Below are 55,452 nucleotides of genomic sequence, written 5' to 3'. Positions count from 1 at the left end.
CGGACTGGATGCGGATCAACTGGTCGAGAACATCGGCCGACAGCCCGATGCCGCCGGCCTGGGCCATGGTGGCGCCGACCTTTTCGGCCATCATCGACTTCTGGAAGTCTTCGGCCGCCTTGGCGCCGGCGCCCTGGTTCATGCCCGGCATCAATTCCACGCTGTCGAGCATGGTCGCCACCAGACGTGACAGGAAAACGCCTTCCAGTTCCTCGGTCTTCTCGCGTGCGGTGTCGACGTCGAAGCTGCGGGCGGTGGCGAGGCTGTGCAGCCGGCCCTGTTCCGGCTTGCCGGCGGCATCGAGATTGCTGGCGGTCGAGGCCGAGGAGGGCAGGCGCGGCGCGGCGAGGCTGGTGCTGAGGATGGACGACATCGGCTTTATATCCTCACATCACTTCGATTTCGGCCTGAAGGGCGCCGGCGGCCTTGATGGCCTGCAGGATCGAGATCATGTCCCGGGGCGTGATGCCCAGCATGTTCAGGCCATCGACCAGTTCCTGCAGGCTGACGCCTTTGGGCAGCACCGCGAGCTTGCGGTCCTTGTCCTCGTCGATTTCGATGGTCGTGCGGGGCACCACCGCGGTCTGGCCCTGCGAGAACGGTCCCGGCTGCGACACCTGCGGCGTCTCGGTGATCCGGATGGTCAGGTTGCCCTGTGCGATGGCGACGGTATCGATGCGGACATTCTCGCCCATCACGATGATGCCGCTGTTCTCGTCGATCACCACCTTGGCGACCTGATCGGGCTGAACGCGAAGCTGCTCGATCTCGGTCATCAGGCCGGCGACATCGCCGCGCCACTGGGCCGGCACCGCCACCCGCACGCTGGCAGGGTCGGTCGCCTTCGAGATTTCGGCGCCCATGAAGGCATTGATCGCACCCGAGACGCGCTGGGCGGTGGTGAAGTCGGGGTTGCGCAGCGCGATGGTGACGCTGTCCAGATTGTCGAAGGCGAACGGAACCTCGCGCTCGACGATCGCGCCGCTGGCGATCCGGCCGACGGTGGGCACGCCCCGGGTGATCGATGCGCCCTGGCCCTGGGCCGAAAATCCGCCGATCGCCACCTGCCCCTGAGCGACACTGTAGATCTCGCCATCGGCGCCGAGCAGCGGCGTGACCAGCAGGGTGCCGCCCAGCAGCGATTCCGAATCGCCGATCGCCGAGACCCGGACGTCGACCCGGCTGCCCTGACGCGAGAAGGGCGGCAGGTTCGCGGTAACCATCACGGCCGCGACATTGTCTGTGCGCAGACGGCTGCCGCGGCTGTTGACGCCCAGGCGTTCCAGCATCGCAACCAGGCTCTGTTCGGTGAAGGGCGCGTTGTTCAGGCTGTCGCCGGTGCCGTTCAGCCCCACGACCAGGCCGTATCCGACCAGAAGGTTGTCGCGAACGCCTTCGATATCGGCGATATCCTTGATCCGCGACTGGGCGGCGGCCGGACCGTGCGGCAGCAGGCAGGCGGCGACGGCCATCACCGCCGCCGCGAATGCCACGCGGATCGCGCCGGAAGCACGACGCGGGCGGGCGGAGAAGGTGTTGAGGGACGTGACCATCGGCGATACGGCTCCGGTTCGGGGGCAGCGGCTTCGCTCAACCTTTATGCCAGAACCGTGCCACGAACCAACTTGATGGCGGAGCAAGGCCAAGTCGATGGCAGCGCAAGGCTTTTGTCGGCCCGCCTGCCCGGGCCGATCGCTGCCGCGACGCCATCGCGGCAAGCGCTGCCGCGCGGGCGGCAGAAACTGCCGGGTGCGGCCGTCGGATGGCCGGCAATACCGGCACGAACGCGGCCGGCGCCAAGAGGGGCCTTGGAACCTCGCCCGAAGGCGCCGATATACAGATGCAGGTGCGGGTTGTTATAAACGGCACATGCAGCCCGCGGCCGCGATGGGCCGGACCGGTTTCGTCACCGGCACCGCATCCATGCACGCCGCTTCTGCCACTGGAGGCTGACGAGGCAATGAAGGTTACAGGCGTCGGTACGGGCGCGCCCGCATCCAAGAGCCGACGGAGCAGCAGTCGGACGACCAGTTCGGATGATTTCGCGAGCCGGGTCGACGATGGCGGGGACGCACGCGCAGCCGCCGGTCCGGCAAAAGCCGGCCCGCTGACGGCAATGGACGCGCTTCTGGCGCTGCAGGGGGTGCCCGGCGGCGCCGAGCAGGAAGAGCGTGCCGCAACCGAGCGCGGCGGCCGTATGCTTGATATATTGGACGAGATCAAGCTTGGTCTTCTGGATGGCCGGGTGCCGCATGCGGCGCTGGGCCAGCTTCGCGATCTGGTCGCCGCGGAGCGTGGACGGGTCTCCGATCCGCAGCTCGCCGAGGTTTTGGCAGAGATCGACGTTCGTGCTGCCGTGGAGCTTGCGAAACTCGATCGTATCGGGTAACTACAGGCCCGACCGGACGGGCCGCCGTGTTCCCCCGCGGGCCGGCCGCCAACCGGAGCGCGAGCGACCGTCTGCCCGCAGCGCGCCTTGTGGGTGGATGGCCTCTCTGAGGGGAGACCAGGATGGCTGTTACGCTGCCGCCCGACTATTTGCCGTCCGAAGAAGAGCCGTTCATGAATGATCGGCAGGTGGAGTTTTTCCGTCGACGCCTGATGGCGTGGCGGGAAGATATCCTCCGGGAATCTTCGGAAACACTGCGCAACCTGCAGGAAGACAGCCTGCAGGAGCCAGACATCACAGATCGTGCCTCCGCCGAGGCCGACTGGTCGATCCATCTGCGCACACGCGATCGTCAGCGTAAGCTGATATCCAAGATCGACGCGGCGCTGAAGCGGATCGAAGACGGATCCTATGGCTATTGCGAGGAAACGAGCGAGCCGATCAGCCTGAAACGGTTGATCGCACGGCCGATCGCGACCCTCAGCATCGATGCCCAGGAACGTCACGAACGGCGCGAAAGAAGCTATCGCGACGATTGATCACGACATGATCCTGCCGCTTGATGATCGGGTACTGGCCGGTCGCCGGGCGTGATGCCATAGTCATATGACGACAGGAGCGGCTGGGCGTGAGCCCGGCCGTTTTCCTGCCTCATCTGGCGGTCAATGGATGATCACGCATGGCCGAGGGCAAGGAGACCGCGACAACCAGCGGTGTCTCGGACGATCTGTCGAACACCGATCGACGTCAGGAACGGCGTCGGGACGGACAGGTCCGGAAGGGGCGGGTCCGAGACGATGGGCTGGCACCCGATCGCCTTGTCCGACGCTCCCGCGAGGGGGCGTGGATCGGGGTGATCGCGGTTGTCGGGATCGTTCTGTCGATCGGCGCGTGGTCGATCACCCGCCATGACCGGATATTGTCGCAACGCCAGGCTTTCTCGGAAGCGGCATCGGCGACCGCGGCGGCAATGGCGATCGACATCGATCGCCATATCGGTGCCGCACTCGATCTCGCGGCCCTGTTCGCATCGTCCAACCGGGTCGAGGATCGGGAATTCGAGCGCTTCGTGACCTCGTTCCGCCGGCGCGCGCCCGCCCTGTCGATGATGGCATGGTACAGCGACGGCGCCGGGGAGGCGGCGGGCGGGCCCTTACGGCTGCCTGATCAGGTGGCCCTTGGCGCGACGCGGCTGCGTCTTGTCAACGCCTCGGGTGATGCGGATGGCGCGGATGAGATCCTGCCGGCGGACCCTGGATATCTGGCGATGCTGGTCGAGCGGGCGTTGTTTTCAGGCGCGCTGGCCGTGGAGCCGGTGGGGCATGCGGACCCGACTGCGCCGGTGACCGGTCTGGTTTTCGCGCTGCCTTTGCGCGCCGAGAACCGGCCCGACGGCATCGACATCGTGATCGGCGTGATCGATGCCGGCGTGCTGGTGGCGGATGTGCGCCAGCGGATCACGATGGCGTCCTCCGACCGGCTGAGTCTGCGGCCGGTTCCGGAACCGGCCGATCCCCGCCCGATCGGATCTGCGGCGCCGGCGGCAGGGGTCCAGGTTCTTCGGATGATCGACCAGATGCCGACCGGTGCCGATCCCCAAGCCTGGGTGCGGACCCGCAACCTCGCGATCGGCGATCGTCTGTTCAAGATCAAGGTGGCGGCCGGTGCCGATGCGCCCGGACGCTGGATCATCGAGATGCCGGCGCTCGCGGTTCTTCTGGCGGGGCTGGGGTTCACCGCCGTCGTGGCGATCCTGCTGTTCCGTGCCCGGCGCCGGGCACGGCTGCTGGAGAACCTGCGCGCCGATAATCTGGAGAGCCTGGACCAGCTTGAGCGCGAGGTCGGTGCCCGCCGCGACACCGAATATCAGTTGGTCGACATGGTCAATCGGCTGGGCGCCAGCGAGCGGGGCTTCCGATCGACCTTCGATCTGGCGGCGGTGGGTATCGCGCACCTGACCACGGAAGGCGTGATCGAGCGGGCCAACAGCCGCTTCGCGCGCATTCTCGGCACCGACAACAGCGCCATCGTCGACGCGTCGATCATGGATTTCGTTCACCCGGAGGGCAGGGCCACCTGGACCGACGAGTTCCGTGCCCTGGTCGGCGGCGCGGCCGGGGTGATGTCGACCGAACAGCGGTTCATCACCCGCGCCGGGATCAGCATCTGGCTCAGGATCACCGCCAATCTGGCCGATGACGGCACCGGTGGCCGGGTGATCATGGTGATCGACGACGTTACCGAGCATACGGTGATGATGCGGCGGCTCAGCCTCAGCGAACGCAGCCTGGCCTCGGCCCAGCGTGTGGCCGGGCTCGGCATCGTGGAGTGGGATCCGCAGACGAATGCGGTCTGGTGGTCGGCCGAGACCTATCGGTTGTTCGCCCGGCCGCCGACCGCCGGGCCGTTGCCCTTCGAAGCCATGGCCGAATATGTGGTGGCCGAGGATATGGCCCTGCTGGACCGGGCGATCGCCCACACCGTCGAGACCGGCAAGCCGCTGCGGATGGATCTGCGGATCCGCCAACTGGGCGAGGAGCCGCGCTGGCTGCGCGTCGAGGGCGCGATGGAAAGCGACGGCCGCCGGCGTGTGCTGCTGGCGGCTCTGCTGGATGCGACCGCCGATCGGATCGCCGCCAACACCCTGCGCCGGGCGAAGGAGCAGGCCGAGGCTGCGAACGAGGCCAAGTCGATCTTCCTGGCCAATATGAGCCATGAACTCCGCACGCCTTTGAACGCGGTGATCGGCTTTGCCGAAGCCATGCTTGGCGGCCTGGGCGGCCTGCCCAATGACCGGCACCGGCTGTATCTCACCGATATCCAGTCGGCTGGCCGTCATCTTCTGGCCGTGATCGGGAGCATTCTTGACCTGTCGAAGATCGAGGCAGGCAAGGCACGACTCGACGAGGCCCATGCCGATCTGGGGGCGATCGCCCGCGAAGCGGCACGGCTGGTGACGCCGCAGGCCGAACACCGCGATATCGGCATCGTGCTCGACATTCCCGAACCGGCGCCGATGGTGATCGCCGACCGGCTGAAACTGCGGCAACTGGTGCTGAACCTGATCTCCAACGCGGTGAAGTTCAGCGACCCCGGTGGTGTGGTCACTGTCGGCGTGCGCCGGCGGCCGGAAGGCGGGGTGGTGATCGAGGTGGTCGATGACGGCATTGGCATGGAGCCGGACCAGATCGCGACGGCCCTGCTGCCATTCGAACAACTGGCCAGCGCCCATGGCCGCGGGGGGGGCACCGGTCTGGGCCTGCCGCTTGCCCGGGCGATCGCCGATCTGCATGGCGGCCGGCTGGATATCGACAGCCGGCCCGGCATCGGCACGCGGGTGGGCGTGTCACTGCCTTTGGACCGTGTGCTGGCTCTGGACGGCGATGTCGAGCCGCCGGCGCGCACGCCTGGTGTCGTGCCGGCGGATGCAGCCGTCGCGGCGGCCGTGGATGGCACGGGATCGGCGACGGGGCCGGCGCTCGACCGCACGGGCGATCGGCGCCGCACGACACCGACCGTGCCGCCCCGTGCCACACAGCGCCTGTTCGACGACGAGGACGGCCCCGACAGTAGCCCGCCGGGGCCGCCGCGACGTCTGCATTGATCGGTCTGCGGTATCCCGGTGGCCGGCTTCGGTGCCGGCCGCCGGAGAAGGGTGGGGCCAGAACGGGAAGGGTGGGGCCAGAACGGGAAGGGTGGGGCCAGAACGGGAAGGGTGGGGTCAGAACGGCAGGATGATGTCCATCACCTGGCTGCCATAGCGCGGCTGCTGGAAATCGGTGATCTGGCCGCGGCCGCCATAGGCGATCCGGGCTTCGGCGATCTTGTCATGCGGCACGCTGTTGTCGCCGGCGATGTCCTCGGGCCGGATCACGCCCGCGACCAGAATTTCGCGCACCTCGTAATTGACCCGCATCTCCTGGCGGCCATTGATCACCATATTGCCGTTGGGCAGGATCTGGGTCACCACGGCTGCGATCGACACGGTCACCGCCTCGGTCCGCTGCACGCCGCCCTGGCCGACATTGCTGGTGGCCGAGCCCAGATCGACCAGGCTGCCCGGATCGATCGGTTCGGCCAGCACCTTGCCTAGCTGGTTCTCCAGCCCGAAGAAGCCGTCCAGCCCGATCGACTCGCTGTTCTGGCGCGACCGGTTGGTGCGGTTGTTCAACTGGGCGCGATCATTGATGGTGACCTTCACGGTCAGAATATCGCCAACCTGCTTGGCACGCTGATCGTCGAAGAAAGCGCGGGCACCTGCGCGCCACAGCGAGGCCGGGGCGCGGGTTTCCGAGCGCACCGGCGGCATCGGCATCGACACCGGCTTGTAATCGGGCGACTCGACCGGGTTGTTGATCGCCGACAGGTCGGGCGCCTTGCCGATATTGGCCAGCCGGTCGCCGGCGCCGCAGGCGGCCAGGCTGATGGCCATGCCGATCACGGCCGCATGGCCCAGCGCCTTGCGGGCGCGCCGTGCGCCAGCCCGAGCCGGGGGTGCCGAAGGGGAAGAAGCGGGCCGGGTGCTGCTGGATGCGGGGCGAGCCGTCATTGTCGTTGCGTCCTCAAATGCGGCGGATTCCGGGGCTTTGGTCAGTTGCGGGCGATGCTGGGGCCGGCATCGCCGACCTCCACCGTTCCGTCGGGGGCGACCACGCCATAAACCGTGTTGCGGCTGCGGGCATTCAGCACCCGGACCGTCTCGCCGTCACCGGCCGAGTCCAGGGCCTCGCCCTGCGCGGTCAGAACCAGTCCGCCGCGCCGGAAGATCATCGTTACCATAGCACCCTTGCGGATCACCTCGGGCGTGCCGACATCGCGTGCCATCAGCGGCCGGCCGGGATAGCCCGGGCGACGCAGGGCCTGCCCGATCAGCTGGTTGGGGTCCGTGACCTGCTGGTTGTTGAGCCGGCGGCGTTCGACCGAGATCAGGTCGATGTCGTTGGGCCCGATCACGCTGCCGCTGGCCAGCCGCTCGCGCAGCACCGGCACGTCGACCACAGCGGTCGCACGACCGGCACAGACCACCACCAGCGGTGCCAGCCCATCGCCCTGATCGACCTCGATGCGGGCCGAAAAGCGTTCGGTGCGGCTGTCGTGGATGAAGTCCACCACCCGCGGCCGCGGCATCACCGTCTCGGCCACCACGATTTCCGGGGCGCGGCCGGTATAGTCCAGGCGGAAGCTGGTGGAGTTGCCCGTGCCCGGCGCGCGTTCCAGCGCGTCGATGATCAGGGCGTCGATCTGTTCACGCGGCACCCGCACGCCACGGCGCGACACCACGACCTCCTCGACACCGGTCGAGGGCTGCCAGGCAATTTCTGCCCGGCGGGCCATGCCGTCCAGCTGACGGGCATTGATGGTCATGGTCTCGCCCGGTGCCGGGGCCGGGAAGGCGATCAGTGCCGCCGTGTCGGCGGGCAGGCCGTTGAACAGATCGCCGAGCGTGACCTGGGCGGCGCCGACGTCGGACGATGCGCGCAGGACGACACCGGCCATGGCAGGGACCACGGCAACACCGGCGAGCAGCAGGCCCAGCGTGGCCGCGCGAAGATGACGGGTGAGGCGGATCGGACGGCGGGTCATGGGCTTGCGGCTCCGGATGACGAAGGATCTGGCAGGTGGGCTCAGGGATGGCCGGCTCAGGAATGGCCAGGCGCAGGGATGGGTGGCGGCAGGCGATCAGCGAAGCTGGGTGACGGTCGAGTACATCTCGTCCGAGGCGGTGATGACCTTGGAATTCATCTCATAGGCGCGCTGGGCGGTGATCAGGTTGGTGATTTCCTTCACCGGATCGACGTTCGAGCGCTCGACATAACCCTGCAGCAAGGTGCCGTAACCGGCGGTGCCGGGCACCGCGTTTGCCGGTTCGCCCGAAGACGGGGTCTGTGCGAACAGGTTGTTGCCCAGCGCTTCCATGCCGCCTTCGTTCGGAAAGATGGTCAGTTCCAACTGACCCACATTCTGCGGGTCGACCTGGCCGGCCAGCTTCACCTGGACTTCGCCGGTGGGGTTGATGGAAATCTCGGTGGCTTCCGCCGGCACGACGATCTGGGGCTGAACGGTGAAGCCGTCGGCGGTGACGATGGTGCCCTGCGGCGACAGTTGGAACGTGCCGGCACGGGTATAGGCGTCGTCGCCATTGGGCAGTGCCACCCGGAAATAGCCGTCGCCCTGGATCGCCAGATCAAGCGGGTTGTCGGTCACCTCCAGCGGTCCCTGCAGGGTGATGCGATAGACCGAGGCGGTGCGGACGCCCAGCCCGATCTGAACGCCCGAGGGCACGATGGTGCCGACATCCGACGAGGCCGAGCCGATACGACGCTGGTTCTGATAGAGCAGATCCTGGAATTCGGGGCGGCGGACCTTGTAGCCGGCGGTGTTCATGTTCGCGATATTGTTCGCGATGACGTCGACATTGGTCTGCTGGGCAACCATGCCAGTGGCGGCAATGCTAAGCGATCTCATCCGGGTGGCCTCTCTGTCTCTGCTGGTCTAGAGCCGGCTCATGCCTGGCGGAGAATGCGCTCGACGGCGCGACGCTGGTTTTCATGTTCGGTGTCGATGACCTTCTGCGCCGATTCGAACGCGCGCAGCAGAGACATCATCCGGGTCATCTCGACCACCGGCTGGACGTTCGATCCTTCAACCATGCCCTGCACCAGCTTCGGCTCCTCGACCTCCTGGGGCTGGGCATCGGTCGCATACAGTCCGGACTGGGTCTTGCGAAGCTGGAAATCGCTGTCGAAGCGCATCAGCGCGATCTGGGCGAGGGGGCCCGCATCGGTCGCGACCGTGCCATCGGTGCCGACCTGGATCGGTCCCTGATTGAGCGGCACCACGATGGTTCCGCCACCCGCCGCCATCACCGGATCGCCGGTGGTGGTGATCAGCCGGCCGTCCGCGTCGGTGGTGAATTTGCCGTTGCGGGTGTAGCGGGGACCGAACGGGGTCTCGACCTGGAAATAGCCGTCGCCGTCGATCATGACGTCGAGCGGTGCCCCGGTCTCGATCGGCCGGCCCTGCGCCAGATTGCGGACCACGGCGACGTCCCGGGCGAAATGGGTCTGGGGGGCGTTGTCGGGGTCGTGCAGGAAGTCGGTGAACATCATCCGCTCGCCGCGATAGGCGGTGGTTTCGGCATTGGCGATGTTGTTGGCCACCAACTCCAGTTCGCGGGCCATCGTCATCTGACGTGACAGGGCGATATAGCTGGTGTTCTGCATGGGGATGAGGCCTCGAACACGGTGTCATGCCGACTGGCGGCGGGTCGCTTCCCTCTATGCAGACCTCGTGCCAACAGGATATATCATTGAATAATAACGAAATTTTGCTGGGCGCAGGGCCGGTTGCCGTGGCCGCCCGGCAATGCCGGCCGGGCCGGGGCGGTCGGCCGGGCACCGGATCGGAAAAAATTGCCGGTCCTGGGTGCAGTGCAAGAGCTTGTTAACCGTGTTGCGATTAGGGTACGGCTGATCGGGTATGACATCTGCACGCCCGGCAGGTTCCGGTACCGGGCCGATACGGCAGGGGTTGCAGCCCTCATCTGAATGGACGATGTCCTTTAAGGTGAGGAGGCAGGCAGCCCGCGGAACGGGTCCACCGGACGAGCAGGCCTGCAGATCACATGTACTGGCAGACAGCGGGAACGGAAAACCATGGCAGACGAAGCACTCGGCGTGGACGGCGCTGAAAACGGTGGCAAGAAGAAGGGCGGCATGAAGCTGATCCTTCTGATTGTGCTGCCGTTGCTGCTGATCGGCGGCGGCGGGGCTGCGGCTTTCCTGACCGGCATGATCGGTGGCGGCGAGGAGCATGCCGAGGGAGAGGCCGCCGCCGGTGGCGGCCACGGCGCCGGCGGTCATGGCGGCGGGGCCGCACCGGCCGCAGCAAAGGCCCGCGACCCGCTGACGGCGGTCTATTTCGATCTGCCCGAAATGTTGGTAAATCTGAACACCGGTGGCAAGCGGGTCAGCTTTCTGAAGCTGAAGGTATCGCTGGAGCTTCAGAAGCAGGAAGATGTGGCCCTGATCGAGAAGGTGATGCCGCGCATCGTCGACAGCTTCCAGGTCTATCTGCGCGAGATGCGGGTGGAGGATCTGAGCGGATCTGCCGGCATTTATCGCTTGCGGGAGGAATTGCTGGACCGCGTGAATGTCGCGGCACAGCCCGTTGCGGTCAACGACGTGTTGTTCCGCGAAATGCTCGTCCAGTAAATCCGGACGGGGCGCCGGTGACGGCACCTCATCCGGGTTTGACAGGAGTTGCGTCCATGGCCGATCCGAACGACGAAGACGGCAGTCCCGACGACGACGCCATCGCTGCCGAATGGGAAGCGATGATGGCGGCCGATGAGGCTGGTGCCGACGAAGGCGGTGGGCAGGGCGATGTCGATGCGCTCTTCGCCGAAGAGGGCACACGTGCGCTCAGCCAGGACGAGATCGACAGCCTTCTGGGATTCGACCAGGGTGACGAGGGCGACGAGGAACGCTCCGGCATCCGGGCGATCATCAACAGCTCGCTGGTGTCGTATGAACGCCTGCCGATGCTGGAAGTGGTGTTCGACCGCCTGCAGCGGCAGATGACCACCTCGATGCGTAACTTCACCTCGGACAATGTCGAGGTGTCGCTCGACAGCACGACGTCGATCCGTTTCGGCGACTATCTGAATTCGATTCCGCTGCCGGCGATGATCGCGGTGTTCAAGGCGGAGGAATGGGACAATTACGGGCTGGTCACAGTCGACAGCTCGCTGATCTACTCGATCGTCGACGTGCTGCTGGGTGGGCGTCGCGGCACCACCATCATGCGGATCGAAGGCCGGCCCTATACCACGATCGAGCGCAATCTGGTCGAACAGATGATCCGGGTGGTGCTGAACGATCTGTCGGCGGCCTTCGACCCGTTGAGCCCGGTGAACATGAAGTTCGAACGGCTTGAGACCAATCCGCGCTTCGCCACGATCGCGCGTGCGGCCAATGCGGCGATCGTCGCCCGTTTCCGGGTGGATATGGACGACCGTGGCGGCCGTCTGGAAATCCTGATGCCCTATGCGACCCTGGAGCCGGTCCGGGAACTGCTGCTGCAGATGTTCATGGGCGAGAAGTTCGGCCGTGACACGATCTGGGAGACGCATCTGGCTCAGGAGCTGTGGTATACGAACGTGACTGTCGAGGCTCTGCTCGACGAACAGACCCTGACCCTCGGCGAAGTCATGCGGTTCAAGGTGGGCACGACGCTGAAGCTGAATGCACGTCCCCAGTCCGATGTGCTGATGCGCTGTGGCAGCGTGCCGCTGGCGCGTGGCCGGCTGGGGCGGGTGATGGACAATATCGCCGTCCAGCTCAAGGACAGCGTCCGCAAGTCGAAGATGACGCGATGACCTTCAGCCTGGGCCTGATCCTTGATGTGACGCTGGTGGTGCTTCTGGGCGCCACGATCGGCTATTGCGTGGCGCTGCATCGCCGCCTGGGCGACCTGCGCGCGGCACAGAGCGAGCTGCCCCGGCTGATCGACAGCTTCGTCGAGGCGACGCGGCGTGCCGAGGCCGGCATCGCCGACCTGAAGGTGGCCAGCAGCGGTGCCGCCGAAGAGATGGGGCCGCGCCTCAACGAGGCGCAGCTGTTGCGTGAAGACCTGGCGTTCATGATCGATCATGGCACCAAACTGGCCGATCGACTGGAAGCGAGCGTTCGTGTCGCGCGGGCCGAGACCGTGGCGCGCCAGCAGCAGGCCATGCCGGCACAGGCGCCGGTGACGGCCCGGCGGAACGGCGCCGACGGTGCGGCATCCGGCGGTCGCGGCACCCAGCAGCCGGCGCCGGGCGATTATTACGATGAGGATGACGACCAGCCATTGAAGGCCGAACGTCATCCACCGGCCGCCGAGGCGCCGGCTGGACGGGCACCACGCAGCCGCGCCGAAACCACGGCCGCGATCCTGCGTATGCTGAAAGGGGGTGACTGATGGCCTCCGGATTTTCGATCGTCAGGCGTGGCCGCAAGCGGCCGGCTGCCGCACAGCCGGCGCCGCAGGCCGCACAGGGCCAAGCGCGGCAGGCCGCGGCTGCCGTCCGCCCCCTGGTCAGCGTCTCGACGGTCCGCCGCAGGACCGGTCCGCTTGGGCTGCGGCTGCTGCCGGCCACGATCTTCGTGGCGGCACTGATGCTGTCGGTGCGGGTGGTCGACATGTTCGACGCTCAGGATCCGGCGTTGACCATTGACGTCGGTGGCGCGCCGGCCGAGGCACAGGCCGTGGCGCCGACACCGCCCGATGCCAAGCCGGGTACGCCCGAGGCCGATGCGGCGGCGGGAGCCGAGCCGGCTGCGGCCAGTGCCGCCCAGCCACCGGTCGACCGGCCGTTGGAGCGCGGCCAGTTCCGGGCGCCGGACATGCCGCCGCAGGATGAGCGTGACCAGCCGATCGATATCAGCAAACTGACACGTGGCGAGGTGGCGGTGCTGCAGCGCTTGTCCGAGCGTCGCCGGGAGCTTGACACCCGCGAGACCTCGGTTGATGAACGTGAACGTCTGCTGGCGGCGATGGAGACCCGGATCGACGAGAAGATCGCGCAACTGCGCAGCATACAGACCGAGGTCGAAAGTCTGCTGGGCAAAGTGGGCGCGGCCGAGGAAGCTGAGTATCAGCGTCTCGTGAAAATCTATGAAGTGATGGAACCTGAAGATGCCGCCCGGATCTTCCAGGGGCTCGACATGCCGGTGCTGATGCAGGTGGTCGAGCGCATGAAGGAACGGCGGACCGCCCCGATCCTGGCGCAGATGGACCCGGTCAGGGCACGGGCGGTGACGACTCAACTCGCCGAGCGGCGCAAGCTGCCGCCCGGTGCCGAAGGTGCAGCGGAGGACGGGGCACTCGCGAACCCGGCCGATCCCGGAACTGGCAACTGAAGAACCAACGGAGTGGGACCCCTATGAGTGTCGACCTCAACATGCCGATCCTGATCGTCGACGACTACAAGACGATGCTTCGGATCATCCGTAACCTGCTGAAGCAGCTTGAGTTCAACAATGTTGACGAGGCGACGGATGGTGGCATGGCGCTGCGCAAGCTGCGCGAGAAGAAGTATGGTCTGGTGATTTCCGACTGGAATATGGAGCCAATGACCGGGCTTCAGCTTCTGAAGGAAGTGCGCAAGGATGTGAAGTTGAAGGACACCCCCTTCATCATGATCACCGCCGAAAGCAAGACCGAGAACGTCCTGGCGGCGAAGGAGGCGGGTGTGAACAACTATATCGTCAAGCCGTTCAACGCCGAGACTTTGAAGATGAAGCTGACGAGCGTGCTCGGTCCCTTCTGACGTCGCGGTTTTCTGTATCAACCTCTCCGGATCGTGCCGGGTGCGGCTTGAACCGCCCCGCTGGCATCCCGGCGCCGCCGGCCCTTCGCGGGCTCATCGGGAGCATCGTGCGATGAACGTCAAAGGCAATCTGCGTGCCGATCTGCAACAGCGTATCGACCTGTTGCGCGCCGAGCGGGGCGACAACGTCCGCCTGTCCGAGGTGACTGAGGTGGTCGAGGCGCTGCTTGGCACTATGGACGGTGATATCACCGCCCAGGAATTGCAGCTTTATGGCGAGCTCAACGAGCTTGCTACTTATATCCAGCGCGCGAAGGCCGAGATTGCCGAACTCAGCCCGCATGAGATCCGCACCGATCATATTCCGTCGGCGACCGACGAGCTGGACGCGATCATCGGTGCCACCGAGGTCGCGACCAGCAATATCCTCGACGCGGTCGAGACCATTGAAGCGTCGCTCGACGGCCTGCAGGGCGAGGCACCGGACCGCATGCGCGATCAGGTGACCCGGATCTACGAGGCGTGCAACTTTCAGGATGTCACCGGCCAGCGGATCGGTAAGGTGGTCAAGACCTTGAAGTATATCGAGGTCAAGATCGACGCGATGATCTCGATCTTCGGCGATGTCGACCAGGCATCGGGCAAGGCGTCCGACGATCCGACCCACAAGAGCTGGAAGGATGTCGTGGCCCGTGTCGATGACGACCAGACCCTTGAGGGGCCGGCCTCGAACGACGATGCGATCCGCCAGGAGGATATCGACGCCCTGTTCGACTGAGCCCTGTTCGACTGAGACTGCCCGGACATGCCGGCGCGCGGCCACCCGGCCGCCAGCCGGCCCGGATCCGTCCACAGCAGCCTGAGGGAGCCCCGACATGCAGGACGAGGGACGTCATCCGGTGCGCAAGCATGCGGACACGAACGTCGCCCTTTATCTGGGGCTTTACCTCATTCTGTTGTCGTTCTTCATCATGCTGAACGTGATTTCCCATGTCAGCGACAAGCGGGTGAAGGCAACGGTCGACAGCCTTCAATCCACCTTCGCGACGGAAACCCAGTCGGAAGGCCGGATTGAATCGCTGGCCATCCTGTATGGTCCTGGCAGCATTTCCGAAGCGTTCCAGAATGCCCTGTTCGAACTGCTTCAGGCGGCGATCCCCCATGCGCGGGTGCAGTCTTTCGACAACGGCAACGTGCTTCAGGTGCGCGTGCCGATGGCCGACGTGTTCTATGAAGGGGAACCCCGGGTGCTGCCGCAGGTGACCGGCCTGCTCGACCGGGTGTCCGATCTGCTGGTGACACGCGGGACCGAGGTCCGCGAGGTGGTGTTCAGCATAGGCCTTGGTGGCGGGCCCAGCGATGGCGAGGAGCGGATGGGCGTTCTGCGCGCCGGCGTTCTGGCACGGACCGTGGTGTCGCATGGCGTGCCTGAGCGATTGATCGCAACCGGCATCGGCGACCAGTCCGACAACGATCTGGTGATCGAATTCCGCATGGGCAGCCCGCCGCAGATCGGTACGGTCCCGACTGATGCCGGTCGCGGCCGATGAAGCAGCCGCAGCGCACGACGCCCGCCCGCCCGATCGACGCCCACCCGATTGAGGACGATGCCGACGCCCCGGTCCACGGCGCGCCGGCAAAAGCGGACTGGATGTACACCTTCGCCGATCTGGTGTCGCTGCTGCTGACCTTCTTCGTCATGCTGTTCGCCATGTCGTCGCTGCAGGATGACCGGTTCCGCGAGGTGGCCAACTCGCTTGGCGCACGTTTGAACCTGACCCAGTCAGTGCCGGCCCCGCAGCCATCGGCGTCCGTCGACATGCCGAGCGTGCTGATCCCGCGTGCCGTCGACCTGGATTATCTGCGCAGGATCATCGGCGCCAAGCTCGCTCAGTTGCCGGCGCCTGAGAAGATCAACGACCTGGAGCTGGTCCACGCCAATGGGCGGGTGACGCTGTCGCTGCCGGCCGACACCCTGTTCGCGCCTGGCAGTGCTGCGCTGTTGCCGGCCGGGCGCCGCAGCCTGATCCTTCTGGGCGAGAGCCTGTCGGTTTTCGCCAATCGGATCACGGTGGAAGGCCATACCGATCCGGTGCGGATCGAGACCGACCGCTATCCGTCGAACTGGGAGTTGTCGATCGATCGTGCCGCCACTGTCGCACGGGTCTTGCGCCAGAGCGGCTACACGAGGACCATAGCAACCTATGGTCACGGGTCGTCGCGGTTCGACGATGTGGATATCCGGCTGCCGCGCGACCAGCGTTACGCAAGAAGCCGCCGCGTGGACGTGGTGATCGATGAGCCGGAAGCGGAGGGCTTCGGATCGTGAGTGATCTGAAGGGAGGCGGCAGGCAAGAGGTGCGGCGGAGATCCGCGGTCTGGCTGGTGATGGCCTTTTCCGCCACCATCCTGCTGTCGCTCGGCCTGATGTCGCGGGCGGAGGCCCAGCAGACATTGACACCACAGGCCCAGGGCGGACAGCTTCAGGGAGATGAAGCCCCGCCGGTGCAGACAGTGCGGTCCCTGCCGGATATCCGGGTGCGGACCGGGCTGCACCCCACCTTTGGCCGCATCGTCTTCGACTGGACCGGCCGGGTCGGCTATGAGGTGAGTGTCGATGGCAATGCCCTGACCATCCGCTTCGACCAGCCGGTGACCATCGATGTCAGCAACGTGCCGGTGCGGTTGGGCCGTTACGTCGCTGCGGCCGCCGTCGAGACCGGGGATAATCGGACCGCCGCCGGTTTCACTGTAAAGGCGGATGCACGCATCCGGCATTTCTATGTCGGCAACCGGGTGGTGATCGACATCTACGAACCGGCCGATGCGGCCGCACGGGCGGCCGGGCAGGCGCCGATCGCCGATCTGGCGCAGTTGGTGGGCCGGCCGGCGCAGGCGGCGCCTGAGCCCTTGCCTGTCCAGCCGGCGCCATCCGTTCAGATCGCGACCACGCCCGGGGGCCCCGTCCAGCCGCTGGACCTGCCACCGCCGGTGCCGCCGGCGGCACCACCAGCCGCATCCGGTTCCCCTGACTCTGGCCCCTCCGTTCCTGGCCCCTCCGTTCCTGGCCAGATGGCGGGCGATGGCGGCCGCGACGAAAGCACCGGTGTCACCATCTCCACCAGCCCCACCGATCGCGGCGTGCTGATCGACTTCGCCTGGGCCGGCACGGCGCCGGCGGCGGCGGTGTTCCATTGGGGCGATGTCACCTGGATCGCCTTCGACCGGCCGGCCAATGTCGCCACCGCCGATCTGACCGGCGGATCGGCCGGGCAGATCCAGCGGGTGATGGTGGTCGACAATCCCGACCGGTCGCTGCTGCTGCGGCTGGACACCCGACCGGGCCTGCGGCCGCATGTGCGGCGCGATGAGAACACCTGGCGCGTCCGGCTGCTGGAAGATGCGCCATTGCCCGACCAGCCGCTGATCGTGACCGGCGGCGCATCGGGCGGGCTGGTCATCGAGGGTAGTGACGGCGCCGCCGCCATCAATGCCACCGACCCCATATCCGGTATCCGGATGATCGTGGTGCCGATCCGTGGCTCGTCGCGGGGCGTTGTTCCCGGCCGGCAGTTCGTGCCGTTCGACCTGCTGGAAACCGCTCAAGGGGTGGCGATCCGCCCCCGCCCCGATGCCCTGCCAGTGGCCAGTCGTCGCGGCGGCGTGGAAATCGGCGGCGGCGGCGGCCTGCCGATTTCCGCCGATGCGCTGGCGCCCGCGGCTCTGCCGCCATCGCCATTGGCATCGCCGGCACCGGCACCGGCCGAGACCGAGGCGACCCGTCTGCTGACCGAAATGGCCATCGGCGGCCGTGATCCGTTCGATTTCGCCCGCTGGGTCCGCTCGCCCGAACTGATCGCCGAAACCCGGCAGGCTTTGCAGCAGGCGGTGGTGTCGGTGGCGCCGCCCTTGCGCACCGGGCCGCGCCTGACGCTGGCGCGGTTTCTGCTGGCCAATGGCTTCGCGGCCGAGGCGATGGGCGTGGTGGAGACCGCGGTTTCTCGCGAACCGGCGATCGCCGACCGGGTCGACGTCGTGGCGTTGACCGGGGCCGCGGCCTATATGCAGGGCCATTACGATCAGGCTGAGACGGCGTTCAATGACGCGCGCTTCGACCAGGATCCCGCCTATGCGCTGTGGCGGGCCGCGGTGGCCGCGGGCCGCGAACGCCACAACATCGTCGGCGAATTCGCTTCGGGCGGCGTCAATGTGCCGATCGATTTCCCAATACCGCTGCGGGCGCAGATGCTGATCAGCATCGGCCATTCCACCCTGGCGAGTGGCCGCCTGGAAGCCGGGCGCGCGATGATCGACAACCTGACGCAGATGAGCCTCGATCCCAAGCAGGCGGCGATGGTCGAATATCTGTCGGCGCTGGCCGACAAGGTGGAGGGCAATGCGGATATTGCGATCGACCGTTGGCGGGCGATCGCCGATGCCGGTGTCGACCGCAAGGTTTCGGTGCTGGCGAGACTGGCGCAGATCGAGACGGCGGTTGAGACCGGCAGCATGAAGCCGGCCGATGGCGCGGCGGCGATCGACAAGCTGCGTTTCGACTGGCGTGGCGACCAGATCGAGATGAACATGCTCAAGATTCTGGGCGAGATGCGCGAGAAGGCCGGCAACTATCACGGCGCGCTCGGCGCCTGGAAAGAGGCGGTGACCTATTATCCTGACGCGCCGCAATCGGCTGAACTGGCCAGACGCATGAGCGATACCTTCGCGTGGCTGTTCGTCGAGGGCGGATCATCGAAGCTGGCGCCGCTCGATGCCCTGGCGCTGTTCTACGACTATCGCGAACTGACCCCGGTGGGGGAGCGTGGCGACGAAATGATCCGGATCATGGCCGACAAGCTGGCGGCCGTGGATCTGCTGGATGAGGCGTCCGAACTGCTGCGCCATCAGGTCGCCTTCCGTCTGAGCGGTGCCGATCGATCGCGGGTCGGTGCGCGTCTGGCGCTGATCCGGCTGCTCGATGGCGACCCGGCCGGTGCTCGTCAGGCTCTTCAGGACAGTGTCACCGCCGAGATGACCTCGGCGCTTATCAACCAGCGCCAGCGCCTTGAAGCGCGTGCCCTGGCAGATCTGGGTGAATTCGATGGCGCGCGCGCGGCGATAGACGGCGATGATGGCGCCGAAGCACGACGGCTGCGCGCCGAATTCGCCTGGACCCAGGAGAACTGGGCCGCCGCCGCCGAAGCGTATCGCCGGGTCATCGAGCCGCTGATCGCCAATCCGACGGCCCGCATCGACGACGTGGCCGCACGTGAGACCCTGAAGGCCGCGATCGCGGCGGTGCTGGCCGGAAACGACGCGCTGCGCCGTGATCTGCGCCGCCAGATGGGGGAGCGCATGTCCAATACCGCCGTTGCCGGCGCCTTCCGCTTCGTCACCGACCCGATTGCCCGGCCGGAAAGCGCCGATTTCAGGTCGGCGCTGGGCCAGATCGGCAGCTATGAGAGCTTCCTGGCCGCCTATCGCCAGCAGGTCGCGACCCAGCGCCTGAGCACGATCAACTGACCGGTGCGCCCCGGCCCGTGGGTGGCCGGTGCGGCCATGGCCTTGCGGTGGCGGTGCATTCGGCTAGGATGCCGGCCGCTGCATCGATCGCCATCCGGCAGCCACCCCTTTGCCGCCTCCGGAGCCTTGTCGGTACCTTGACCACCAGATCCACCACCCCGCCCAACACGCCCAGCCATCGGACCATCTGGCCCGTTCCCGAGTTGATGATCACCGAGGGCTGGGGCGATTATGCCCTGCTCGACAGCGGCCATGGTCGCAAGCTGGAACGTGCAGGCCGGATGACCGTGATCCGGCCCGAGCCGCAGGCGATGTGGTCGCCGGCACTGACCGCGGCCGAATGGGACCGTGCCGATGCGATGTTCGATGCCGACAAGGCATCCGACGACGATGGCGGCCGCTGGGATTTCGCCCGCCGCGACATGCCCGAGACCTGGCCGATGCGCTTTCAGGGGGTCGGCTTCCTGGGCCGGTTCACGCCGTTCCGGCATCTGGGCTTCTTTCCGGAACAGGCGACGCAATGGGGCTGGATGCTGCCGCGATTGACGGCGCGGGTGGCCGAGGGCGGGCCGCCGCCGCGGCTGCTGAACCTGTTCGGCTATACCGGTGTGGCATCGCTGGTCGCGGCGGCGGCGGGTGCCGAGGTGGTGCATGTCGATGCCTCGAAGAAGGCGGTGATGCAGGCACGCGAAAACCAGTCGGCGGCGGGCCTCGACCACCTGCCGGTGCGCTGGCTGGTGGAAGATGCGCGGAAATTTCTGGCCCGGGAGGTGCGGCGCGGCAACCGCTATGACGCGATCCTGCTGGATCCGCCCAAATTCGGTCGCGGTCCCAAGGGCGAGGTGTGGAAACTGTTCGACGACCTGCCACCGATCCTGGCCGATGTCGCGGCGGTGACGGCGCCCGACGCCCTGTTCGTGATCCTGACCGCCTATGCCACCCGCCTGTCTTCGGCCGCCCTGGCCGGGGTGATGGGCGAGCATATGGCGCCGCTGGGGGGGCGGGTGTGTTGTGGCGAGATCGCCACTGCCGAATTGTCGGCCGGCCGGGTGCTGCCCACCGCCCTGTTCGCCCGCTGGATGTCGGATCGGGCGCTGGCGGCCGAACCGGCCGCGGCGGCGGTATCCGCAGCTCATGCCAAGGACGCCTGACATGCCAAAGACGCCCGACATGCCCCAGACACCTGACATGTGCGATACACCGGACAACGCCGGCAGCTTCGACGCGAAACCGGTGAGCAGCCTGTCGAACCCGGCGGTGAAGCGGCTGGCCGGCCTGCACCTGAAGAAGAACCGCGAGGCGAGCGGCCTGTTCCTGGTGGAAGGGCTGCGGGCGGTGATCGAAGGGGTGGAACTGGGCTTCCACCTGGATGAACTGGTCTTCGTCGAGCGGCTGCGCGACCTGCCGCCGGGGCGCAGGCTGGCCCGGCTGATTGCCGGCACCGGCGCCCGGGCGCTGGAGGTGACGCCCGAGGTGATGATCAAGATCGCCCGGCGCGACAACCCGCAAACTGTGATCGGTGCCTTCCACCGGCGTGATCACGGCCTGGATGCGGTGACACCCGTGCCCGGCGCGCTGTGGGTGGTGCTTGAGGGCATCAAGGATCCCGGCAATCTGGGGACGGTTCTCCGCACGCTCGACGCGGTGGGCGGCGATGGTGTCATTCTGGTGGGTGACACCTGTGACCCCTGGTCGGTGGAGGCGGTGCGTGCCACCATGGGATCGCTGTTCGTGAACCGGATCGTGCGGACGACGAAGGCCGGCTTTCTCGATTGGCGGCCGGGCTGGACCGGCCGGGTGGTCGGCACGGCCCTGACCGCGGCGGTCGATTACCGGACGGTGGATTATCGCCCGCCTATGCTGGTGATGATGGGCAATGAACAATCGGGCCTGCCGCCCGAGATGGTCGCGGCCTGCGACCAGACGGTGAAGATCCCGATGCTGGGCCGGGCCGACAGCCTGAATCTGGCGGTGTCGACCGGCATCATGCTCTATGAGGTGGTTCGCGGCCGTCATCCGCTGCGCGAGGCTTGACCGGAAGGCAGGGCTTGAGAGGGAGGAGAGGATGGCGATGCGTGACGCGTCGGCTGCATTTGCGGCGCTGGGCCTGCCCGGCGCGCTCGATCTTCTGCGCCATGCAGGGGCGGCCGGTGCCGCCGGGGCGGCGCCTCGGGCCGGGATTGATCCCGCGGCCACCATCGCGGCCCTGACCGATGCCGGTGTTCTGCGCGACCAGGGCGGCAGGCTGGTTCTCGACCGGGCATGGGTGCTGGCCCTGGCCGATCTGATCACCGAGCCGCTGACCCTGAGCACCGACCCGCTGTTCACCATTCCCCGGATGGGCTGATCCGCGTCAACGCCGCCCCAGCCTGACGCCGGCCGCAGACAGCGCCATGCCCGCCAGCATCAGCGGCGTGATCGGCTGACCCAGCACGATCCAGGCCATCACGGCGGTGGCGGATGGCACCAGAAAGAACAGGCCGGCGGCGCGCGCGGCGGTGCCTTGGCGCATCAGCAGGCCCAGCAGGGCAATGGCGCCGATCGAGTTCACCACCGCCAGCCACAGCACCGCGGCCGTGACCTCGCCGCTCCACACCACATGGCCGGTTTCCAGCAGCAGCGCCGCCGGCACCAGCACCAGACCGCCGGCTGCGGTCTGCACGGTCCCCGCGAGGCGGAGGTCCAGCCCGGCACAGAACCGCTTCTGCCACACCGTGCCCAGGCTGAGGCCCAGCAGGCCCAGCACCACCAGGCCATAACCGACGGCCGGGCCGCCGACACCGCCCGTCAGCCGTGGCCCCACCACCAGCGCCACGCCGGCGATGCCCAGGCCCAGCCCCGCCAGATGCCGGGGCCTGGGCCATTCGTTCAGCATCGGCCCGGCCAGCACCGTCACCACCACCGGCATCAGACCGACGATCAACGCCGCCGCCCCGGCGGAAACGCCGGCCGCCATGCCGCTGTACAGCCCGCCGAATTGCAGACCGTGCATCAGCATGCCGGTGATTGCCGCATGGACGATCAGCCCGCGCCGTACAGGCCGGATCGCCCCGGTGCCCCAGGCGATTGCCGCCATCAGCGTGGTGGCGATGGTGAAGCGCAGCACGCTCATGGTCAGCGGCTCGATACCGCCAAGGGCGATGGCGCCGCCGATATAGCCGGTGCTCCACAGCAGCACGAATGCCCCCGGCATCAGTTGCCGGCCGGGGGCGAGGGCGGAGGCGGGCGGAGGTGTTGGTGCGGGACGGGAGGAATACATGGACATGGTGCGGGGTCTCCGGGGGCCGCCCGGTCGTGGCGCGGCGGTGGCTGACCCTGGGAGTGTGGTTCCCGACCCAAGTTCTTGCCAAATCGAAAGGTCTGATCCACCCTATCACCAATACTTATAGCTTTCAGGAGCCGCCGATGCCCCGGCCGGATGTCGACATCGTGCTGTTGCGCAGCTTTCTGGCGGTGCTCGACGAAGGCGGTTTCGCACGGGCCGCGGCGGTGATCGGCCGGACCCAACCCGCGGTCAGCCAGCAGATTCGCCGGCTGGAGGATCTGCTTGGCTGCACGTTGATCGAACGCGCGGCCCCGGGCCGGATCCAGGCGCCGCGCCCGACCGAGGCGGGGGAGCGGCTGGCCGGTCAGGCGCGGCGGCTGATCGGCATGCATGATCGTATGGTGGCCGATCTGACCGGCGCGGCGCCCGTGGCTGCCGTGCTCCGGCTTGGCATGCATCAGCATGCGAGCGACGCGGTTCTGGGCCGGTTGGTGGCCGAAGCCGGACGCCTGCGGCCGGGGCTTGCCCTGGACCTGCGCATCGGTGCCACCGCTCAGATCACGGCCGACCTTGCGGCCGGACAGTTGGACCTGGCCTTCGTGCTGATGACCGAGGATGTGGATGACCGGGCGGCCGGTGCCGGTGCAGGTGACGCTGGCCCCCGCGGGCAGGGCACCGGCCCGGCCGGGTCGGTGCCGGTGCTGTGGCGCGGTGATGCGCCAGCGCTGGTCGCCGATCCGGACAGTGCCTTGCCGGTGGTGGCGTTTCGGGCGCCCTGCGTGTTTCGTGCTGCCGCCGTCGCGGCTTTGGGCCGCGCCGGCCGCCGGTGGCGCCTGGCCCATGAGGCGACCGACGCCCGCTCGCTGATGGCGGCGTTGAGCGCCGGGCTTGGCATCGGCGCGGTCCCCGGCATCGGCCGCTATGACGGTCTGCCGACGGCACCGGCGGCACTCGATCTGCCGCCTTTGCCGCGCGCGCGGCTTCAGGCGACGGCGTCCACGGCGATCGGCCATGCCTTGCTGGCGCCGCTGGCGGCGATCGCGGCACTGGATGCCTGAGTTCGGCCTCGCAATCAAGGCCCGGTTGGCGCCCATCAAGGGCGTTGACGCAGACCGCATGCCGCACCGACACTGGCGGGTACTGCATGTTTCAGACAAGGCGGGACTGATGCACGAGCGCCCCGGCGAGACGGCCGAACAGACGGCCGACGAGAGCGCCCGGCGGATTGAGGCCGTCGGCGCGGAAACCCGTGCTATGGCTGCGCGTTACGAGGCATTGTTCACCGATCTTCGCGCCGCCGTCCGCGCCCACGCAATCACTGCGGCAGACCCGGCCGCTGCTGCGGCGGTGGCCAATCTTGTCGCCGGGCGCGCGGCAGAGGCCCTGCACAGCGCGTTTCCGCGACAGCGCGCCATGGCGTGCCGGACGGGATGTGCCATGTGCTGTCACCTGCAGGTGCATGTGCCGCCGCAATCCGCCTTTCTGATCGCACGCCACATCACCGAGCATGTCGATGCCGGCCAACGCGCGGCGCTGATGCGGCGATTGGAAGCGGCGGTGGCGGCGCTGAACGCCGCTGCGGACCCGTCGCAGGTCCGGCAACCCTGTGCCTTGCTGGGGCCCGACAATGCCTGCATGGTGTATGCCGTGCGGCCGTTGTCGTGCCGCGCCTTCACGTCGGTGTCCGCAGAACGATGCCGGACGGCGATTTTCGAGACCACCTCCGGTTCAGGGGCGGTGGAGCAGGATCCCGGCCATTTCCGATTCTTTGCCGAAGCGACCATTGCCTTGCTGGACGCGGCCGAGGCGACGGGGCGGCCGGGCGATCAGGCCGATCTGTGTGTCGCTCTGCTGGCCATCCTGAACGATCCGGATCTGGAGCGTCGCTGGCAGCAGGTGGGTGTGGCGGATCGCTGAGGGCGCGGCCCGCCTGCCTGCTTATCGCAGCGACCTGCCGCGCCAGTTATTGCCGATGGCGACCTCGTCACCGCTTGCGAGCGCGGTGCTGCCAAGCACGGTTGGCAGGTCGGTGCTGATGAACTGTCGGACCAGATCGACCGTGTCTCCCTGGCCGGCGCAGGGTGATGCCTGACGGACCTCGCCATTCAGAGCCTGCCAGCTACACAGCCGGTTCAGGACGAAAACATGATCGGCCGGCATCATCTGGCTGACACTGAAGCTGGCCTCGATGGCGCAGTCATAGCTGCCGGAGGCCGTCAGGCCACGCTGGATCTTGGTGCAGCGCCGCGCCTTTTCTCCGGTGACCCGCCCGTCTTCTCCAACCAGCAGGACCACGACATTGGTCTGCGCATAGGTGCCGAACAATCTGGGGGCGGCCCACATGTCGAGCGAGAGCTGACCGGTGCCGTCGGGACGCGGGGTCAGCCGCATGCGCACACCCCCATCGGCGAAGCGGTTGGCCGTATCGGACAGGGCGATGGCGACCGGATGCTGCGGGGGCTTCGCGGCCGATGCGACCGGCATGGTGGTCGGCGCCGTTGCGGTGCCGGATGCTGCCACCACCGAAGGTGGCCTGTCCGCGACACAGGCGGCCAGTGTCATCGCCGACAGAGCGCAGAGCGGAACCCTGCCGCTGCCGTGTCGGACATTGCGGATACGGGATGTGGGCATCCAAGCCATAGTCGCCGTTCCCCCGAAGACATATCGCAATGCAGCATAACATCGAAATGATGAAAGTATGCAACCTGTTCGGGGGGGAACGGCAGATATGGCGCAGATAGGGACCATCACGTCGCTGGTCAGCCACCAAAACTGCGCACAAGGCTGCTTGAGATCATCGACCAGCCATCGATGAGGACGAAAAAGATCAGCTTGAAGGGGAGAGAGATCATCACCGGCGGCAGCATCATCATGCCCATCGACATCAACAGCGATGCGACCAGCATGTCGATGATCAGAAACGGAAGAAAGACCAGAAAGCCGATTTCGAACGCGCGCCGCAACTCGCTGACCATGAAAGCCGGAATCAGAACCTGAAGCGGCACGTCTTCGACAGTGGTCGGTTCAGGCGTCAGCGCTGCCATCTCGACAAAGGCGGTCAATTCCTGTTCGCCCACATGGGCGGTCATGAAATCGCGAAATGGCGTCGAAATCAGGGTGAACGCTTCTTCCTCGGAGATGTCCTCGGCAAGCAGCGGTGCCACGCCTTCGGTCCATGCCCGATCGAATGTCGGTGTCATCACGAAACCGGTGAGGAAGATGGCAAGCCCGATCAGCACCGCGTTGGGCGGTGTCTGCTGCACGCCAAGCGCGCTGCGCAACAGCGAAAGCACCACCACGATCCGGGTGAACGAGGTCACAGCCACCAGCAGCCCCGGCGCCAGGGACAGCACAGTCACCAGAGTGACCAGCTGAATGATCCGGCCGGTGAAACCGCCCGGATCCTCGGCGCCCATGTCGAGCGTGACCGATTGAGCCAGGGCCGGAATGGCCGGCACCGTCACCGCCAGCAGGGCGATGCCCAGAATACCCGATAGACGCCATGCGCAGGTCGTCATGCCGGTGGGCCGACCCTCGATCGGCTTCGGCCGCGGCGGATGCCGCAAGGCCGGTGTCACCGGTCCAGCTCCGGCGGAATCCGGCGGGTCTGCGGCCGCAGGCCGTGGCGCGGTTCGCTGCCACGGCGGTCCACCCGCAACACCGGGCCATCATCCTCGTCGTCGTCATAGATCGGATCATGTCGGCCGGCCGGGCCGGTTGCGCCATAGCCCGCGCCCGGCATGACGCGCGCAGGCGTGTCGGCGCCGGCCATCGCGTCCGTGACGGGTATGTTCCGCTCGACCACCAGATCAGCGTCGCCGCCGATCAGCAGCAGGTGTTCCACATCATCGCGGCGCACCAGGATCAGCCGGCGCTTGGGATCGACCTGGCGGGTTTCCACCACGGTCAGGCGCCGGCCGCGACCGCGGGTGGGGGCGCCTGACCGGTCTCCCCAGCGCCGCACGCCCAGAGCGACCAGCCCGATCAGGCCGGCCACCAGCGCCAGACCCAGAACAGTGCGCAGAATCTCGATCGATGTCATTCAAGCAGTCCGGCAGATGACAGGGAAGACGGGGAAATCGGGTATGGTCAGGGATGTCTGCGCCGCTCAGCGCCCGTCCGGGCGCCCATAGGCGGCCGTGGCGCGTTGGCGGGCGGTGAACCCGTCCATCTCTTTGCGGGTCTCGGCGAACACCGCGCGCATCTCACCTTCCAGCACCGCCAGGGCATCGATCAGTCCCAGCATCCGCGGGCGGATGCCGTCGCCGCTGCCGGGCGGCAAGGCGTTCAGGCTCTGGCAGAAGCGGTTCACCCGCGCCTCGACGCTGGCAAGGTCGACGGCGTCGCCGCGGGCAAGAATGGCCCGCGCGGCAGCGATCTCGGCGGCAATGGCATCCAGAGCCGCCGCGGGATCACGCGGATAGCCGTCGGCGTCCTGCTGCTGTGGGCCGGTGCCATGATCACTCGTACCATGATGGCCCGCGCCATTCCGGTCCGTGCCACGATGGCCCGAAGCGCTCTGGCCGGCGCCGTTGTCCATGGGGTGTCGGCTGCCCTGATTGGGCGTCATCGACCCGGTCCTCCGTCAGTCGTCCTGGCCGGCCATGCGGCCGCCCGTGCTGTTGGTCTCGCCCAGACGGCCATTCAGCCGATACAGATGAGCAAGGATTTCGGCCACGGCGGCGAATGCGGCCGGTGGTATCGGGCTTTCGGGCTCCAGAGCGTCGAGTACTGCCGCCAGATCTTCATCGCGCCGCACCGGAATGCCCGCGGCGAAAGCCATGGCGAGGATCTTTTCGGCAAGAACCCCATGACCCGCGGCCACCACGGTTGGCACCGCGTCGCCTTGGGGGTCGAAGCTCAAGGCCACCGCCACCTGGCGTGTCGGTCTGTCGATCATAGCCTGTCGCTCCCGGCCTGGCGCCGGCTCCCGGCCTGGCCAGGCGTCGGCCGGCCGGAGCGCGGCATCGCCTCGACGGCTGGAGTCTTCGACGCCATGGTCACTGTTCTGATCATGGCCCCTTCCGCGCCGGCGCGCAACGATCATGGCCGATCCGCCGCCGGTATCGCCGGTATCGGGGGCGGCTTTACGGGGCGTCCGGGCTGCGGGCGATGAAGGCCGGCTGGTCGGGCTCCGCGTCCACGGCCGCCTCGTCCAGCCCCAGAGCCGCCCGGTTTTCGGCCTGAACCCGGTCATAGACCTCGCGGCGCAGAACGGTGGCATCCGCCGGAAAGGTCAGACCCAGGCGCACGGTCTTGCCGCGCACCTCAACGACGGTCACCTCGATCTCGTCGTTGATGATCACGGCCTCACCGACCTTGCGGGTCAGGTACAGCATCGATGGCCCTTTCCAATCATGAGGCGCTGAACGATATGTCCGGTGGCGAACGATGAAGAGCGGGTTCTGGTGATCCGCCCACAGCCGGATCGTCCGCCGCGCCTGCCATGCTTGATCCGGCCCGTCGATCGCTTTACGCTTTCTTAAGGCCGATGGGTATCTTATTGATCCATCGGTCCGCAACGGGCATCCTCATCTGCCTGTACACCTGCTGCGGCCCGACAGAGAAACCTGTCACGACACAGCCTGTCACGACACGGGATTATGGTGGCGGCACGTTCCGCCACGGACCTTGGCCCTGACAGGTCCCTACCGGGCCGAAGATGCCGTTCCACAGGCAACCACTTGGCGATGAACCACCCTGTGGAAGACCCGATTGAAGACCGCACGATCCGCGACGGGGCAAGCCCGCACCGTTTGCAGGATATCCGATCAAGCCGGACCCGACGATGGACATAACGCGCATACCACTGTTCGACGCCGTAACAAAGCGGCTCGGATGGCTGACGGACCGGCAGGCGGTGCTGGCGCAGAACATTGCCAACGCCAATACGCCGGGCTACAAGCCGCGGGATCTTCGGCCCGTCGATTTCGGCGCAATGGCGGAGCAATCCGCCGGTGGCGGGACAGGTATGTCCGGCACCCTGAAGATGACCGCCACCAACGCCCATCACATGGCGGCGGCCGGCGGTGGCTCGGATGCCCGTGCCGTCGATGACCGCAAGCCGGTGGAGGTCAGCATCGACGGCAACAAGATCAACATCGAAGACCAGGCGATGAAGATTGCCGACACCGCGGCATCGTTCCAGCTTGCAACGAGCCTGTACAAGAAGCATATCCAGATGATCCGCACCGCCCTTGGGAGTGGTGGCGGTGGTGGTGGCTGACAGAATGGCCGACGCCCGTGCCTGATTGCAGGACCGTGACTTGCCGTCGACGGATGATCTGCGAAACCCATGACCTGTTCGGGGAGGCGACGCGATGGATTTGATGAAGACCATGCGGATCTCCTCCGCCGGAATGCAGGTACAATCGGAACGCCTGCGGGTGGTGGCCGAGAATCTGGCCAATGCCGACAGCACGGCGACCGAAGCCGGCGGCGAGCCGTATCGTCGCCGCACGGTGACATTTGCCGAGGGACTCGATCGCGAACTGGGCCTGCCGACCGTGCGCATCAGCCGCTTCGGCACCGACCAGTCCGCCTTCGGCCGTGAATACGACCCGGGCCATCCGGCGGCGGACGAGAACGGCTATGTGTTGATGCCGAACGTCAACCCGGTGGTCGAAATGGTTGACATGCGTGAAGCCCAGCGCGGATACGAAGCCAATCTGAGCGTCATCGAGACCACGCGGATGATGTTGCAGAAGGCCATCGATCTGTTGCGCTGAACGGCCGCGACCGCTTGACAGCCCTGCCTGAACATGGACGGACCAGACCAATGGATGCCAAGTTCGCCTCTGCCGCAGCAGCCTATGCGAATGCCGCCCGTGGGCTGAAGGTTCCGGGCGCCGCTGGTGGTGACACCGCCGGGGCGTCGGGGGCCGGCGGCTTTGCCGATATGGTTCAGGACGTTGTCGGCCGCACTGTCGACAGCAGCCGTGCTTCGGAGCGGGCGAGCCTGGGCGCGATTTCCGGCACCGCCAGCCTGCATGAGGTGGTGACGTCGGTTTCCGCCGCCGAGGTTTCGTTGCAGACTGTGGTGGCGATCCGCGACCGCGTGATCGGCGCCTATCAGGAAATCATGCGGATGCCGATCTGACGGCGGCCTGAGCCCCGGAGGACACGGTGAACGCGCGATGACGCCCCCATGATGCCCAACGAGGCCCCATGACGCCCAACGAGGCCATCGACATCGGGCGCGAGGCGCTCTGGGTCATGATCAAGCTCGGCGCACCGGTGATGCTGGTGGCGTTGACGGTTGGCCTGGTGATTTCTCTGATCCAGGCTTTGACCCAGATTCAGGAAATGACCCTGTCCTTCGTGCCGAAGATCATCGCCATCGTCGTGGCGCTGGTGATCTTCCTGCCGTTTATGTGGACCGGCCTTGCCGATTACACGGCGGTTCTGTATGCGCGCATTCCAGCGATCGGTGCCGCACCATAATCAACCGGGATTGATGCTGCCGTCCCGTCGGCTGGCGGGCCGGCATGACCGACCTGAAGCGGGAGCCAGGCACGCCAGATGCCGGAGATGCAGATCGAGCTGTTCTCGGTAATGCTGGTCTTCCTGCGGCTGGGGGCGGCGCTGACCCTGATGCCCGGCATTGGCGAGGCGACGGTTTCGACCCGTATCCGGCTGGTTCTGGCCATTCTGCTGTCGGTGGCGCTGGCGCCCACGATCGAGAATGAGATCCCGGCCACGCCGGACCAGCCGGCCGAGATAGTACGGCTGGTGGCGATTGAAACCATGATCGGCGCGATGCTGGGCACGATGCTGCGCTTCATGGTGTCGGCATTGCATACCGCGGGTGTGGTCATCGCCATGCAGTCGGGCCTTGCCACCGCGATGATGTATGACCCCAATCAGCAGGCTCAGGGGGCACTGCCGGGCAATTTCCTGTCGGCACTGGCGCTGGTGCTGCTGTTTTCCAGCGGCATGCATCTGATGATGCTGGATGCGGTGGCGCAGAGCTATCGGGTGTTTCCGGTCGGCGAGGCCCTGCCGCTGGGCGATGCGGCCCAGTTGCTGGGGCGCCTGCTGGACGCGGCTTTCGTGCTGGCCACCCAGGTCGCCGCACCGCTGCTGCTGGTGGGCACATTGTTCCAGGTGGCACTGGGTCTTCTGGCGCGCCTGATGCCGACCATTCAGGTGTTCTTCATCGCCATCCCTATTCAGATGCTGATCGGGCTGAGCATCCTTGCAATCACCCTGTCGGCTGCCATGCTGGTGTGGCTGGACCGGTTCGGTATGCGGCTCGACAGCATGGTGCCGTAAGGTTGGGTGAATGAGCGAGCAAAGCGAAGACGACAGCCAAAAAACCGAAGAGCCAACGCCGAAAAAACTGGAAGACGCTCGCAAGAAGGGCGAGGTTACCTATAGTCAGGAAATCAATCACTGGCTGATGCTGGTGGCCATTACCATCGTCATCGCCGCGGTTCTGCCGGCGGTGGTGCGCGACATCGGCGTTGGACTGAAGACACTTTACGTCGGTGTCGACAGGGTGCCGATGGACCCGGGCGGCATCGGCAGGCTGCTGCGCGAACTGGCCCTGCAGATGCTGCTCTGGCTGATGCTGCCAGTGCTGGTGTTCATGATTGCCGCCCTGGTCTCGGGGCTGGCGCAGCGCGGCGGCACGGTGTCGGCGGAATCGCTGAAACCGTCGCTCAGCAAGATTTCGCTGATCGGCGGGCTGAAGCGGCAGTTCTCGGCCAAAGCCCTGGTGGAATTCCTGAAAGGGTTGATCAAGCTGCTGATCGTCGCCGGCGTCTCCTGGCTGGTGGCGCGACCGCGGCTGGACGATCTGGACCTGGTGGCGCGCGAGGCGCCGATCACCCTGATCGAGCGCATCGCCGATGACGCCTTCGTCATCGTGATGGCGGCGGCCTGCGTGATGAGTGTGGTGGGCGCCGCCGATTATGCCTTCCAGCGCTTTGAATTCATGAAGAAGATGAAGATGTCTCAGCGCGAGGTTCGCGACGAGATGAAACAGAGCGAAGGTGATCCGATCATCAAGTCGCGGCTGCGGCAGATCCGCATGGAACGTGCCCGCAAGCGGATGATGGCGGCGGTGCCGACCGCGGACGTGGTCATCACCAACCCCACGCATTTTGCGGTTGCCCTGAAATACGACCCGCCCAAAATGCCGGCGCCGGTGGTGGTGGCCATGGGCGTGGACGCGGTTGCCTTCCGCATCCGTGATCTGGCGCTGGAGAGCGGCGTGGCGGTGGTGGAAAATCCGCCGCTGGCACGGGCCTTGTGGGATACCGCCCAGATCGATCGCGAAATTCCGATCGAGCATTATCAGGCGGTGGCGGAAGTGATCGGCTATGTATTCCGGGCGAAAGGCCGACGGGTGCGCGGATGAGCGTCTTCGTGGCATGATGTGGCGGCCGGCGCCATGCGGAACGGATGGCGGCGTGATGGCAGACGGAAGCGGATCGGGGTCGGGACCGGCATGGCGAGCGACAGCATGAAAGCGGCAGCGACGGCACTGATGCGCGACCTCATTCTCGGAATCGCCGGCATCGCGGCGGTTGCGGGCGGTGCCGGAAGTATGCTGGGTGGCATGGTGACGGTTGTCCCCGCGGCCGTGGTCATCGCCGCGGGGCTGTTGCTGATCATCCTGGCGGGCACGCGGCTGGCGCGCAGTTGCATGCTGGCGATGGCGGCGGGAGACGTCGCCGCCGCATGGGTACCGGCATCGGCGGTCGTCGCGGCGATGCCTGGCACCAGATTGCCGGAGGCATCCGGACGGGAGCCATCCGACGATCAGCCGGGCGTGATGCCCCGGCTGATGATGGAGGACGGGCCGCCGGCCCTGGCCGAGGCATTGCCCGACGGCCGGCTCGACCTCGATATCATGCCGCAGGATACCAACGAGATCCGGTTTCGCCGGCTGTTCGATCTGGCACCGATCGGCATCGCGCTGGTCGACGATCGTGGCGGCATCATTGCCGGCAACGCGGCCCTGGCCCGGCTGGCGGGCGAAGAGGCATTGGAGCCGGACCAGACCCTTGCCGAACTGATCGTGGCCGACCGCCGGTTCGCGCTGGCCGAGGCGCTGGACGGGGTGTTCAGGGGCACCGAGCGCCCGGGGGTGCCGATCGAGGTCTCTTTCCGCCAGCGGCCCGACCGGGTAGCCTCGCTGCTGCTGCGCCGTGCCGATGAGGAACGCATGACGGCGGCGCTGGTCCATGTGATCGACGTCACCGAGCGCAAGGAACTTGAGGTCCAGTTCGCGCAGTCGCAGAAGATGCAGGCGGTGGGGCAACTGGCGGGCGGCGTCGCCCATGATTTCAACAATCTGCTGACGGCGATGATCGGTTTCTGCGATCTGTTGCTGATGCGGCATCCGCCTGGTGACGCATCCTTCGCCGACGTCATGCAGATCAAGCAGAACGCCAACCGTGCCGCCAATCTCGTGCGCCAGTTGCTCGCCTTCTCGCGCCAGCAGACATTGCAGCCGCGTGTGCTGGACATCACCGACGTTCTGGCCGAACTGACCCATCTGCTGCGCCGGCTTCTGGGCGAGGCGATCGTGCTGGACGTGCATCACGGTCGCGATCTGGCGCCGGTCCGGGTCGATCAGGGCCAGCTTGAACAGGTGATCATCAATCTGGCGGTCAATGCCCGCGATGCGATGCCGAGCGGCGGGCAGCTCTCGGTCGCCACCCGCAATTTCGCCAGCGAGGACACGCTGGCGATGGATCGTGACTGGATGATGGCGGGCGGGCGCGAGCGGGTGCCGACCGGCGATTATGTGATGGTCGAACTGCGCGACACCGGATCGGGTATCCCGCGCGACATCCTGCCCAAGATTTTCGAGCCGTTCTTCACCACCAAGGCGGCCGGGCAGGGCACGGGGCTGGGGCTTGCCACGGCCTATGGCATCGTGCGGCAGACCGGTGGCTTCCTGTTCGTGCGCAGCGAGCCCGGCCGGGGCACGGCGTTCCGCATTCTGCTGCCGCGCCATACCGAGGTCGAGACCACCGGTCTGGAGATCGATCTGGCGCCCGAGGCGCCGGTGGCGCGCCGATCGGATATCGGCGAGACCGGCGGGCGTGTGCTGTTCGTGGAGGATGAAGCGCCGGTGCGTGCCTTTGCGGCCCGGGCGCTGCGCCAGCGCGGCTTCACCGTCGAAGAGGCGGAAAGCGCCGATGCCGCGGCCGCTCGCCTGGATGAACTGGTCGAGGCCGGTATCGACGTCATGGTGACGGATGTGGTCATGCCGGGCATGGACGGGCCGACCCTGGCCGAGAAGGTCCGCGAGCGGCTGCCGGGCATCTCGATCGTGTTCATCTCGGGCTATGCCGAAGACACCTTCCGGCGCCGTCTGGGCGACGACCCGAATGTGCGTTTCCTGCCAAAGCCGTTCAATCTGAAGCAGTTGGTTCAGACGGTGCGCGATGCCATGGACGAGGCCGTCGAATAACCGCGACAAGTTGCCGATGCTGAATGCCGGGCATGATGATAAGCGGGCGCTGTATGGGGTGACGCCGGAGCCGTATCGGCTGCGGGGAGGGGACGGGATGCGCAGCGCGAAACCGCTCCGGCGTCGGCTGGCGAGGGGCCGGCGCGTCAGGTCGCGCGGGTCCGCCGCCAGGTCTCTTCAAAATTGCTCCAGGCGGTGAGGAAGGCCTCTTTCTTCTCGTCGAACCGCCGGTCTGGTGCCGCCTGCAGTTCCTGATAGCGCCGGGTGACGTCGTCCCAGGATTTGGTCAATTCAGTGCGGGCGCGATTCGAGCCGTAGTCATCCGCAAGCTGCAGTTCCCGAACCCGCAGCGACACCTCGGCGTCCCACCGCTGGATCTCGGACCCGGCCGCCTGTTCGAAGCGCACTCTTTCCTCGGCCGTGCCGGGCAGGGAGTTGCGCAGCGGCACCGGCTGATTGGTCCCCGGGTCGGTTTCGGGCGCGGCTTCCAGTGTCTGAGCATCGACAGGGCCGGGGCGCTCCATCGGATCTTCTGCCAGTGCCGGGGTGATGGTTGCCACCGCGCCGGCACAGGCGATCGCCAAGGCCATGGCGAGCAGGCTGTCCATCCGTTTCGCGCTGCTGTCGGTCATCACATGACCCTCCTGTTCCCGTCCGCCGTCCCGTTTTCGTCCGTCGTCCGATGCAAATCCGCGGGGCGGCCCGCGGTCCCTCGACCGGATCGATCCTCTACTGAACCGACTGCGACCCGCCCCTCGCTACGGATGATGCTCTCGGTCGCCGTGGTCGCGACACGGACAAAGCTGTGACAGAAGCAGGACGGCGGATGTCACGAGAGGGTGTCGCGGGGGGGCAGGCCGGGACGCGACCCGCCGGGTTCGCGGGGTAGGTCACAGCCGGAAATTGCGATCGGCGGGGCAAGAGCACGGCCAGCGATCGAGAGACCGGTTTATCCGCACGCGGCTCTTGCGTACCAGAACAAAATGAGTACATAGTGATGGCAAGCGGCGGTGCTTGCATCGGTTGAGCGCCTGTGGAACAAGAGAGGCGTGGCCATGGTGCCCATGGTTCAAACCGAACTGCGCCTGATAGGCAAGGACGAGATGGACAAGCAGAAGGCACTCGAAGCGGCGCTCGGTCAGATCGAGCGTGCGTTCGGCAAGGGCTCGGTCATGAAGCTCGGCCAGCAGGAGCTGGTCGATGTGGATGTCGTGCCCACGGGATCGCTCGCACTCGATATCGCACTCGGCGTCGGCGGTTATCCGCGCGGCCGGGTCGTCGAGGTTTACGGTCCTGAAAGTTCAGGCAAGACGACGCTCGCCCTTCACGCGATCGCCGAGGCGCAGCGCGGCGGCGGCACCTGCGCCTTCGTGGATGCGGAGCATGCGCTGGACCCGTCCTATGCCCGCAAGCTGGGCGTCAACATCGACGAGTTGATCATCAGCCAGCCCGATACCGGCGAACAGGCGCTTGAAATCGCCGATACGCTGGTGCGGTCGAACGCGATCGACGTTCTGGTCATCGACAGCGTCGCGGCCCTGACACCGAAGGCCGAGCTGGAAGGCGAGATGGGCGACAGCCATGTCGGCCTTCAGGCCCGGCTGATGAGCCAGGCGCTGCGCAAGCTGACCGGTTCGATTTCCCGGTCGCGCTGTGTGGTGTTCTTCATCAACCAGATCCGCATGAAGATCGGTGTGATGTATGGCAGCCCGGAAACCACGGCGGGCGGCAACGCGCTGAAGTTCTATGCCTCGGTCCGCCTCGACATCCGCCGCATCGGGGCGGTGAAAGAGAAAGACGAGGTGGTCGGCAGCCAGACCCGCGTGAAGGTGGTGAAGAACAAGGTGGCGCCGCCGTTCAAGCAGGTCGAATTCGACATCATGTATGGCGAGGGCGTGTCGAAGAGCGGCGAGCTGGTCGATATGGGTGTGAAGCAGGGCATCGTCGAAAAGGCGGGCTCCTGGTATTCCTATGGCGAGCAGCGCATCGGTCAGGGGCGTGAGAACGCCAAGACCTTCCTGCGCGACAACCCCGACATCGCCCGTGATATCGAGAACCGGGTGCGGGAGGCTTACGGCCTGGGTGCCAATAAGGCACCGCTGTCGCTTGTCGGCGGCACGGTTCTGAAGCTCGCGCCGGAGCCTGAGTGATCGGAGAATGGCCGGCGGGCGCTGCTGGCGCCTGTGCGGCAGCCGTGGACAAGTGGTGTACACGCAGGTAAAACGGCTGGACCTTCGGGGCTGAGCCTTCGAACGGATGTCGGGCATGCGGGTGGACGACCTGCATGCACGGCATCCGAGCGAAGCGCTCGCCCTTGTCTGCGTTCCGGGCACTCCAGAGCCCCAGGCCCCCTTTGCGTTCAAACACGGGATGGCGTTTCGACCATGACCAGCGCGACCGAGATCCGCCGGACCTTCCTCGATTTCTTTGCGAAGAACGGCCATGAGGTCGTCGCGTCCAGCCCGCTGGTGCCGCAGAACGACCCGACGCTGTTGTTCACCAATGCTGGCATGGTCCAGTTCAAGAACGTTTTCACGGGTGCTGAAAAGCGGCCCTATGATCGCGCGACCAGCTCGCAGAAATGTGTTCGTGCCGGTGGCAAGCATAACGACCTGGACAATGTCGGCTATACGGCGCGGCACCACACTTTCTTCGAGATGCTGGGCAATTTCTCGTTCGGCGATTACTTCAAGGAACAGGCGATCGAGCTGGCCTGGAACCTGGTGACGCGCGAATTCGGGCTGCCCAAGGACCGCCTGCTGGTCACGGTCTATCACACCGACGACGATGCGGCGGCGCTGTGGCGTAAGATTGCCGGGCTTGGTGACGATCGGATCATCCGCATCCCCACCAGCGATAATTTCTGGGCGATGGGCGACACCGGCCCGTGCGGCCCGTGCTCCGAGATCTTTTTCGATCATGGCGAGGGCATCCCCGGCGGCCCCCCCGGCAGCCCCGACGAGGATGGCGACCGGTTCATCGAGATCTGGAACCTGGTGTTCATGCAGTTCGAGCAGCTGTCGCCGGGCAACCGGCTCGACCTGCCGCGGCCGTCGATCGACACCGGCATGGGGCTGGAGCGGATCGCCGCGATCCTTCAGGGCCATCACGACAATTATGACATCGATATCTTCCGCCGGCTGATCACCGCCTCGGCCCAGGCCAGCGGCACCGATACCGACGGCCCCTACAAGATGTCGCATCGGGTGATTGCCGATCATCTGCGCGCGGCCGGCTTCCTGATCGCCGACGGCGTGATGCCGTCGAATGAAGGGCGCGGCTATGTGTTGCGCCGGATCATGCGCCGCGCGATGCGTCATGCCCATAAGATGGGTGTGCCCGAGCCGCTGATGTATCGTCTGGTTCCGGCGCTGATCGAGACCATGGGCGATCATTATCACGAACTGCGCCGTGCCCGGGCCCTGATCACCGAGACGCTGAAGCTGGAGGAGACCCGTTTCCGCCAGACGCTCGATCGCGGCATGCGGCTGCTTGAGGAAACCACCCAGACGCTTGGCGCGACCGAGCGGCTGCCGGGTGATGTCGCCTTCAAGCTCTATGATACCTATGGCTTCCCGCTCGATCTGACCCAGGACGTGCTGCGCGCCGACGGCCGCGGCGTCGATACCGAGGGGTTCAATGCGGCGCTGGCCGAGGCACGGACCCGGGCGCGGGCATCATGGGCGGGCTCCGGTGAGGCTGCGACCGACCGGGTGTGGTTCGACGTCCGCGACACGGCCGGCGCCACCGAGTTCCTCGGCTATGGCGCGACCGACGCCGATGGTGTGGTCAAGGCGATTCTGGTCGATGGCGCACAGGTCGATGCCGCCGAGGCCGGCACCAAGGTGTCGGTGATCGTCAACCAGACCCCGTTCTATGGTGAGAGCGGCGGCCAGATGGGCGATACCGGCCGGATCACCACGCCTGAGGGGCTGGATATCGAGGTCACCGAGACCGCGAAGAAGCTGGGCGATCTGCATGTACATATCGGCCATGTCGTGGCCGGCCGGATCGCTGTGGGCGAGGCCGTGCATCTTGCGGTGGATGTGGCGCATCGCGACGCGCTGCGCGCCCATCACTCGGCCACCCATCTTCTGCACGCGGCGCTGCGTCGTCGCCTGGGCGACCATGTCACCCAGAAGGGCTCGCTGGTGGCACCCGACCGGCTGCGGTTCGATTTCTCGCAGCCGACGCCGATCGGGCGTGAGGATCTGAAGGCGATCGAGGCCGACGTCAATCGGCTGATCCGCAGCAATGCCGAGGTCGGTACCCGGCTGATGACCCCGGACGAGGCGATCGCGCAGGGCGCGATGGCGCTGTTCGGCGAGAAATATGGCGACGAAGTCCGGGTCGTCGATATGGGCGCGATCCTGGGTGACGACGGCCGCAACATGCCGTATTCGGTCGAGCTGTGCGGTGGCACCCATGTCAGCCGCACCGGCGATATCGGGCTGTTCAAGATCGTGGCCGAGGGCGGTGTCGCCGCCGGCATTCGTCGGATCGAGGCGGTGGCCGGCGATGCGGCGCTGGCCTTTGTGGAAATCCAGCAGGACCGGCTGGCCGAAGCCTCCGCGACCCTGAAAGTGGCGCCGGGCGATCTGGTCGACCGGATTTCCAGCCTGCTCGACGAGCGCAAGAAGCTGGATGTCGAGCTTGCCAGGCTGCGTCGTGAGATCGCGACCGGTGGCGCATCGGGGGGCGGCGAGGCGCAGATCGAAGAGATCGGCGGCGTGCGCTTCGCGGGCCGCGTGCTTGATGGCGTGCCGGCCAAGGAGCTGCGCGGCGTCGCCGATGCGCTGAAGAAGCAGGTCGGCTCGGGCGTGGTCGCGATTGTCGGCGTTCACGACGGCAAGGCCGGTGTCGTGGTCGGCGTCACCGACGATCTGACCGGCCGGTTCAGTGCCGTCGATCTGGTGCGCGCCGCCGCCGAGGCGATTGGCGGCAAGGGCGGTGGCGGCCGCCCCGATCTGGCGCAGGCCGGTGGCCCGGAGGCCGACAAGGCCGCCGATGCCGTGAAGGCCGTGGCGGCCGCACTCGCCGGCTGACCGGCTGTTGCGATTGTGAAAGCGTCCGAACGGGCGGCAGGCATCGGACCTGCCGCCCGTTTTTTCTGCCGGCGCCCGGTTCACCGGACGAGGGCGCGGGATAGGGCTGTCGGTGCCACAGCCTTCGGATGTATGTTTCATGTTCGTATCGCCCATGGATGGACGGTCCGTTGCGAAACAGGTCGATCACCGGCGGTGTGCTGCGTATCGGCGGACGGAGGACGGCTATATGGCCTTGAGGCATGGCGGGCTGACGCCCCTGGAGATCGGACCGTCCGGCATTGGCGGCCTTCTGGTGCTGACCTCCGGTGAGGTGACGCCGCGCATGACACGCGCGCTTTCGGTTATGCCGGGGATGGCGGGCATGGTGGCCGGGTGGATCAATGCCAGCCGGGCCCCGGGCCCCGAGAGCTGGGAGGCCGATAGCTGGGCCCATGCGATGACCCAACTGCCGTACACCACGCCCGGACAGCTCTCTCCCGGCCGTTTCTCGTTCACGGGGCCATCCGCGGCGCTACCGGCGGAATTGCTGGCATTGGTCAGCCCTGAGCCGGTTACGGGCGCATATCCCGCCTGGACCAGTCATCTGGCGACGCTGGCTGGGGAATTGAAATGGCGGGTGCGTGACCAGACCCGGTCATACCCGCTGGTATGGCTGGTCGTCTCGATCAGCCACCATAAGGCCTCGATCGGCCTCTGGCGAGCGGATCTCGGCGCCAGCGCTGCCGACGACCTGATCGCGAACCCGCCAGCCGCGGAGCCGGTCACCATCCACCAGGATTATGTCAGCGGGCGGTGGATGTTCGACATCGCCGTTCTCGATGACGACGCCAGCTATCGCAATCTGACCACGTTGCTCGATGCGGTCGACAAGGTGGATGTGAGGAGGATCCGGACCGGCTGCCGGCTCACGCTCTGATCACAGGCGCGGCCGGCGCGGCCGCCACGTCGTTCCGACGCGGTTCGTTGGCGGATTGCCCTCAATTCCAGTCGTCCGGCTCGGCGGTCGTCACCCGCAACAGGTGGAAGCCGGCCTTCAGATAGGTCGCGAAGGCGCGTGGGTGGTCGGTGTCGTCGGTGTGCAGCACGACGCTGCCGCAGCCGGCAGCGAAGGCGTGGCGGATGGCGTGATCGAGCAGGAATGCGCCCCAGCCGCGGCCTTGTGCGGCGGGGGCCAGGCCGAAATGCACGATCTCGGCGGCCGGTGCCTCGGGCGTGCCATGGGCGAGATCGAGTTCGACGAAGCCAAGCACCGTGCCATTGCCATCCTCGGCCAGGATCACCCGCCGTCCCGGCCGGGCCAGAATCGTGCGCAGGGCCTCAGGCGCCAGGTCCAGACGTCGCGACCAGCCATGTGGCGCCCCCACGGCCCGATATGCCGCGAGATAAGCCGCCGGGTCGCCATCGGCGATGCGCAGATGCAGATCGTGCGGCTGCGGGCGCGGCGGACCATCCGGCGCCCGGTTCCTGCCGAACCAACTGAAGATCACCCGTCTGCCGGTCATGACAGCGCCTCGCGGGCAAGACGGTCGAGTGCCGCCGCCGGATCGGCGTCGATGGTGATGGCAACCAAAGTGGGCTTGTCCGGCAGCGAGGCATCGGCGTTGAGCGGCATCGGCGGATAGAGCCGGTGCTGAACGCCGTGCAGCACCAGCGGCGGGCGCTCGCCCTCGGCCGGCAGCAGGCCCTTCAGTCGCAACAGCCCCGACCCCATCGCCGCCGCCAGATGCTCCGCCGCCCTGACGATCCGATCCTGCGGCGTGCCCGCGGGCAGGGTCCGCATGGCGGTGGCGATCCGGGCGTCGGCGGCGTGATGATGCCCGTGGTCGTGGTCGTGCCCGTGCCCGTGCCCGTGCCTGTGCCCTTGATCATGACCGTGCTCATGATCGTGGTGGTGATGCCGGTGGCCCGGCACCGCGCAACTGCCGTCCGCGCAGGCCATCCGGTTGGCGGCGGCTTCGGCGGCAAGCCAGGCCCGGGCGGTATCGCCATGGGCATCGGGCGCATAGGGCAGGGGGCTGATCAGCCTGTCGATGGCATCCAGCGCGGCGCGCCGGTCCATGATTCGTGCGCCGGCATTCAGGGCCGCGATCCGGGCCACAAGGGCAGTGGTGGCGGCTATGTCAGTCAGATCGGTCTTGGTGATCACGATCCTGTCGGCCAGGACCACTTGTCGCAGGGCTTCTTCATGACGGTCGATCTGGCCGGCACCATGTTCGGCATCGATACAGGCGATGATGCCCGACAGCGCGAAACGGGCGGCGACCAGCGGGTGGGCGGCCAGCGTGTGGATGATCGGCGCCGGATCGGCCAGACCGGTGGTTTCGATGATCACCCGGTCCAGCCTGTCGATGACGCCCCGGGCATGATCCAGATGCAGGCGCATCAGCGCGTCGGTCAGATCCGACCGCATGGTGCAGCAGATGCAGCCGGCATCGATCGCCACCTGACGCTCGCTTGCCGCGCGCAGCAAGGCGTGGTCGATGCCGGTCTCGCCGAACTCGTTCACCACCAGCGCGGTGGCAGGCGCCAGATCCGGACGGCGGCGGAAGATGTCGGCGATCAGGCTGGTCTTGCCGGCGCCGAGGAAGCCGGTGATCACCAGAACGGGAATGCGCCGTTCGGCCATGATGCGGTCGGCCATGATGGGGGCTGGTCTCCGGCGGGCGATGGATCAAGGCGACAACAGTAAGGGCGAACGACGACGCCCCGCAAGGCGTGGACCTTGCGGGGCGTCGTCTGGTCGGGCCGGTGCCCGCCGCGCGATCAGAGCCTGATCAGGAGGCCATGGCCTTCTTCAGGTTCTCGTCGATCTTGTCGAGGAACGTCGTGGTGTTGAGCCAGGGCTGTTCCTTGCTGATCAGGATCGCCAGATCCTTGGTCATGTGGCCGTCTTCCACCGTCTGGACGCAGACGCGTTCCAGGGTCTCGGCGAAGTTGATCAGCGGCTGGTTGTCGTCGAACTTGCCGCGATAGCCCAGGCCGCGCGTCCAGGCGAAGATCGAGGCGATCGGGTTGGTCGAGGTCTCGCGACCCTTCTGGTGCTCGCGGAAATGACGGGTGACGGTGCCATGGGCGGCTTCGGCCTCGACGGTCTTGCCATCCGGCGTCATCAGCACCGAGGTCATCAGCCCCAGCGAGCCGAAGCCCTGCGCCACGGTGTCGGACTGCACGTCGCCGTCATAGTTCTTGCAGGCCCAGACGAAGCCGCCTTCCCACTTCATGGCCGAGGCGACCATGTCGTCGATCAGGCGATGCTCATAGGTGATGCCGGCTGCCTTGAACTGGTCGGCGAACTCGGCCTCGAACACTTCCTGGAACAGATCCTTGAAGCGGCCGTCATAGGCCTTCAGGATCGTGTTCTTGGTGGACAGATACACCGGGTAATTGCGCTGCAGGCCATAATTCATGCAGGCGCGCGCAAAGCCGCGGATCGAGTCGTCAAGATTGTACATCGCCATGGCGACGCCCGAACCCGGGAACTTGAAGACTTCGTATTCCTGAACGTCGCCGCCGCCCTCGGGCTCGAAGCGGATGGTCAGGCGGCCCTTGCCGGGCACCTTGAAGTCGGTGGCGCGATACTGGTCGCCGAAGGCATGGCGGCCGATCACGATCGGCTGGGTCCAGCCCGGCACCAGGCGCGGCACGTTCTGGCAGATGATCGGCTCGCGGAACACGGTGCCGCCCAGGATGTTGCGGATCGTGCCGTTGGGCGACTTCCACATCTGCTTCAGATTGAATTCCTCGACGCGGGCCTCGTCGGGGGTGATGGTCGCGCATTTGACGCCGACGCCGTGCTTGGCGATCGCCTCGGCGGCATCCACCGTGACCTTGTCACCGGTCGCGTCGCGATGCTCGACGCCCAGATCGTAATAGAGCAGATCGACATCGAGATAGGGCAGGATCAGCTTGTCCTTGATGAACCGCCAGATAATGCGGGTCATCTCGTCACCGTCCAGTTCGACGACGGGATTGGCGACCTTGATCTTGGTCATGCGGACGATCTCCTCGGCGATACCGGTACCCAAAGGGCACCGTTGCGACCGGGGCGGCACCGCAGCCGGGACGGCTGCGGGCGGCAGAACGCCGGTCGCGATCGGCGCGCAACATAGCACCCTGCGCCGCACTTGCAAACCGGTGGGTCGCGGATTGGCGCATGGGGATGGCGTCACCGGTCGCGGACCTTGACCGGCGGCCGACATCGGCCGACCTTTGGGCCTGCCAGCCACCATGATCCGTCCATTGTCCGCGATCCGAAAGGCCGCTTGCCCCGTGTCCGACATCCCCAGCCTGATCGAGCATCCGATGGCGGTCACCCTGATCTGGCCGCTGATGATCGGCCTGCTGCTGCCGCCGGCGCTGCGCTGGCTGGCCGGCAGCACCACCGGCTGGCGGGTGGCGGTGGTGGCGGTGCCGCTGGGCCTGCTGGCCGGGCTGGTGCTGATGCTGGGCCGGCCGGCGCTGCCGCCGCCATCCAGCACCCAGAAGCTGCCCTATGTGCTGACGGCGGCCGCCGCCGCCGCGGCACTGATCGGTTTGTTGAACGGGCGGGTCGCGCGGGTCGCATCCGGCCTTGCCTGTGTGCTGGTGGTCGGCGGCGGCGTGCTGTGGATGCTGGGCGGCCGGTTGCTGCGTTACGAAACCGTCGATCTGGTGCTGCTGCTGGGCGGGCTGGGCCTGGGGCTTGGCGTGCTGATCGCCCGGCTGTCGCTGCGTGCCGACAGCGATGGTGCCGGCCGCATGGTGCTGGTAATCCTTGGCGCCGCCGGTCTCGGCGCCGTGGCGCTGCATGGCGGCACGGCATCGATCGCGCAGGCCGGTTTCATGCTGGCGGCGGCGGGGCTGGGCTTCCTGCCCTGGCTGCTGCTGCCCGGCCGTGCCGGTTTCGGGGCGGCCGGGGTGGTCGCTGCTGTCGGCGCCCTGGCCCTGATCGCGGCCCATCTGGTGATGTCGCGGCCAAGCGGGTTGATCGCCGCCTGTCTGGCGATCCTGCTGCTGGTGCCGTTCGCCGATGGCCCTGTGCTGCGGATCACCGCCCGTATCGGCGGCAGGCTCGGCGGTAACTGGGCGCGGCTGGCAGGGCTGGTGGTCCTGGCCGCCGTGGCGGTGGTGCCGGTGCTGATCGCGGTGGCGATCGCAATGCTGGTGGGCGCCGGCCTGCCGGGCTGATCCGAGGCACCCAAGGCCGGCGGGCGGCGGCCGGTCAGCGCTTGCGGGCCAGAAAGAAGCCGGCCGCCGGCCCCGTTGCACATTGAAGCAGAACCGCGTGGCGTTTAATGTTCCGAGCGGACGGGGAACGCGTGACCACGCCGGGGCGGCGCCGGTCCGCAAGGGAGGCATCGGTGACGTCACGCAGAATTGCCATCAGCGCGGTCCTGGCCGCGATCATTGCCATTGCGGCCGGCTGGCTGCTGTGGGGACGCGACGACGCGGCCCCGGTTTCAGCCGACATGCCGGCGCCGTCGGCCCCCGCTTCTGTGCAGGAGACATCGGCGCCGTCGGCGCCGGCTGTCCCCGCCTCCACCAGCCAGACGACGCCGGCCCAGACAGCGCCAGCCGCTCAGGTGGTGGCACCTTCGGAACCCGCGACGCCCGCCGCACCCGCAGCGCCCGCGACGACCACATCCACGGCGGCGCCGGCGCCGGCGACACCCGCCGCGGATGCAGCCGGCCGTGACGTGCTAGTGAAGGCGCCCGATGCCGATGTGGCGCCGGTGGCGGCACCGGCCACGGGATCGGTTCCCACACCCACGGCACCCAGCTTCGATATCGTCCGGGTCAATCCGCGCGGCGACACGGTGGTGGCGGGCCGGGCCGAGCCTGGATCGGATGTGGTGCTGCGCGATGGCGGCACCGAAATCGGCAGGGCGCGGGCCGATGATCGCGGCGAATGGGTGATCCTTCCCGACAAGCCGCTGAACCGTGGTACCCGCGAACTCGACCTGGACGCGACCCTGCCGGGCGGGGCGCATGTCAAATCCGACGACGTCGTGATGCTGGTGGTGCCCGATGACGCGCCGGAGGCCGCCACGGCCACTGTCGCCGACCGGGGCGAGGCGGCGCCACCGGCCACACAGGAACAACCCCTGGCTGTGCTGGTGCCGCGTGACGGCGATGGTGTGGGCCGGCTGCTTCAGCGCAGCGACCCGGATGCCGCCGGGGTGTCGCAAGGCCCGCTCAGCCTGGAGGTGATCGACTACGACGCCGAAGGCCGGGTCAGCCTGTCCGGGCGGGCCAAGGCTGGTTCAGAAGTGCGGATCTATCTGGACAACGATCTGATCGCCACCGCCCGGCCCGATCCGGATCGTGGCGGCCTGTGGGTGGTGACCCCCGAGGGCCGGATCCCCGAGGGCAAGGCGATGCTGCGCCTGGATCTGATCGATGGCGACGGCACGGTTCTGGCCCGGCTGGAAACGCCGTTCTCGCGCGCCGCATCGCCGATGCTGCTGCCGGAAGGCCAGACCTATGTCGTCATCCAGCCCGGCGATTATCTGTGGCGCATCGCCCGTGCCACCTATGGCCAGGGCCTGCGCTATACCACCATCTTCGAAGCCAATCGCGACCAGATCCGCAACCCCGACCTGATCTATCCGGGGCAGGTCTTCGTGCTGCCCGAGGGGCAGAGCTGAGACGGGCAGGGCCGGGGCCTCAGCCGCCGGCCCGCCGGCTTGACACCAGCGCCGCCACCACGCCCACAAGGCTGATCACGCCTGCGACGATGCCCACCGCGCCGAAACCCCACGCGGCCATCACCAGCCCCATGGCGCCGGCGCCGATGCTGATGCCCAGATAGGTGATGGCGCTCATCAGCGCCATCACCAGCCCGCGCGCAAGGCCGGCGCGTTCCGTGGCCAGTGTGTTGACGGCGGTCACCACCAGTCCCTGAGCCAACCCCCACAGGATCAGCACGGCCTGGAAGGCGACCGGAACGCCCATCACGCGCGGCAGGGCCACCAGGGTGATTGCCAGCACCGCCAGGGCCAATGTCAGCACCCGGTCCTTGCCGACCCGGTCGACCAGGCGGGCATTCAGCGTCGACCCCGCCAGCCCCAGCCCGTACCACAGCACGATGCCGCCGGCGGCGGCGGCGCCACTACCCTGAGCCATGCGCAGTGCTGTGCCGACATAGGCATAGATGCCATAGAACGAGACCATGTTGGCAAGGTTGGTGGCCAGCAGCGCCGCCACCCCCGGCCGGGTCACGGCGTGGGCCAGTCGTTCCAGAAATCCGGCGCCGCTGTGACCGGCCGTCTGCTGAACCCCGCCCATCCGGCTGGCCACCGATGGCGGCTGCGGCAGCCGCAGCACCGCCATCGCCAGGACCAGGATCAGCCCGGCCGCCAGGAATAATGTGCCCCGCCAGCCCAGATGCTCGCCCGCGATGCCGGCCAGCGGCACGCCGGTGACCATGGTGATCGCCCAGCCGAACATCACCCGGCCCATCACCCGGCCGCGGGCGGCGAACGGCACCATATCGCCGACATAGGCATAGATCGTCGGCAGGACGGCGCCACAGGCGAAGCCGGAGAGCACCCGTGCCGCCAGCAGCACGCCGAAGCTGTGCGCGGTCGCGGCGATGACGCCCGCGACGGCCGCCAGCACCATGCCGCCCGCGATCAGCCGCCGCCTCGGCAGATGGCCGGCAAACAACCCGAACAGCGGCGCCGATACGGCCACCGCCAGGCCATAGGCGCTGATTGCCAGCGCCGCATCGGTGACATCCATGGCGAAATCGGCCGCGATGTCGATCAGCAGCGGCGCCACGGCAAAGGCCTCGGTGCCGATGCCGGCTACGGCCGCGATCAATGCCGCGACCGCCCAGCCGGGCAGACCGCCGCCCGTTGGTACCGCACCGGCCGTATCGGCTGCAAGGTCGGTGGAGGATGAAGGCGGGCAGGCGGTTGACATCGGGCGGCACTTTCCGGCGGGGGCGAAGCAGAGCCGCAGGATAGCCGAACGCCTGTTTGGCGAAAGGGGCAATAGCCTTGCATGAAGCGCGGGCATGGCAGACGGCGGCCGCAGACCCGTCAGGCGGCCGCCGTCGAGGGACGGTCGACCAGGGCCAGAGCCGAACGCACGATCGCTTTCAGAAGCTCCGGTTCCGGACGCACGCGCGCCAGCGTCCGCACCCCGATCAGCGCGCCCAGCAACTGCGCCGCAAGGTCGCGTGCAGGCAGGGCACCGGTGATGCTGCCATCGGCCTGACCGGCGATGATGCAGTCGGTGAAGAACGTCTCGATCTGGATCAGGACCTGTGCCACCACGCGGCGGAATCCAGGATCATGGGGCGCCACTTCAAGGGCGGCGTTCACCAGCATGCACCCCTTGTGGTCTGGATCGGCCAGCGACCGGGTAAGGATGTCGTCGAAGAAGCCGTCGAGTGCGGCACGTGGCGGCAGTTCTCGGCAGCGGCGGATGCGGTCGGCAATACTGCGGTCGACGTAATGGTCGAGCGCCCTGGCATAGATGCCGCGCTTATCGCCGAAAGCATTATACAGGCTGGCACTGGTAATTCCGGTGCTTTCGACCAGATCGCGGATCGATGTCAACTCATACCCTTGGGCCCAGAAACACCGAGCCGCGGCCATAAGAACATAATTTTCGTCAAATTCACGCGGACGTGCCATCGGGAAGCCTGACCACCTTACGTCAAATGGAGATGCGGGCGTGGTCGACGTCTTGCCAACCGTTCTTGAACGTGCATTATAAAACAAGCGATATAAAACACAATGACATCCGGAGAACGACCATGCGGATCGACGGTAAGCGGGTACTGATCACGGGCGGTTCCAGCGGCATCGGACTGGCCCTGGCCGGGGCACTGGCGGCTCGCGGAGCCCGGCTTGTGATCACCGGCCGACGGCCGGACGTGCTGGCGGCGGCGGTCGACGGACTGCGCGGTGATGGAGCGGTGGTGACCGGGGTTACGGCCGATATATCGACGCCTGAGGGGCGGCGCGAAACGCTGGACCGGACGTTGGAGGCGCTGGGCGGGCTTGACGTCCTGATCAACAATGCGGGCGGCGTGCGCGCCGGGCGGCTGGAGGCGATGACCGAGGCGGATATCCTGGCGATGATCGCGACCGACCTGACCGCGCCGATCCTGCTGACACGGGCGGCGCTGCCGGCGCTGCGTCAGAGCGGCGATGCCATGATCGTCGACATCGCATCGGGCATCGCTTTGGTCGGCGTGCCGTTCTATGCGACCTATGCGGCGGTGAAGGCAGGGCTCGGCCGGTTCGGCGAGGCGCTGCGTCGCGAACTCAAGGGCGAGGGCGTCCATGTCCTGACCGCCTATCCCGGCGGCACCGATACCCCGATGATGGCGTCGAACCGCGCCGGCCCCGATCTCGGCTTCTCACGCGAGCCGGCATCGGACGTTGCCGAGGCCATTGTCGAGGGGATCGAGACCGACGCCTTCGACGTGGTGCGCGGCGGAGACACCCGCGCCAGGATGATCGCCCTGAACACCAGCGATCCGGCTGCGGTCGATGCGCGGTTTCAGGGGTTGAAGCCCGCGCTGGAGGCTGCGGTGAAGGATCATGCGGCCCTTTGAGGGCACGATGTGTCCCCGGCCGGATGGAGATGACGGAGATGACGGCGATGAGCGATCCCGAAGCCACCCCCATGCATGCCATGACCACCGGCCAACGGGCGGCGCTGGCGCTTCGCCAGTGGGCGGATTATCGCGCCGGCACGCCCGGCACCTGTTTTGCCGCGCCGGATTTTTCCATCGGCCTCGACGACGCCTATGCCGTTCAGGATGCCGTCGCGGCGTTGAGGGTGGCGGCAGGGGATCGCGTGGCCGGCTATAAGCTTGGCTGCACCGGCCCCGGTACCACGACGCAGTTCGGCATGGCGGGGCCTATCCGCGCCCGGCTCTTTGACAGCGAGATCCTGCCCAATGGCGCGGTGGTCGAGGGGGGGCGCTTCGACAACCTTGCCATCGAAGGCGAGATGGCGTTGAGGATCGGCGCGGATGGTGCCATCGAGGCGGCATTCCCGGTGATCGAACTGCACCATTTCGTGTTCCGGGGACAGGTGAAGACCCTGTCGGAACTGGTTGCCAATAATGGTCTCAATGGCGGCATCGTACTGCCCGACATCTCGTGGCAGCGGTTGTGTGTGGGGGTGTCGGGGCCGATGCCGGTTCTGTCGGTGCGCATCGACGGGCAAGAGGTCGGCGCGGGCGCGCCCTGGCCGCTCGGCGGTGGCGCCCGGGCCTCGCTCGACTGGCTGCGGGCGCATCTGGCAGGCTTCGGTCTGGCGCCGCAGCCGGGGCAGATCATCCTGGCCGGAACCGTGCTGGCGCTCTATCCGACAGCGCCCGGCGCCCGCGTCGACATCTGCATCGACGGGGCGCCGGTGACGCGCTGCACGGTACTCTGAGGTCAGCCCCGCCCCATCAGCATCCGATAGCGGATCTGGTCGAAGACCACGGCCAGGATCAGCAGCAGGCCCAGCAGCACCATCTGCATATACGAACTGACCTGTGCCAGGTTCATCCCGTTCTGGACCAGAACGATGAAGAAGGCGCCGAGCACCACATTCTCGACCCGGCCGATGCCGCCGCGCAGCGACACGCCGGCAATCACGCAGGCGGCGATGCTTTCAAGCGCGATGGTGCCGCCAAGATTGGCCTCGCCCGACTCGACCCGCGCGGTCAGCAGCAACCCGGTCAGCGAGGCGATCAGCGCACAGATCACATAAGCGAAGATCAGCGTGCGCCGGGTGTGGATGGCCGAGAGATGCGCTGCCTTCATGTTGCCGCCGATCGCATAGACATGCATGCCGATGCGGGTGCGGGTCATCACCACCCACATGGCCAGAGCGGCCACGATCGCGACCAGCACCGGCACCGGCACCCCGAACAGGCGCCCGAAGCCGAACAGATCGGCGAAGGCGAAGGGCAGCCCCGACACCGGCACGCCGCCGGTGAGGAACAGCGAGATGCCGGCCGCGACCGAACTGACCCCCAACGTCATGATGAATGGCGAGACGCCGAAATAGGCGACGCCGATGCCGTTGCCGAGCCCGATCAGCGCGGCGGCGCAGAAGCCGGCCAGGGCGCCGCCGATGATCACCAGCCAGACGGCATCCGGAAACATGGCGCCGAGGGTGGTCATGGCCAGCGCCGAGACCACCGAGGTGACGGCAACCGCCGCCCCCACCGAGAGATCGAAGCCGCCGGTGATCAGCACCAGCATCTGCCCCAGCGACACCAGCAGCAGATAGACCGACTGACGGGCGACATTGACCAGGTTGTCGACGCTCAGAAACCGGTCCGAGGTGATCGAGAAGATGATCAGCGCCCCGGCCAGAAAGAACGGCAGCACCCCCAGCCGGATGAACAGGCGGCGGGCGGCCGCCGCGATCATGGTTGCGCGGCCCGGGGCGACAGTGGCCAAGGGGCCGGATTGGGTTGCGGGCGTCTCGGTCATGCGCCGATCTCCTCTTCCGCGTCTTCCGCGAAGAAATGGGCCAGGACGGCCGCTTCGTTGATGTCCGCGCGGTCGAGTTCGGCCGCGATCCGCCCGCGCGAGAACACCACCAGCCGGTGGGCAAGGTTCATGGCTTCGGGCAGGTCCGACGAAATCACCACCACCGCCTTGCCGGCCTCGGCCAGATCGCGGATCAGCCGATAGATCGCGGCCCGGGCGGCCATGTCGACGCCGACCGTGGGCTCGTCGAAGACATAGATGTCGTAATCCTGGCCAAGCCCCCGCCCGAACAGGGTTTTCTGCTGATTGCCGCCCGAAAGCTGGGCGGCGAGCCGGCCGCGATAGGCCATGGGCAGCTCCACACGGGTCGCCACCTCTTCGGTGCGGGCGCGGATACGGCGCCAGGGCAGCAAGCCGCCGCGGCCGCGCATCCCCGGCATGATCCCCTGAACCAGATTGTCGCGGACGGTGAAGGCCATCTGCAGGCCCTCGGTCTTGCGGTCGGGCGGCAGGTAATAAACCCCGGCCTGCATCATCCGCCGGGTGCTGGCGCCGGTCAGATCCTGGGCCGCGCCGATACCGGCATCAGGCGCCGGATGATGGCGGATGACCCGGCCGCGCGTGACCGGCAGCAGGCCCATCATCGCCCTGAAGGCACGCGACTTGCCCGAACCGACCAGCCCGGCCACGCCCAGAACCTCACCGGGGCGGAGGTCGATGTCCACGCCATGCACGCCCCAGGCCGCCAGATCACGGATGGCCAGCACCGGCGGCCCGGGTGAACGGGCGATGGCGGGGTAGATTTCGGTGATCGCGCGGCCGGCCATCATCTCAACCAGTCGCGCCTCGTTGGTACCGGCCATGGTGACCGTGTCGATCTTCGCGCCATCGCGCAGCACGGTGATCCGGTCGGCGATCCGGGTGAATTCCTGAATGCGGTGCGAGATATAGATGATGCCGACACCCTGTGCCTTCATGGCGCCGACCACGGCGAACAGGTGATCGACCTCGCGATCGGTCAGCGATGCCGTGGGCTCGTCGAGGATCAGCATGGCGACATCGCCATGCAGGGCCTTGGCGATCTCGACCATCTGCTGTTCGGCGCGGCTGAGCTCCGACACCCGGCGGCGCGGGTCTATCCGGAAATCCAGTCGCGCGAACAGCGCCTCGGCGCCGCGCCGCATGGCGGCGCGATCGACGAACGGTCCCTTGCGCGGCTCGTTGCCCAGAAACAGGTTCTCGGCCACCGTCAGGGTGGGCACCAGCGAGAATTCCTGGAACACCGCTGAAATGCCGGCGGCGCGGGCGTCGGCGACGGACTGGAAGGCAACCTGCCGGCCATGCATCAGGATCTGGCCGTCGCTGGGTGTCGATGCGCCCGCCAGCATCGAGATCAGGGTGGATTTGCCGGCGCCATTCTCGCCGAACAGCACATGGACTTCGCCGCGCTTCAGGTCGAAATCGACCGCATTCAGCGCCACGACACCCGGATAGCGCCTGGTCAGCGCGCGGGTTTCGATCAGTGTCTGGCTCATGGCCTCGGGCTTGCCTGCGTGTGAACATGTCCGGCGGGGGGACGTGGCCGGCAGGCCGCCGGGCCGGGGGCTTGAACCCCGGCGGCCTGATACCGGTCTGGCGGCGAGGCACCGGCATGAAACCGGTGCCGTGCCTCAGTTCACGCTGAAGACCGGGCTGAAGTTCTCGGGCGGCAGAATGCTCTCGCGCGCCACATCGCCGATGATCTTCTGGTCGACGACGAAGATCTTCGGGCCGACATGCTTGACGTAGTCCTTGCCTTCCAGGACCCGCACCGCCTGATCGATGGCGATCCGGCCCTGAATGACCATGCTGTCGGCCGGCGCCGCTTCAATGAAGCCGCGCTTGATGCCCTGATACACGCCCGGCGTCATATAGAACGCCAGGATGCCGACCTTGTCGGTCAGGCCGCGTTCGCGCAGCAGCCCCTGGGCCGCTTCGGCGGTGACGGCGGTGCCGGCGATATAGGCGACATCCGGTGTGGCCTGAAGCACGTCTTCAACCAGCCGGAGCTGGGCTTCCTTGCCGGTGTCGCCATAACGCGGCTCCAGCACCTCGACCGCCGAGCCCTTCACGGCCTCCATGAACCCTTTATGGGCCGCTTCCACCCAGCCGGCGCCCGCCGGCCCGGGGAACCAGCCCACCTTCACCGGGTCCGATCCGGCGGGGTGCTTGGCTGCCAGATATCGGCCGGTCTCGTTGCCCATGGTGTAGAACGACACCAGCGACTTCGCCGCCAGCTTGGGCGAGGAAATGCCATTGATCACGTCGACCACGGGGATGTTCTTCGCGGCCAGTTCACCGACCAGATTGTTCAGGCCGTCGAACGAGATGGCACCGATCACCACCGCCTGCGCGCCGGCGGCGACGCAATCCTCGATCTGGCTGATCTGTTTGGCAAGCTCGGTATAGCCGCCGGCCTCGACCACATTCATCTTCACGCCCAGCCGGCGGGCTTCCTCGGCCACGCCGTAATCGACGCCCAGCCAGTAGGCGTCCTTCATATGCGGGAACGAGACGCAGATGTTCCAGGGCTGGGACGCCTTGTCGAGCGGCACGTAATCGACATCCGTCGACGTGCCGTCGGCCGCGAAGGCCGGCGTGATTTCCGCCGCGGGATAGGGAAACCAGTCGGCGGCCCGGGCGGACCCGGATGACTGGGCGATACCGGCAAACAGCGTGCCGGCCATGAGAGCGATCGCGAGTTTTTTCATGACATGAAGCCTCTGATGTCGTCTTGTGCGTTCACGTTGTTGCGTGTTTGTTCTTGATTTCGGCAGGTTTTCCTGCTCAGGCCTTGGCGGTGAGGGCTGCATCCGGACGCTCTCCCACGTCCGGATGCAGGTATGCGGGGGTCAACTCAGGTCGTCGGTCAGCTCAGGGCGTCGTGGAGCCGGGCGATCTGCGCCGCCCGGTCCTTGCGGGCGGCAAGCGCCGTCTGCATGTCGACCTTCACGAAGCGGGTGGGGGTGTGCGGCTGCAACTGCCCGACCAGATCCATATCGGCCGAGATCACCGCCCCCAGGGTGAAATAGCCGCCGCCCGACACGGCATCGCGGTGCAGCACGATGGGTTCGGACCCGCCCGGCACCTGGATCGAGCCATATTGATAGCAGCCATCGACGATGTTCGACGGATCGGAGCCGGCGCCGAAGGGCTGTTCGCGCGGCTCGAAACTGAACGGCCGGCCACCGCGGAAGCGATAGCCGATGCGATCGGCTTCAGGCGCCACCTTCCATTCGTCGTCGAAGAAGTTGCGGCCGGCCTGTTCGGTGATCAGGCGCCAGTACAGGCCGGGCAGCACGCGCAGTTCGGCCGGATTGCCGGGCATGCGGCGCAGGGTGGGCGCCACGCTGCGGCCGTCATCGGCACCGGGGCCGTCGCCCATCGGCAGCAGGTCGCCGGCGGCGATCGCGCGGCCATGCATGCCGCCCAGGGCACCGAGGGCATAGGTCGAGCGGCTGCCAAGGGCCAGGGGTGTGTCGATGCCGCCCGACACCGCGATATAGGCGCGGGCACCGGATTTCAGATAGTCGAAGGACAGCACCTGACCGGCCCGCACCTTGAAGGCGGTCCAGCCGGGGCGGGGCTCGCCATCCAGCTTCGGCGGCAGATCGGCGCCGGTGATCGCAACCGTCGCGTCACGCTGGAATTCCAGTTGCGGCCCCAGGAACACCGCCTCCAGCCCGGCGGCGGTCGCCGGATTGCCGACCAGCAGGTTGGCGGCGGTCAGCGCATAGCTGTCCATGGCCCCCGATACCGGAATCCCCAGATGGAAATAGCCGGGGCGGCCCTGGTCCTGCACGGTGGTGGCAAGGCCGGGGTTCAGAACCTTAATCGCCATGGAGAGCCTCCATCAGCCGCGCATTGGTGCCGTCGATATCCGCTTTGAAATCGTCGAGATCGAACGAGACCTCGCGGATGCGGGGGCTGTAGCGGTTGGCCGCGACCTCGGCGGTGATCCGGTCGAATTCGGCGCGGTCGATCGGCTTCCACTTCACGATGTCGCCGGGGCGGAAGAACACCATGAAGTCCTTCAGATACGACACCGATTGTTCCGGATCGTAGATCGGCATCGGCGTGATGCCGAACATCTGATAGCCGCCGGCACCCCGCACCGAATAGATGCACGAAAAGCAGCCGCCATAACCGACCGTGTGCTTGGGCGTATCGGTGCGCGGCCGCAGATATTTCGGCACCTGCAACTGCCGGTCGCGGTCGACCAACTGGTACAGGAAGGGCAGCCCGGCGACGAAGCCGACCATCGACACGAACCAGGGCGCCGAATGATGGGCGGTGATGAACTCGGCGGCGCTGCCGAAACCGTTGATCCGGGCGGCATAATCCAGATCGGTGCCGCTTGGATCCTGATGGCGCTCGCGGAAGCGCATCAGGGTCTCGTGGGTCCAGGGATCCTGATAATAGACCGGGATCTCGATGATCCGGGTGTCGAGCCGTTTGGTCGCGGTCTCGGCTTCGTCCTCGAACGCCTTCAGCCGCGCCATCATCTCGTCCGGGCTGATCCGGTCGGGATCGAACTTCACCTGGAAGCTCGCATTGGCGGGGCAGACCTCGGTGACACCGTCGATTTCGGCGGCGCGGACCGCCTTGCTCATGGTGAGGGCCTTGAAGAAGGCGTCGAGCGACATTTCCTCGTCCATTTCGACGAAAATGTGCTCGTCACCTCCGAAGGAATAGCGCGTCTTCATCCGGTCCTCCTAGCTGGCGGCGGGCGAGTGGGCGGCGGCGGGCGGCTGGTTGGCGGCGGCGGGCGGCTGGGCGGCGGCAAGCCTGCCGGCGGCCAGCCAGGCTTCGAGGAACTGGGTATGGGCCTGGCCATCGCGTATCACGGGATCGGCGGCCAGCGCCTTGTGCAGCGGGATGGTGGTCTTCAGCCCCTCGATCACCAGCGCATCGAGTGCGGCCGCCAGATTGTCGATCGCCTGAACCCGGTCGGGCCCGCTCACGATCAGCTTGGCCAGCAGCGAGTCGTAGAAGGGCGGGATCTGAT

The 55,452-nt window shown here is 67.0% G+C and carries 56 protein-coding genes (2 of these 56 only partly in view); 31 read left to right on the top strand and 25 right to left on the bottom strand.

All coding sequences use genetic code 11. From position 1 onward, the window contains the following. Positions 1-373, bottom strand: partial view of a hypothetical protein gene (locus WG924_RS19885; RefSeq protein WP_345934835.1) — the 5' portion only. Its footprint begins 11 nt before the window's first position; only the first 373 of its 384 coding nucleotides appear in the window; it begins with the start codon at positions 371-373; the stop codon falls past the left edge of the window. A 13-nt stretch (positions 374-386) separates the two neighbouring features. Next, on the bottom strand, positions 387-1,553 hold the full coding sequence (locus WG924_RS19880; protein WP_372045102.1) for a flagellar basal body P-ring protein FlgI: 1,167 nt from the start codon (positions 1,551-1,553) through the stop codon (positions 387-389). 209 nt (positions 1,554-1,762) lie between these two features. On the opposite strand from WG924_RS19880, the gene WG924_RS19875 reads away from it, so the two are divergent. The 3 genes from WG924_RS19875 (at position 1,763) to WG924_RS19865 (ending at position 5,993) form a co-directional block, all read left to right on the top strand. Further along, positions 1,763-2,389: a flagellar assembly protein FliX gene (locus tag WG924_RS19875; RefSeq protein WP_345934834.1), complete on the top strand. Its 627-nt coding sequence runs from the start codon at positions 1,763-1,765 to the stop codon at positions 2,387-2,389. A gap of 122 nt (positions 2,390-2,511) precedes the next feature. Beyond that, positions 2,512-2,928 (top strand): RNA polymerase-binding protein DksA, encoded by a 417-nt coding sequence (dksA, locus tag WG924_RS19870; RefSeq protein WP_188574322.1) that lies wholly within the window; start codon positions 2,512-2,514, stop codon positions 2,926-2,928. A gap of 140 nt (positions 2,929-3,068) precedes the next feature. Then, on the top strand, positions 3,069-5,993 hold the full coding sequence (locus tag WG924_RS19865) for a PAS domain-containing sensor histidine kinase (protein ID WP_345934833.1): 2,925 nt from the start codon (positions 3,069-3,071) through the stop codon (positions 5,991-5,993). 117 nt (positions 5,994-6,110) lie between these two features. Here the strand turns inward: WG924_RS19865 and flgH are convergent, their stop codons facing one another. The 4 genes from flgH to flgF form a co-directional block, all read right to left on the bottom strand. Further along, positions 6,111-6,938 carry a flagellar basal body L-ring protein FlgH gene (flgH, locus tag WG924_RS19860; RefSeq protein ID WP_372045103.1) on the bottom strand — a complete coding sequence of 276 codons (828 nt, stop codon included), beginning with the start codon at positions 6,936-6,938 and terminating at the stop codon, positions 6,111-6,113. Positions 6,939-6,979: 41 nt separating this feature from the next. After that, complete coding sequence (flgA, locus tag WG924_RS19855) at positions 6,980-7,972, bottom strand: flagellar basal body P-ring formation chaperone FlgA (protein WP_345934832.1); 993 nt, start codon at positions 7,970-7,972, stop codon at positions 6,980-6,982. A gap of 96 nt (positions 7,973-8,068) precedes the next feature. Further along, positions 8,069-8,854, bottom strand: coding sequence for a flagellar basal-body rod protein FlgG (gene flgG, locus WG924_RS19850; protein WP_188574317.1), 786 nt, complete (start codon positions 8,852-8,854; stop codon positions 8,069-8,071). Positions 8,855-8,892: 38 nt separating this feature from the next. Then, positions 8,893-9,612 carry a flagellar basal-body rod protein FlgF gene (flgF, locus tag WG924_RS19845; protein ID WP_345934831.1) on the bottom strand — a complete coding sequence of 240 codons (720 nt, stop codon included), beginning with the start codon at positions 9,610-9,612 and terminating at the stop codon, positions 8,893-8,895. A gap of 432 nt (positions 9,613-10,044) precedes the next feature. On the opposite strand from flgF, the gene WG924_RS19840 reads away from it, so the two are divergent. The 12 genes from WG924_RS19840 to WG924_RS19785 all read left to right on the top strand — a co-directional run bounded on the left by WG924_RS19840 (position 10,045) and on the right by WG924_RS19785 (position 21,570). After that, positions 10,045-10,602 carry a flagellar basal body-associated FliL family protein gene (locus WG924_RS19840; RefSeq protein WP_345934830.1) on the top strand — a complete coding sequence of 186 codons (558 nt, stop codon included), beginning with the start codon at positions 10,045-10,047 and terminating at the stop codon, positions 10,600-10,602. Between the two features lie 56 nt (positions 10,603-10,658). Further along, positions 10,659-11,768 (top strand): flagellar motor switch protein FliM, encoded by a 1,110-nt coding sequence (gene fliM / locus WG924_RS19835; protein WP_345934829.1) that lies wholly within the window; start codon positions 10,659-10,661, stop codon positions 11,766-11,768. Beyond that, positions 11,765-12,352 carry a DUF6468 domain-containing protein gene (locus tag WG924_RS19830; RefSeq protein ID WP_345934828.1) on the top strand — a complete coding sequence of 196 codons (588 nt, stop codon included), beginning with the start codon at positions 11,765-11,767 and terminating at the stop codon, positions 12,350-12,352. The genes fliM and WG924_RS19830 overlap by 4 nt, the downstream gene beginning before the upstream one ends. Next, positions 12,352-13,293, top strand: coding sequence for a MotE family protein (locus WG924_RS19825; RefSeq protein WP_345934827.1), 942 nt, complete (start codon positions 12,352-12,354; stop codon positions 13,291-13,293). Before WG924_RS19830 ends, WG924_RS19825 begins: the two co-directional genes overlap by 1 nt. Before the next feature lie 23 nt (positions 13,294-13,316). After that, the gene (locus WG924_RS19820) at positions 13,317-13,703 is read left to right on the top strand and encodes a response regulator (protein ID WP_188574305.1); all 387 of its coding nucleotides are present in this window, start codon (positions 13,317-13,319) and stop codon (positions 13,701-13,703) included. A 112-nt stretch (positions 13,704-13,815) separates the two neighbouring features. Continuing rightward, positions 13,816-14,481: a chemotaxis protein CheZ gene (locus tag WG924_RS19815; RefSeq protein ID WP_345934826.1), complete on the top strand. Its 666-nt coding sequence runs from the start codon at positions 13,816-13,818 to the stop codon at positions 14,479-14,481. Between the two features lie 97 nt (positions 14,482-14,578). Then, on the top strand, positions 14,579-15,253 hold the full coding sequence (locus WG924_RS19810; protein ID WP_345934825.1) for a hypothetical protein: 675 nt from the start codon (positions 14,579-14,581) through the stop codon (positions 15,251-15,253). Beyond that, positions 15,250-16,032 (top strand): OmpA/MotB family protein, encoded by a 783-nt coding sequence (locus WG924_RS19805; protein ID WP_345934824.1) that lies wholly within the window; start codon positions 15,250-15,252, stop codon positions 16,030-16,032. Before WG924_RS19810 ends, WG924_RS19805 begins: the two co-directional genes overlap by 4 nt. Next, on the top strand, positions 16,029-19,223 hold the full coding sequence (locus WG924_RS19800; RefSeq protein WP_345934823.1) for a tetratricopeptide repeat protein: 3,195 nt from the start codon (positions 16,029-16,031) through the stop codon (positions 19,221-19,223). The genes WG924_RS19805 and WG924_RS19800 overlap by 4 nt, the downstream gene beginning before the upstream one ends. Positions 19,224-19,429: 206 nt before the next feature. Continuing rightward, positions 19,430-20,374, top strand: a complete 945-nt coding sequence (locus WG924_RS19795) for an RsmD family RNA methyltransferase (protein ID WP_372045139.1) — start codon at positions 19,430-19,432, stop codon at positions 20,372-20,374. A gap of 37 nt (positions 20,375-20,411) precedes the next feature. Then, positions 20,412-21,257: a TrmH family RNA methyltransferase gene (locus WG924_RS19790; RefSeq protein ID WP_345934821.1), complete on the top strand. Its 846-nt coding sequence runs from the start codon at positions 20,412-20,414 to the stop codon at positions 21,255-21,257. Positions 21,258-21,294: 37 nt separating this feature from the next. Continuing rightward, a complete protein-coding gene (locus WG924_RS19785) occupies positions 21,295-21,570 on the top strand; it encodes a hypothetical protein (protein WP_345934820.1) in 276 nt (91 codons plus the stop codon). A gap of 6 nt (positions 21,571-21,576) precedes the next feature. Here WG924_RS19785 and WG924_RS19780 read toward each other — a convergent pair whose 3' ends face one another. After that, on the bottom strand, positions 21,577-22,488 hold the full coding sequence (locus WG924_RS19780; protein WP_345934819.1) for a DMT family transporter: 912 nt from the start codon (positions 22,486-22,488) through the stop codon (positions 21,577-21,579). 140 nt (positions 22,489-22,628) lie between these two features. Between WG924_RS19780 and WG924_RS19775 the strand changes: the two genes are divergently transcribed. After that, on the top strand, positions 22,629-23,546 hold the full coding sequence (locus WG924_RS19775; RefSeq protein WP_345934818.1) for a LysR family transcriptional regulator: 918 nt from the start codon (positions 22,629-22,631) through the stop codon (positions 23,544-23,546). A gap of 109 nt (positions 23,547-23,655) precedes the next feature. After that, positions 23,656-24,405, top strand: coding sequence for a YkgJ family cysteine cluster protein (locus tag WG924_RS19770; protein WP_345934817.1), 750 nt, complete (start codon positions 23,656-23,658; stop codon positions 24,403-24,405). A gap of 21 nt (positions 24,406-24,426) precedes the next feature. Here the strand turns inward: WG924_RS19770 and WG924_RS19765 are convergent, their stop codons facing one another. From WG924_RS19765 to csrA, 6 genes are all read right to left on the bottom strand, one after another. Next, positions 24,427-25,011 (bottom strand): hypothetical protein, encoded by a 585-nt coding sequence (locus WG924_RS19765; RefSeq protein ID WP_345934816.1) that lies wholly within the window; start codon positions 25,009-25,011, stop codon positions 24,427-24,429. Positions 25,012-25,247: 236 nt separating this feature from the next. Next, positions 25,248-26,006, bottom strand: a complete 759-nt coding sequence (fliP, locus tag WG924_RS19760; protein WP_345934815.1) for a flagellar type III secretion system pore protein FliP — start codon at positions 26,004-26,006, stop codon at positions 25,248-25,250. 56 nt (positions 26,007-26,062) lie between these two features. Next, complete coding sequence (locus tag WG924_RS19755) at positions 26,063-26,530, bottom strand: FliO/MopB family protein (protein WP_345934814.1); 468 nt, start codon at positions 26,528-26,530, stop codon at positions 26,063-26,065. Positions 26,531-26,596: 66 nt separating this feature from the next. Then, positions 26,597-27,058: a hypothetical protein gene (locus WG924_RS19750; protein WP_345934813.1), complete on the bottom strand. Its 462-nt coding sequence runs from the start codon at positions 27,056-27,058 to the stop codon at positions 26,597-26,599. 15 nt (positions 27,059-27,073) lie between these two features. After that, complete coding sequence (locus WG924_RS19745; RefSeq protein WP_345934812.1) at positions 27,074-27,388, bottom strand: EscU/YscU/HrcU family type III secretion system export apparatus switch protein; 315 nt, start codon at positions 27,386-27,388, stop codon at positions 27,074-27,076. Positions 27,389-27,575: 187 nt separating this feature from the next. Next, the gene (csrA, locus tag WG924_RS19740) at positions 27,576-27,827 is read right to left on the bottom strand and encodes a carbon storage regulator CsrA (RefSeq protein ID WP_345934811.1); all 252 of its coding nucleotides are present in this window, start codon (positions 27,825-27,827) and stop codon (positions 27,576-27,578) included. 449 nt (positions 27,828-28,276) lie between these two features. On the opposite strand from csrA, the gene flgB reads away from it, so the two are divergent. From flgB to WG924_RS19705, 7 genes are all read left to right on the top strand, one after another. Beyond that, entirely contained in the window at positions 28,277-28,714 is a 438-nt protein-coding gene (gene flgB, locus WG924_RS19735; RefSeq protein ID WP_345934810.1) for a flagellar basal body rod protein FlgB, read from the top strand. 94 nt (positions 28,715-28,808) lie between these two features. Continuing rightward, positions 28,809-29,216 (top strand): flagellar basal body rod protein FlgC, encoded by a 408-nt coding sequence (flgC, locus tag WG924_RS19730; RefSeq protein WP_345934809.1) that lies wholly within the window; start codon positions 28,809-28,811, stop codon positions 29,214-29,216. Between the two features lie 50 nt (positions 29,217-29,266). Continuing rightward, complete coding sequence (gene fliE, locus WG924_RS19725) at positions 29,267-29,587, top strand: flagellar hook-basal body complex protein FliE (RefSeq protein ID WP_345934808.1); 321 nt, start codon at positions 29,267-29,269, stop codon at positions 29,585-29,587. Between the two features lie 68 nt (positions 29,588-29,655). Further along, positions 29,656-29,931, top strand: coding sequence for a flagellar biosynthesis protein FliQ (fliQ, locus tag WG924_RS19720; protein ID WP_188574267.1), 276 nt, complete (start codon positions 29,656-29,658; stop codon positions 29,929-29,931). Between the two features lie 78 nt (positions 29,932-30,009). Beyond that, entirely contained in the window at positions 30,010-30,762 is a 753-nt protein-coding gene (gene fliR / locus WG924_RS19715; protein ID WP_345934807.1) for a flagellar biosynthetic protein FliR, read from the top strand. Between the two features lie 10 nt (positions 30,763-30,772). After that, positions 30,773-31,852, top strand: a complete 1,080-nt coding sequence (gene flhB / locus WG924_RS19710) for a flagellar biosynthesis protein FlhB (protein WP_345934806.1) — start codon at positions 30,773-30,775, stop codon at positions 31,850-31,852. A 90-nt stretch (positions 31,853-31,942) separates the two neighbouring features. After that, positions 31,943-33,919 (top strand): ATP-binding protein, encoded by a 1,977-nt coding sequence (locus WG924_RS19705; RefSeq protein ID WP_345934805.1) that lies wholly within the window; start codon positions 31,943-31,945, stop codon positions 33,917-33,919. A 146-nt stretch (positions 33,920-34,065) separates the two neighbouring features. Here the strand turns inward: WG924_RS19705 and WG924_RS19700 are convergent, their stop codons facing one another. Beyond that, positions 34,066-34,551, bottom strand: a complete 486-nt coding sequence (locus tag WG924_RS19700) for a hypothetical protein (protein ID WP_345934804.1) — start codon at positions 34,549-34,551, stop codon at positions 34,066-34,068. A 432-nt stretch (positions 34,552-34,983) separates the two neighbouring features. Between WG924_RS19700 and recA the strand changes: the two genes are divergently transcribed. The 3 genes from recA to WG924_RS19685 all read left to right on the top strand — a co-directional run bounded on the left by recA (position 34,984) and on the right by WG924_RS19685 (position 39,883). Continuing rightward, complete coding sequence (recA, locus tag WG924_RS19695; RefSeq protein WP_345934886.1) at positions 34,984-36,069, top strand: recombinase RecA; 1,086 nt, start codon at positions 34,984-34,986, stop codon at positions 36,067-36,069. 234 nt (positions 36,070-36,303) lie between these two features. Further along, positions 36,304-38,964: an alanine--tRNA ligase gene (gene alaS / locus WG924_RS19690; protein WP_345934803.1), complete on the top strand. Its 2,661-nt coding sequence runs from the start codon at positions 36,304-36,306 to the stop codon at positions 38,962-38,964. A 229-nt stretch (positions 38,965-39,193) separates the two neighbouring features. Continuing rightward, positions 39,194-39,883: a hypothetical protein gene (locus tag WG924_RS19685; protein WP_345934802.1), complete on the top strand. Its 690-nt coding sequence runs from the start codon at positions 39,194-39,196 to the stop codon at positions 39,881-39,883. A 61-nt stretch (positions 39,884-39,944) separates the two neighbouring features. Here the strand turns inward: WG924_RS19685 and WG924_RS19680 are convergent, their stop codons facing one another. The 3 genes from WG924_RS19680 to WG924_RS19670 all read right to left on the bottom strand — a co-directional run bounded on the left by WG924_RS19680 (position 39,945) and on the right by WG924_RS19670 (position 42,959). Beyond that, a complete protein-coding gene (locus WG924_RS19680) occupies positions 39,945-40,469 on the bottom strand; it encodes a GNAT family N-acetyltransferase (protein ID WP_345934801.1) in 525 nt (174 codons plus the stop codon). Continuing rightward, on the bottom strand, positions 40,466-41,608 hold the full coding sequence (locus WG924_RS19675) for a CobW family GTP-binding protein (RefSeq protein WP_345934800.1): 1,143 nt from the start codon (positions 41,606-41,608) through the stop codon (positions 40,466-40,468). Before WG924_RS19675 ends, WG924_RS19680 begins: the two co-directional genes overlap by 4 nt. Before the next feature lie 133 nt (positions 41,609-41,741). Continuing rightward, a complete protein-coding gene (locus tag WG924_RS19670) occupies positions 41,742-42,959 on the bottom strand; it encodes an NADP-dependent isocitrate dehydrogenase (RefSeq protein ID WP_345934799.1) in 1,218 nt (405 codons plus the stop codon). Between the two features lie 277 nt (positions 42,960-43,236). On the opposite strand from WG924_RS19670, the gene WG924_RS19665 reads away from it, so the two are divergent. After that, positions 43,237-44,133 carry a hypothetical protein gene (locus WG924_RS19665; RefSeq protein WP_345934798.1) on the top strand — a complete coding sequence of 299 codons (897 nt, stop codon included), beginning with the start codon at positions 43,237-43,239 and terminating at the stop codon, positions 44,131-44,133. 173 nt (positions 44,134-44,306) lie between these two features. Further along, entirely contained in the window at positions 44,307-45,593 is a 1,287-nt protein-coding gene (locus WG924_RS19660) for a LysM peptidoglycan-binding domain-containing protein (protein ID WP_345934797.1), read from the top strand. Between the two features lie 19 nt (positions 45,594-45,612). On the opposite strand, the gene WG924_RS19655 is transcribed toward WG924_RS19660, so the two are convergent. Then, positions 45,613-46,872, bottom strand: coding sequence for an MFS transporter (locus tag WG924_RS19655; RefSeq protein ID WP_345934796.1), 1,260 nt, complete (start codon positions 46,870-46,872; stop codon positions 45,613-45,615). 119 nt (positions 46,873-46,991) lie between these two features. Then, complete coding sequence (locus WG924_RS19650) at positions 46,992-47,591, bottom strand: TetR/AcrR family transcriptional regulator (RefSeq protein WP_345934795.1); 600 nt, start codon at positions 47,589-47,591, stop codon at positions 46,992-46,994. Positions 47,592-47,713: 122 nt separating this feature from the next. On the opposite strand from WG924_RS19650, the gene WG924_RS19645 reads away from it, so the two are divergent. Both WG924_RS19645 and WG924_RS19640 read left to right on the top strand, forming a co-directional pair. Continuing rightward, the gene (locus WG924_RS19645) at positions 47,714-48,520 is read left to right on the top strand and encodes an SDR family NAD(P)-dependent oxidoreductase (RefSeq protein ID WP_345934794.1); all 807 of its coding nucleotides are present in this window, start codon (positions 47,714-47,716) and stop codon (positions 48,518-48,520) included. Between the two features lie 47 nt (positions 48,521-48,567). Next, positions 48,568-49,353, top strand: a complete 786-nt coding sequence (locus WG924_RS19640; protein WP_345934793.1) for a 2-keto-4-pentenoate hydratase — start codon at positions 48,568-48,570, stop codon at positions 49,351-49,353. Between the two features lie 2 nt (positions 49,354-49,355). On the opposite strand, the gene WG924_RS19635 is transcribed toward WG924_RS19640, so the two are convergent. From WG924_RS19635 to WG924_RS19610, 6 genes are all read right to left on the bottom strand, one after another. Further along, positions 49,356-50,342, bottom strand: a complete 987-nt coding sequence (locus tag WG924_RS19635; RefSeq protein WP_372045140.1) for an ABC transporter permease — start codon at positions 50,340-50,342, stop codon at positions 49,356-49,358. Positions 50,343-50,401: 59 nt separating this feature from the next. After that, on the bottom strand, positions 50,402-51,940 hold the full coding sequence (locus WG924_RS19630) for a sugar ABC transporter ATP-binding protein (protein ID WP_345934791.1): 1,539 nt from the start codon (positions 51,938-51,940) through the stop codon (positions 50,402-50,404). A 135-nt stretch (positions 51,941-52,075) separates the two neighbouring features. Then, entirely contained in the window at positions 52,076-53,155 is a 1,080-nt protein-coding gene (gene torT / locus WG924_RS19625; protein WP_345934790.1) for a TMAO reductase system periplasmic protein TorT, read from the bottom strand. Between the two features lie 158 nt (positions 53,156-53,313). Further along, the gene (locus WG924_RS19620) at positions 53,314-54,285 is read right to left on the bottom strand and encodes a 5-oxoprolinase subunit C family protein (RefSeq protein ID WP_345934789.1); all 972 of its coding nucleotides are present in this window, start codon (positions 54,283-54,285) and stop codon (positions 53,314-53,316) included. Then, complete coding sequence (locus WG924_RS19615; protein ID WP_345934788.1) at positions 54,275-55,150, bottom strand: 5-oxoprolinase subunit B family protein; 876 nt, start codon at positions 55,148-55,150, stop codon at positions 54,275-54,277. The genes WG924_RS19620 and WG924_RS19615 overlap by 11 nt, the downstream gene beginning before the upstream one ends. A gap of 9 nt (positions 55,151-55,159) precedes the next feature. Further along, positions 55,160-55,452, bottom strand: partial view of an acetyl-CoA carboxylase biotin carboxylase subunit gene (locus WG924_RS19610; RefSeq protein ID WP_345934787.1) — the 3' end only. 1,129 nt of this gene lie beyond the right edge of the window; only the last 293 of its 1,422 coding nucleotides appear in the window; the start codon falls outside the window, past its right edge; it ends in the stop codon at positions 55,160-55,162.

The organism is Tistrella arctica (assembly GCF_039630945.1).
In the GTDB taxonomy this organism is placed as follows: Bacteria; Pseudomonadota; Alphaproteobacteria; order Tistrellales; family Tistrellaceae; genus Tistrella; species Tistrella bauzanensis.
Note: the sequence above shows the minus strand (reverse complement) of the source record. Positions and strands in the feature narration are given on the sequence as shown.

What these genes read in the sequence shown, in the direction of transcription:
- WG924_RS19880 (WP_372045102.1), bottom strand. Translation starts at nt 1,553, where the DNA reads ATGGTCACGTCCCTCAACACCTTCTCCGCCCGCCCGCGTCGTGCTTCC.
- WG924_RS19875 (WP_345934834.1), top strand. Translation starts at nt 1,763, where the DNA reads ATGGCCGGCAATACCGGCACGAACGCGGCCGGCGCCAAGAGGGGCCTT.
- dksA (WP_188574322.1), top strand. Translation starts at nt 2,512, where the DNA reads ATGGCTGTTACGCTGCCGCCCGACTATTTGCCGTCCGAAGAAGAGCCG.
- WG924_RS19865 (WP_345934833.1), top strand. Translation starts at nt 3,069, where the DNA reads ATGGCCGAGGGCAAGGAGACCGCGACAACCAGCGGTGTCTCGGACGAT.
- flgH (WP_372045103.1), bottom strand. Translation starts at nt 6,938, where the DNA reads ATGACGGCTCGCCCCGCATCCAGCAGCACCCGGCCCGCTTCTTCCCCT.
- flgA (WP_345934832.1), bottom strand. Translation starts at nt 7,972, where the DNA reads ATGACCCGCCGTCCGATCCGCCTCACCCGTCATCTTCGCGCGGCCACG.
- flgG (WP_188574317.1), bottom strand. Translation starts at nt 8,854, where the DNA reads ATGAGATCGCTTAGCATTGCCGCCACTGGCATGGTTGCCCAGCAGACC.
- flgF (WP_345934831.1), bottom strand. Translation starts at nt 9,612, where the DNA reads ATGCAGAACACCAGCTATATCGCCCTGTCACGTCAGATGACGATGGCC.
- WG924_RS19840 (WP_345934830.1), top strand. Translation starts at nt 10,045, where the DNA reads ATGGCAGACGAAGCACTCGGCGTGGACGGCGCTGAAAACGGTGGCAAG.
- fliM (WP_345934829.1), top strand. Translation starts at nt 10,659, where the DNA reads ATGGCCGATCCGAACGACGAAGACGGCAGTCCCGACGACGACGCCATC.
- WG924_RS19830 (WP_345934828.1), top strand. Translation starts at nt 11,765, where the DNA reads ATGACCTTCAGCCTGGGCCTGATCCTTGATGTGACGCTGGTGGTGCTT.
- WG924_RS19825 (WP_345934827.1), top strand. Translation starts at nt 12,352, where the DNA reads ATGGCCTCCGGATTTTCGATCGTCAGGCGTGGCCGCAAGCGGCCGGCT.
- WG924_RS19820 (WP_188574305.1), top strand. Translation starts at nt 13,317, where the DNA reads ATGAGTGTCGACCTCAACATGCCGATCCTGATCGTCGACGACTACAAG.
- WG924_RS19815 (WP_345934826.1), top strand. Translation starts at nt 13,816, where the DNA reads ATGAACGTCAAAGGCAATCTGCGTGCCGATCTGCAACAGCGTATCGAC.
- WG924_RS19810 (WP_345934825.1), top strand. Translation starts at nt 14,579, where the DNA reads ATGCAGGACGAGGGACGTCATCCGGTGCGCAAGCATGCGGACACGAAC.
- WG924_RS19805 (WP_345934824.1), top strand. Translation starts at nt 15,250, where the DNA reads ATGAAGCAGCCGCAGCGCACGACGCCCGCCCGCCCGATCGACGCCCAC.
- WG924_RS19795 (WP_372045139.1), top strand. Translation starts at nt 19,430, where the DNA reads ATGATCACCGAGGGCTGGGGCGATTATGCCCTGCTCGACAGCGGCCAT.
- WG924_RS19790 (WP_345934821.1), top strand. Translation starts at nt 20,412, where the DNA reads ATGTGCGATACACCGGACAACGCCGGCAGCTTCGACGCGAAACCGGTG.
- WG924_RS19785 (WP_345934820.1), top strand. Translation starts at nt 21,295, where the DNA reads ATGCGTGACGCGTCGGCTGCATTTGCGGCGCTGGGCCTGCCCGGCGCG.
- WG924_RS19780 (WP_345934819.1), bottom strand. Translation starts at nt 22,488, where the DNA reads ATGTCCATGTATTCCTCCCGTCCCGCACCAACACCTCCGCCCGCCTCC.
- WG924_RS19775 (WP_345934818.1), top strand. Translation starts at nt 22,629, where the DNA reads ATGCCCCGGCCGGATGTCGACATCGTGCTGTTGCGCAGCTTTCTGGCG.
- WG924_RS19770 (WP_345934817.1), top strand. Translation starts at nt 23,656, where the DNA reads ATGCACGAGCGCCCCGGCGAGACGGCCGAACAGACGGCCGACGAGAGC.
- fliP (WP_345934815.1), bottom strand. Translation starts at nt 26,006, where the DNA reads ATGACGACCTGCGCATGGCGTCTATCGGGTATTCTGGGCATCGCCCTG.
- WG924_RS19755 (WP_345934814.1), bottom strand. Translation starts at nt 26,530, where the DNA reads ATGACATCGATCGAGATTCTGCGCACTGTTCTGGGTCTGGCGCTGGTG.
- WG924_RS19750 (WP_345934813.1), bottom strand. Translation starts at nt 27,058, where the DNA reads ATGACGCCCAATCAGGGCAGCCGACACCCCATGGACAACGGCGCCGGC.
- WG924_RS19745 (WP_345934812.1), bottom strand. Translation starts at nt 27,388, where the DNA reads ATGATCGACAGACCGACACGCCAGGTGGCGGTGGCCTTGAGCTTCGAC.
- csrA (WP_345934811.1), bottom strand. Translation starts at nt 27,827, where the DNA reads ATGCTGTACCTGACCCGCAAGGTCGGTGAGGCCGTGATCATCAACGAC.
- flgB (WP_345934810.1), top strand. Translation starts at nt 28,277, where the DNA reads ATGGACATAACGCGCATACCACTGTTCGACGCCGTAACAAAGCGGCTC.
- flgC (WP_345934809.1), top strand. Translation starts at nt 28,809, where the DNA reads ATGGATTTGATGAAGACCATGCGGATCTCCTCCGCCGGAATGCAGGTA.
- fliE (WP_345934808.1), top strand. Translation starts at nt 29,267, where the DNA reads ATGGATGCCAAGTTCGCCTCTGCCGCAGCAGCCTATGCGAATGCCGCC.
- fliQ (WP_188574267.1), top strand. Translation starts at nt 29,656, where the DNA reads ATGACGCCCAACGAGGCCATCGACATCGGGCGCGAGGCGCTCTGGGTC.
- fliR (WP_345934807.1), top strand. Translation starts at nt 30,010, where the DNA reads ATGCCGGAGATGCAGATCGAGCTGTTCTCGGTAATGCTGGTCTTCCTG.
- flhB (WP_345934806.1), top strand. Translation starts at nt 30,773, where the DNA reads ATGAGCGAGCAAAGCGAAGACGACAGCCAAAAAACCGAAGAGCCAACG.
- WG924_RS19705 (WP_345934805.1), top strand. Translation starts at nt 31,943, where the DNA reads ATGGCGAGCGACAGCATGAAAGCGGCAGCGACGGCACTGATGCGCGAC.
- WG924_RS19700 (WP_345934804.1), bottom strand. Translation starts at nt 34,551, where the DNA reads ATGACCGACAGCAGCGCGAAACGGATGGACAGCCTGCTCGCCATGGCC.
- recA (WP_345934886.1), top strand. Translation starts at nt 34,984, where the DNA reads ATGGTTCAAACCGAACTGCGCCTGATAGGCAAGGACGAGATGGACAAG.
- alaS (WP_345934803.1), top strand. Translation starts at nt 36,304, where the DNA reads ATGACCAGCGCGACCGAGATCCGCCGGACCTTCCTCGATTTCTTTGCG.
- WG924_RS19685 (WP_345934802.1), top strand. Translation starts at nt 39,194, where the DNA reads ATGGCCTTGAGGCATGGCGGGCTGACGCCCCTGGAGATCGGACCGTCC.
- WG924_RS19680 (WP_345934801.1), bottom strand. Translation starts at nt 40,469, where the DNA reads ATGACCGGCAGACGGGTGATCTTCAGTTGGTTCGGCAGGAACCGGGCG.
- WG924_RS19675 (WP_345934800.1), bottom strand. Translation starts at nt 41,608, where the DNA reads ATGGCCGACCGCATCATGGCCGAACGGCGCATTCCCGTTCTGGTGATC.
- WG924_RS19670 (WP_345934799.1), bottom strand. Translation starts at nt 42,959, where the DNA reads ATGACCAAGATCAAGGTCGCCAATCCCGTCGTCGAACTGGACGGTGAC.
- WG924_RS19655 (WP_345934796.1), bottom strand. Translation starts at nt 46,872, where the DNA reads ATGTCAACCGCCTGCCCGCCTTCATCCTCCACCGACCTTGCAGCCGAT.
- WG924_RS19650 (WP_345934795.1), bottom strand. Translation starts at nt 47,591, where the DNA reads ATGGCACGTCCGCGTGAATTTGACGAAAATTATGTTCTTATGGCCGCG.
- WG924_RS19645 (WP_345934794.1), top strand. Translation starts at nt 47,714, where the DNA reads ATGCGGATCGACGGTAAGCGGGTACTGATCACGGGCGGTTCCAGCGGC.
- WG924_RS19640 (WP_345934793.1), top strand. Translation starts at nt 48,568, where the DNA reads ATGAGCGATCCCGAAGCCACCCCCATGCATGCCATGACCACCGGCCAA.
- WG924_RS19635 (WP_372045140.1), bottom strand. Translation starts at nt 50,342, where the DNA reads ATGATCGCGGCGGCCGCCCGCCGCCTGTTCATCCGGCTGGGGGTGCTG.
- WG924_RS19630 (WP_345934791.1), bottom strand. Translation starts at nt 51,940, where the DNA reads ATGAGCCAGACACTGATCGAAACCCGCGCGCTGACCAGGCGCTATCCG.
- torT (WP_345934790.1), bottom strand. Translation starts at nt 53,155, where the DNA reads ATGAAAAAACTCGCGATCGCTCTCATGGCCGGCACGCTGTTTGCCGGT.
- WG924_RS19620 (WP_345934789.1), bottom strand. Translation starts at nt 54,285, where the DNA reads ATGGCGATTAAGGTTCTGAACCCCGGCCTTGCCACCACCGTGCAGGAC.
- WG924_RS19615 (WP_345934788.1), bottom strand. Translation starts at nt 55,150, where the DNA reads ATGAAGACGCGCTATTCCTTCGGAGGTGACGAGCACATTTTCGTCGAA.